Origin of the sequence: Vreelandella stevensii S18214, assembly GCF_000275725.1 — a bacterium.
Classification (GTDB): domain Bacteria; phylum Pseudomonadota; class Gammaproteobacteria; order Pseudomonadales; family Halomonadaceae; genus Vreelandella; species Vreelandella stevensii.
In genome coordinates this window covers 1-54,202 of record NZ_AJTS01000033.1, presented here as the reverse complement: position 1 = coordinate 54,202, position 54,202 = coordinate 1, and the positions used below count along the sequence as shown (strand labels likewise).

Annotated in this window: 47 protein-coding genes; 23 read left to right on the top strand and 24 right to left on the bottom strand. The window is 62.1% G+C overall.

The features are described 5' to 3' along the window. Positions 1-264 precede the first annotated feature (264 nt). From HSS18214_RS0106720 to HSS18214_RS0106695, 6 genes are all read left to right on the top strand, one after another. The gene (locus tag HSS18214_RS0106720) at positions 265-981 is read left to right on the top strand and encodes a response regulator (RefSeq protein ID WP_016914522.1); all 717 of its coding nucleotides are present in this window, start codon (positions 265-267) and stop codon (positions 979-981) included. Positions 982-1,034: 53 nt separating this feature from the next. Then, the gene (locus HSS18214_RS0106715; RefSeq protein ID WP_156808485.1) at positions 1,035-2,438 is read left to right on the top strand and encodes a sensor histidine kinase; all 1,404 of its coding nucleotides are present in this window, start codon (positions 1,035-1,037) and stop codon (positions 2,436-2,438) included. Positions 2,439-2,606: 168 nt separating this feature from the next. Further along, positions 2,607-3,881, top strand: coding sequence for an ABC transporter substrate-binding protein (locus tag HSS18214_RS0106710; protein ID WP_016914520.1), 1,275 nt, complete (start codon positions 2,607-2,609; stop codon positions 3,879-3,881). 96 nt (positions 3,882-3,977) lie between these two features. Continuing rightward, entirely contained in the window at positions 3,978-4,892 is a 915-nt protein-coding gene (locus tag HSS18214_RS0106705; protein WP_016914519.1) for a carbohydrate ABC transporter permease, read from the top strand. Then, entirely contained in the window at positions 4,885-5,763 is an 879-nt protein-coding gene (locus HSS18214_RS0106700; protein WP_016914518.1) for a carbohydrate ABC transporter permease, read from the top strand. Before HSS18214_RS0106705 ends, HSS18214_RS0106700 begins: the two co-directional genes overlap by 8 nt. A gap of 19 nt (positions 5,764-5,782) precedes the next feature. Next, the gene (locus HSS18214_RS0106695) at positions 5,783-6,904 is read left to right on the top strand and encodes an ABC transporter ATP-binding protein (protein WP_016914517.1); all 1,122 of its coding nucleotides are present in this window, start codon (positions 5,783-5,785) and stop codon (positions 6,902-6,904) included. Between the two features lie 33 nt (positions 6,905-6,937). Here the strand turns inward: HSS18214_RS0106695 and HSS18214_RS0106690 are convergent, their stop codons facing one another. From HSS18214_RS0106690 to HSS18214_RS0106675, 4 genes are read right to left on the bottom strand one after another with little or no spacing between them, the layout of a single operon-like run. Beyond that, entirely contained in the window at positions 6,938-7,978 is a 1,041-nt protein-coding gene (locus tag HSS18214_RS0106690) for a YcjF family protein (protein ID WP_016914516.1), read from the bottom strand. Further along, positions 7,975-9,363: a YcjX family GTP-binding protein gene (locus tag HSS18214_RS0106685; RefSeq protein ID WP_016914515.1), complete on the bottom strand. Its 1,389-nt coding sequence runs from the start codon at positions 9,361-9,363 to the stop codon at positions 7,975-7,977. The genes HSS18214_RS0106690 and HSS18214_RS0106685 overlap by 4 nt, the downstream gene beginning before the upstream one ends. A gap of 46 nt (positions 9,364-9,409) precedes the next feature. Next, a complete protein-coding gene (locus HSS18214_RS0106680; RefSeq protein ID WP_016914514.1) occupies positions 9,410-9,601 on the bottom strand; it encodes a hypothetical protein in 192 nt (63 codons plus the stop codon). Between the two features lie 60 nt (positions 9,602-9,661). Continuing rightward, complete coding sequence (locus HSS18214_RS0106675) at positions 9,662-10,531, bottom strand: D-hexose-6-phosphate mutarotase (protein WP_016914513.1); 870 nt, start codon at positions 10,529-10,531, stop codon at positions 9,662-9,664. Positions 10,532-10,660: 129 nt separating this feature from the next. On the opposite strand from HSS18214_RS0106675, the gene HSS18214_RS0106670 reads away from it, so the two are divergent. The 4 genes from HSS18214_RS0106670 to HSS18214_RS0106655 all read left to right on the top strand — a co-directional run bounded on the left by HSS18214_RS0106670 (position 10,661) and on the right by HSS18214_RS0106655 (position 15,553). Beyond that, a complete protein-coding gene (locus HSS18214_RS0106670) occupies positions 10,661-10,903 on the top strand; it encodes a GlsB/YeaQ/YmgE family stress response membrane protein (RefSeq protein ID WP_009098790.1) in 243 nt (80 codons plus the stop codon). A gap of 172 nt (positions 10,904-11,075) precedes the next feature. Beyond that, positions 11,076-13,541, top strand: a complete 2,466-nt coding sequence (locus tag HSS18214_RS0106665) for a DUF1266 domain-containing protein (RefSeq protein WP_016914512.1) — start codon at positions 11,076-11,078, stop codon at positions 13,539-13,541. Positions 13,542-13,752: 211 nt separating this feature from the next. After that, positions 13,753-14,295: a C40 family peptidase gene (locus tag HSS18214_RS0106660; RefSeq protein WP_016914511.1), complete on the top strand. Its 543-nt coding sequence runs from the start codon at positions 13,753-13,755 to the stop codon at positions 14,293-14,295. A gap of 67 nt (positions 14,296-14,362) precedes the next feature. After that, positions 14,363-15,553 carry an MFS transporter gene (locus HSS18214_RS0106655; RefSeq protein WP_016914510.1) on the top strand — a complete coding sequence of 397 codons (1,191 nt, stop codon included), beginning with the start codon at positions 14,363-14,365 and terminating at the stop codon, positions 15,551-15,553. Here HSS18214_RS0106655 and HSS18214_RS0106650 read toward each other — a convergent pair. Genes HSS18214_RS0106650 through HSS18214_RS0106630 form a run of 5 tightly spaced genes read right to left on the bottom strand, consistent with a single transcriptional unit; the run spans position 15,550 to position 20,357 of the window. Next, positions 15,550-16,164, bottom strand: a complete 615-nt coding sequence (locus HSS18214_RS0106650) for an ATP-binding cassette domain-containing protein (protein ID WP_016914509.1) — start codon at positions 16,162-16,164, stop codon at positions 15,550-15,552. The genes HSS18214_RS0106655 and HSS18214_RS0106650 overlap by 4 nt on opposite strands. Continuing rightward, a complete protein-coding gene (locus HSS18214_RS17910; protein WP_016914508.1) occupies positions 16,157-16,978 on the bottom strand; it encodes an ATP-binding cassette domain-containing protein in 822 nt (273 codons plus the stop codon). Before HSS18214_RS17910 ends, HSS18214_RS0106650 begins: the two co-directional genes overlap by 8 nt. A 33-nt stretch (positions 16,979-17,011) precedes the next feature. Then, positions 17,012-17,809 carry an ABC transporter permease gene (locus tag HSS18214_RS0106640; RefSeq protein ID WP_016914507.1) on the bottom strand — a complete coding sequence of 266 codons (798 nt, stop codon included), beginning with the start codon at positions 17,807-17,809 and terminating at the stop codon, positions 17,012-17,014. Continuing rightward, positions 17,806-18,801, bottom strand: a complete 996-nt coding sequence (locus HSS18214_RS0106635; protein WP_016914506.1) for an ABC transporter permease — start codon at positions 18,799-18,801, stop codon at positions 17,806-17,808. Before HSS18214_RS0106635 ends, HSS18214_RS0106640 begins: the two co-directional genes overlap by 4 nt. Continuing rightward, positions 18,780-20,357: an ABC transporter substrate-binding protein gene (locus HSS18214_RS0106630; protein ID WP_016914505.1), complete on the bottom strand. Its 1,578-nt coding sequence runs from the start codon at positions 20,355-20,357 to the stop codon at positions 18,780-18,782. Before HSS18214_RS0106630 ends, HSS18214_RS0106635 begins: the two co-directional genes overlap by 22 nt. A 106-nt stretch (positions 20,358-20,463) precedes the next feature. Here HSS18214_RS0106630 and nikR point away from each other — a divergent pair, with 106 nt between their 5' ends. Beyond that, positions 20,464-20,865, top strand: coding sequence for a nickel-responsive transcriptional regulator NikR (nikR, locus tag HSS18214_RS0106625; RefSeq protein ID WP_016914504.1), 402 nt, complete (start codon positions 20,464-20,466; stop codon positions 20,863-20,865). A 64-nt stretch (positions 20,866-20,929) separates the two neighbouring features. Here the strand turns inward: nikR and HSS18214_RS0106620 are convergent, their stop codons facing one another. Beyond that, on the bottom strand, positions 20,930-21,412 hold the full coding sequence (locus HSS18214_RS0106620) for an FKBP-type peptidyl-prolyl cis-trans isomerase (protein WP_016914503.1): 483 nt from the start codon (positions 21,410-21,412) through the stop codon (positions 20,930-20,932). 178 nt (positions 21,413-21,590) lie between these two features. On the opposite strand from HSS18214_RS0106620, the gene HSS18214_RS0106615 reads away from it, so the two are divergent. Continuing rightward, complete coding sequence (locus HSS18214_RS0106615; protein WP_016914502.1) at positions 21,591-21,872, top strand: hypothetical protein; 282 nt, start codon at positions 21,591-21,593, stop codon at positions 21,870-21,872. Positions 21,873-22,048: 176 nt separating this feature from the next. On the opposite strand, the gene HSS18214_RS0106610 is transcribed toward HSS18214_RS0106615, so the two are convergent. The 9 genes from HSS18214_RS0106610 to HSS18214_RS0106570 all read right to left on the bottom strand — a co-directional run bounded on the left by HSS18214_RS0106610 (position 22,049) and on the right by HSS18214_RS0106570 (position 30,803). Next, entirely contained in the window at positions 22,049-22,516 is a 468-nt protein-coding gene (locus HSS18214_RS0106610; RefSeq protein WP_016914501.1) for an outer membrane lipoprotein, read from the bottom strand. A gap of 259 nt (positions 22,517-22,775) precedes the next feature. Next, entirely contained in the window at positions 22,776-24,374 is a 1,599-nt protein-coding gene (locus HSS18214_RS0106605; RefSeq protein WP_016914500.1) for an isocitrate lyase, read from the bottom strand. A 381-nt stretch (positions 24,375-24,755) separates the two neighbouring features. Further along, positions 24,756-25,181, bottom strand: coding sequence for a GNAT family N-acetyltransferase (locus tag HSS18214_RS0106600; protein ID WP_016914499.1), 426 nt, complete (start codon positions 25,179-25,181; stop codon positions 24,756-24,758). A 3-nt stretch (positions 25,182-25,184) separates the two neighbouring features. Continuing rightward, a complete protein-coding gene (locus HSS18214_RS0106595) occupies positions 25,185-26,363 on the bottom strand; it encodes a cupin domain-containing protein (protein ID WP_016914498.1) in 1,179 nt (392 codons plus the stop codon). 48 nt (positions 26,364-26,411) lie between these two features. After that, entirely contained in the window at positions 26,412-27,797 is a 1,386-nt protein-coding gene (gene purB / locus HSS18214_RS0106590; protein WP_016914497.1) for an adenylosuccinate lyase, read from the bottom strand. Positions 27,798-27,891: 94 nt separating this feature from the next. Continuing rightward, the gene (hflD, locus tag HSS18214_RS0106585) at positions 27,892-28,530 is read right to left on the bottom strand and encodes a high frequency lysogenization protein HflD (protein ID WP_016914496.1); all 639 of its coding nucleotides are present in this window, start codon (positions 28,528-28,530) and stop codon (positions 27,892-27,894) included. Beyond that, entirely contained in the window at positions 28,527-29,684 is a 1,158-nt protein-coding gene (gene mnmA, locus HSS18214_RS0106580; RefSeq protein WP_016914495.1) for a tRNA 2-thiouridine(34) synthase MnmA, read from the bottom strand. The genes hflD and mnmA overlap by 4 nt, the downstream gene beginning before the upstream one ends. 73 nt (positions 29,685-29,757) lie before the next feature. After that, complete coding sequence (locus HSS18214_RS0106575; RefSeq protein WP_016914494.1) at positions 29,758-30,204, bottom strand: NUDIX domain-containing protein; 447 nt, start codon at positions 30,202-30,204, stop codon at positions 29,758-29,760. Further along, entirely contained in the window at positions 30,201-30,803 is a 603-nt protein-coding gene (locus HSS18214_RS0106570; RefSeq protein ID WP_026001784.1) for a pseudouridine synthase, read from the bottom strand. Before HSS18214_RS0106570 ends, HSS18214_RS0106575 begins: the two co-directional genes overlap by 4 nt. A 240-nt stretch (positions 30,804-31,043) precedes the next feature. On the opposite strand from HSS18214_RS0106570, the gene HSS18214_RS0106565 reads away from it, so the two are divergent. From HSS18214_RS0106565 to clpA, 3 genes are all read left to right on the top strand, one after another. Further along, positions 31,044-33,278, top strand: a complete 2,235-nt coding sequence (locus tag HSS18214_RS0106565; protein ID WP_016914492.1) for an NADP-dependent isocitrate dehydrogenase — start codon at positions 31,044-31,046, stop codon at positions 33,276-33,278. A 281-nt stretch (positions 33,279-33,559) separates the two neighbouring features. Next, entirely contained in the window at positions 33,560-33,883 is a 324-nt protein-coding gene (clpS, locus tag HSS18214_RS0106560) for an ATP-dependent Clp protease adapter ClpS (RefSeq protein WP_371317426.1), read from the top strand. 155 nt (positions 33,884-34,038) lie between these two features. Next, positions 34,039-36,315 (top strand): ATP-dependent Clp protease ATP-binding subunit ClpA, encoded by a 2,277-nt coding sequence (gene clpA / locus HSS18214_RS0106555; RefSeq protein WP_016914490.1) that lies wholly within the window; start codon positions 34,039-34,041, stop codon positions 36,313-36,315. Between the two features lie 197 nt (positions 36,316-36,512). Here the strand turns inward: clpA and infA are convergent, their stop codons facing one another. The 3 genes from infA to aat form a co-directional block, all read right to left on the bottom strand. After that, positions 36,513-36,731 (bottom strand): translation initiation factor IF-1, encoded by a 219-nt coding sequence (gene infA / locus HSS18214_RS0106550; RefSeq protein ID WP_007111068.1) that lies wholly within the window; start codon positions 36,729-36,731, stop codon positions 36,513-36,515. Between the two features lie 138 nt (positions 36,732-36,869). Beyond that, positions 36,870-37,604, bottom strand: a complete 735-nt coding sequence (locus HSS18214_RS0106545; protein ID WP_026001782.1) for an arginyltransferase — start codon at positions 37,602-37,604, stop codon at positions 36,870-36,872. A gap of 31 nt (positions 37,605-37,635) precedes the next feature. Next, on the bottom strand, positions 37,636-38,385 hold the full coding sequence (aat, locus tag HSS18214_RS0106540; protein ID WP_016914488.1) for a leucyl/phenylalanyl-tRNA--protein transferase: 750 nt from the start codon (positions 38,383-38,385) through the stop codon (positions 37,636-37,638). A gap of 118 nt (positions 38,386-38,503) precedes the next feature. Between aat and HSS18214_RS0106535 the strand changes: the two genes are divergently transcribed. Further along, positions 38,504-41,713, top strand: a complete 3,210-nt coding sequence (locus HSS18214_RS0106535) for a DNA translocase FtsK (protein ID WP_016914487.1) — start codon at positions 38,504-38,506, stop codon at positions 41,711-41,713. A 149-nt stretch (positions 41,714-41,862) separates the two neighbouring features. After that, a complete protein-coding gene (gene lolA, locus HSS18214_RS0106530) occupies positions 41,863-42,516 on the top strand; it encodes an outer membrane lipoprotein periplasmic chaperone LolA (RefSeq protein WP_016914486.1) in 654 nt (217 codons plus the stop codon). A 62-nt stretch (positions 42,517-42,578) separates the two neighbouring features. Here lolA and HSS18214_RS0106525 read toward each other — a convergent pair whose 3' ends face one another. Next, a complete protein-coding gene (locus tag HSS18214_RS0106525) occupies positions 42,579-43,913 on the bottom strand; it encodes a replication-associated recombination protein A (protein WP_016914485.1) in 1,335 nt (444 codons plus the stop codon). A 237-nt stretch (positions 43,914-44,150) separates the two neighbouring features. On the opposite strand from HSS18214_RS0106525, the gene HSS18214_RS0106520 reads away from it, so the two are divergent. The 5 genes from HSS18214_RS0106520 to HSS18214_RS0106500 all read left to right on the top strand — a co-directional run bounded on the left by HSS18214_RS0106520 (position 44,151) and on the right by HSS18214_RS0106500 (position 52,970). Beyond that, positions 44,151-44,696 (top strand): hemerythrin domain-containing protein, encoded by a 546-nt coding sequence (locus HSS18214_RS0106520; protein ID WP_016914484.1) that lies wholly within the window; start codon positions 44,151-44,153, stop codon positions 44,694-44,696. Between the two features lie 146 nt (positions 44,697-44,842). Continuing rightward, positions 44,843-45,640, top strand: coding sequence for a glutamate racemase (murI, locus tag HSS18214_RS0106515; RefSeq protein ID WP_016914483.1), 798 nt, complete (start codon positions 44,843-44,845; stop codon positions 45,638-45,640). Positions 45,641-45,689: 49 nt separating this feature from the next. Continuing rightward, a complete protein-coding gene (gene trmA, locus HSS18214_RS0106510) occupies positions 45,690-46,799 on the top strand; it encodes a tRNA (uridine(54)-C5)-methyltransferase TrmA (protein WP_016914482.1) in 1,110 nt (369 codons plus the stop codon). A gap of 187 nt (positions 46,800-46,986) precedes the next feature. Beyond that, positions 46,987-51,810, top strand: a complete 4,824-nt coding sequence (locus HSS18214_RS0106505) for an NAD-glutamate dehydrogenase (protein WP_016914481.1) — start codon at positions 46,987-46,989, stop codon at positions 51,808-51,810. Positions 51,811-51,944: 134 nt separating this feature from the next. Next, the gene (locus tag HSS18214_RS0106500) at positions 51,945-52,970 is read left to right on the top strand and encodes a quinone-dependent dihydroorotate dehydrogenase (RefSeq protein ID WP_016914480.1); all 1,026 of its coding nucleotides are present in this window, start codon (positions 51,945-51,947) and stop codon (positions 52,968-52,970) included. A gap of 121 nt (positions 52,971-53,091) precedes the next feature. Here the strand turns inward: HSS18214_RS0106500 and rmf are convergent, their stop codons facing one another. Beyond that, on the bottom strand, positions 53,092-53,301 hold the full coding sequence (gene rmf / locus HSS18214_RS0106495; protein WP_016914479.1) for a ribosome modulation factor: 210 nt from the start codon (positions 53,299-53,301) through the stop codon (positions 53,092-53,094). A 410-nt stretch (positions 53,302-53,711) separates the two neighbouring features. Between rmf and HSS18214_RS17905 the strand changes: the two genes are divergently transcribed. After that, positions 53,712-54,202, top strand: a 491-nt coding sequence (locus tag HSS18214_RS17905) for a THUMP domain-containing protein (RefSeq protein WP_040460877.1), incomplete at its 3' end; no start/stop codon positions are given.

Sequence of the window (54,202 nt, the reverse complement as noted above, 5' to 3'; positions counted from 1 at the left end):
GGACAACCTCAACGACACCGAGATGCTGACTCTGGCCGGGGAGGCGCAGGTCATGGCCAACGCCCACCCGGCGCTGTTCGACCGTGTGCCCGATGCCCGGCGCATTGGCCATCACGGGGAAGCGGCGGTGGCCCAGTGGTTGGCTGAGCGCTTCGGGCTGTCGGGTTAGTTCTGCCACCTTAGTCGAGAGCCGCTTGCGGTAGCGACAGCGCTCCACCATCATCTAGCCCCTAAAACGATAACAACCCAGGGGCGCTTTCCACGATGACAACCACGCCTGCGACCTTGATGGTGGTCGATGATGACCCGGAAATCCGCGAGCTGCTGGCGGATTATCTGGGGCGCCACGGTTATCGGGTGTTCACGGCCGAAGGGGCGCAGGCGCTCTATCAGCAGCTTGCCGAGCAGACGCCGGATTTACTGATCGTCGATGTGATGATGCCGGGGGATGATGGCTTTACCATCTGTCGCGAGTTGCGCAAGCACAGCGACCTGCCGATCATCATGCTCACCGCCAGTGCGGACGACACCGACCGTATTCTGGGGCTGGAGCTGGGCGCCGACGACTATCTTGGCAAGCCCTTCAACCCCCGTGAGCTGCTGGCGCGTATCAAGGCCGTGCTGCGTCGAAGCCGCACGGCAGTGGGCCCTCAGGAGGCTCGCTGGGTGCGCTTTGGCGAGTGGCAGCTGGACCGCATGACCCGTGAGCTGGTGGACCAGGCGGGCGAGCGTACGGCTCTGTCAGGTGCCGACTTCCAGCTGCTTCAGGTGTTTCTGGAACGCCCCGCCCAAGTCATTACCCGTGACGACCTGTACGCCTTGACCCGGGGCCGAGACGCCCCGCCTCTGGACCGCTCCATCGACGTGCACGTGTGTCGGCTACGCCAGCGGCTGGGTGAAGATGCCCAGCACTCGCAGCTGATTCGTACGGTGCGCGGGGCGGGCTACGTGTTGACCGCTCAGGTAGACACCGCCCTGTGAAGCGCTGGCGACGCTGGCTACCCGCCAGCCTGCGCGGCCGTTTCGTGATCATCATGATTGCAGGGGTACTGGCCGCCCAGGTGGCCAGCTACGCGATCTGGACCGCGCAAATGCGCGCTAGCCAGCTGGAGCAGCTCGATGAGCTCTCCAGCAACATGGCCTTCAGCATTGCGTCCACCATGCGCTTTTTTCGTTCGCTGCCGGTGGACTATCGCCATATCGTGCTCGACCAGCTGCGCAACATGGGAGGCACGCGCTTTTTTGTCAGCGTCAACCAGCGGCGCATCCCCGTGGAGGACATTGGCAGCGGCCCCGAAAAAGCGGTGGTGGTGAACAATGTCCACACGATCCTCACCCAGCAACTGTCGATCGACGATGTCGTGGTGGAGTTCTCCCGCCCCGAGACCCTGCGGGTATTCAATAATGAAGTGCTGCTCTATGACCTGCCGCCGCGTTGGGGCCAGCACAGCCTGCTGATGGAGCCGCTGTCGCCGCCCATTCTGGTGGTGCAACTGGAGCTGGCCCCGGATACCTGGCTCTACGTGGCGACCCTGCTGGGCGTACCGGACATTTTCAGCGGATACCGCTGGCTCTCTGAAGAGCGTCTGCTGGCGGGGCTGGTGGTACTGCTGACCGTGCTGGCGCTGTCGCTGTTGGGCATCACCAGCGTGACCCGACCATTGGCACGGCTGTCGCGTGCAGCCCGTCGGCTGGGCGATGATCTGGACAGCCCGCCGCTGAGAGAGAGCGGCCCCAGAGAGGTGGCGGCCACCGCTGTTGCCTTCAACCGCATGCAGCGGCGTATTCGTGAGCAGGTAGAAGAGCGTGAACGGCTCTTTTCGGCGATTTCCCACGACCTTAAAACGCCCATCACCCGGCTGCGCTTGCGGGCCGAGATGCTCGATGATCCGCAGCAGCGAGAGCGTTTCTGCGCCTCACTGGATGAACTGGCGGAGCTGGTCAAGGGCGCGCTGGCCTCGGTGAAAGGGCTGGACCTCCACGAAGAGCCCGAACCCACTGACATGACGGCGCTTCTCGAGGCGTTGGCAGACGAGCTGCGTGTGCAGGGGAGCGACGTGCGGATCAGTGGTCAGGTGCCGCCGCTGACCGTCAAGCCGCTGGCCATGAAGCGGTGCCTGGCGAACCTGCTGGAGAATGCCGTGTTCTACGGCCAGCACGCCAACGTGGTATTGGAGGAGCAGGCGGGTGAGGTCAAGGTTCAGATTCATGATCGTGGCCCCGGTATCCCGGCGGAACAGAGGGAGCGGGTGTTTTCCCCCTTCGTACGTCTGGAAGCTTCGCGCAGCCGCCATACCGGGGGCAGTGGGCTGGGCCTAGGCATTGCGCGGCACATTGCTCGTGCCCATGGCGGCGACATTCGCTTGGCCAACCACCCCGCAGGGGGCCTCGTGGCCACCTTGACCCTGCCGCGCCAACCCACCGTGACAACCCTGTAAGCCCGACTATTACAAGGTTGTAATACTATGCAGGATTCGGTAACTCCCGTTGTGACTTAGGGTGACGTACTCTGCCATGAGCCGCTGCCTGCCAGTTGGGTTGTGCAGGTAGCGCGGCACTCTGTGTTCTTCATGACACCTCATAACAACAACAGCAGGAGCTATCTCATGCGTATTCCCTCACCCGTCTTCAAAAAATCTGCCCTCGCACTGGCCCTGGCGGCTGGAACGGCCATGGCAAGTACTGCCCAGGCCAGCGAGGTGGAAGTGCTGCACTGGTGGACCTCCGGCGGTGAAGCTCGCGCCGCCAACGTGCTCAAGGAGCTGCTCGAAGCCGAAGGCTATGGCTGGCAGGATTTCGCCGTGGCCGGGGGCGGCGGTGAAACCGCCATGACGGTGCTGAAGTCTCGGGCCATGTCGGGCAATCCGCCCTCGGCTGCACAAATCAAAGGGCCGGAAATTCAAGAGTGGGGCGAGCTTGGCCTGCTGGGTGACTTGAACGACGTCGCCGAGGCCGAAGGCTGGAACGACCTGCTGCCGGGCATCGTGGCCGATATCATGCGTTACGACGGCCAGTACGTCGCCGTCCCCGCCAACGTGCATCGGGTCAACTGGCTGTGGGCCAACCCGGACGTGCTGGAGGCCGCAGGTGTCGAGATGCCCACCACGCTGGAAGAACTGTTTGCTGCCGGAGAAGCAATCCGTGAAGCGGGCTTCGTGCCGCTGGCCCATGGCGGCCAGGCGTGGCAGGACGCCACCGTCTTCGAAAGCGTAGTGCTGGGCAGCCAGGGCACCGAGTTTTATCAGCAGGCGCTGGTGGAGCTGGACCCGGAAGCCCTGGGGGGCGAGCAGATGGTTGCCGCGCTGGAAGATTTCAAACGCCTGCGTAGCCTGATGGATGAAGGCATGCCGGGGCGCGACTGGAACATTGCCACGGCCATGGTGATCGAGGGAGCCGCCGGTTTTCAGCTGATGGGCGACTGGGCGAAAGGCGAGTTCACCGCAGCGGGCCTGACGGCGGGAGAAGATTATCTGTGTGCTGCCGCCCCGGGTAGCGAAGACGCCTTTACCTTCAATATCGACAGCCTGGCCATGTTCCGCGTCACCGATGACGAGGAGCGGGATGCCCAGCACACGCTGGCACGGCTGGTACTGGAACCCACCTTCCAGGAAGCCTTCAACCTGGCCAAGGGGTCCATCCCCGCGCGGCCTGACCTGGACATGAGCGATTTCGACAGCTGCGCACAGCAGTCGCTGGCAGATTTCCAGCGTACCGCCGAGCAGGGCGGACTGGTGCCCAGCATGGCCCATGGCATGGCCGTACGTGCGGATGTGCAGGGCGCCATCTTCGATGTAGTGACCAACTACTTCAATGACGCCAACATGCCCGCCGAGCAAGCCGCCCAGCGGATGGTCAGCGCCGCCCAGGCGGCGGCCTTTTGATCACGTCACCCTGACGCGAAGCGCCAAACGCGCTTGACCTTGGTGATCGGCGCCGCCGCAATGGCGGCGCCGACGGATGACGGGTGAGGAATTCCCATGACGAAACCTACTACGCGTGCCGCGTTGCCGCCCACGGCGTCCGGTCGGCTACAGGCGTGGCTGCCGAAGCTGGTGCTGGCGCCCTCTGTCGCGGTGTCGCTGTTCTTTGTCTATGGCTTCATGCTATGGACGTTCGTGCTGTCGCTGACCAACTCACGCATGCTGCCCAGCTACCAGTTCGTCGGTTTTGGCCAGTATGCCCGGCTGATGGCCAACGAGCGCTGGTGGGTCGCTTCCACCAACCTGATGGTATTTGGCGCGCTGTTCATACTTATCTGCCTGGTGCTGGGAGCGCTGCTGGCCATTCTGCTGGACCAGAAGATTCGCCAGGAAGGCGCGCTGCGTACGGTCTATCTCTACCCCATGGCGCTGTCGTTCATCGTCACGGGGGTGGTGTGGAAGTGGCTGCTCAACCCGCAGCTGGGCATTCAAGCCATGGTGCGCAGTTGGGGCTTCGAGTCGTTTCGCTTTGACTGGATCGTGGACCCCAATATGGCCATTTACACCTTGGTGATTGCCGCCGTCTGGCAGGCCTCCGGGTTCGTGATGGCGCTGTTTCTGGCGGGGCTGCGTGGTATCGACGACAGCATCGTCAAGGCCGCCCAGCTCGATGGGGCCAGCCTGCCGCGCATTTACTGGCGGGTGGTGATGCCCTGTCTGCGTCCGGTGGTGTTCAGCGCGGTGATGATTCTGGCGCATATCGCCATCAAGAGTTTTGACCTGGTGGTGGCGCTCACCGGCGGTGGGCCGGGCTATGCAACGGACCTGCCAGCCACGTTCATGTATACCCATGCGTTCAACCGGGCGCAGATCGGGCTGGGGTCGGCCAGCGCCATGCTGATGCTGGGGGGCGTGCTGGCCATCCTGATTCCGTACCTCTACTCCGAATTGAGGAGCCGCAAACATGGCTAACGTGATCCGTCGCCAAACGCTGGGCGCGCGGCTGCTGCGCGGGGTGCTTTATGGCGTGCTGGTGCTGGCGGCCCTGTTTTATATTCTGCCGCTGGTGGTCATGCTGATGACCTCCATCAAGCCACTCAGCGAAATCAGCGCAGGCACTTTGCTGTCGCTGCCGCAAAACCCGACGCTCGAACCCTGGGCCAAAGCCTGGGGCGAGGCGTGTACCGGCATGCGCTGCGAGGGCGTGGGTGGCTACTTCTGGAACTCCTTTGCCATCGTCATCCCCGCCGTGCTGATCTCCACCGCCGTGGGCGCGCTGAACGGCTATGCGTTGACCAAATGGCGCTTCAAGGGCTCTGAGCTGGTCTTCGCGCTGATGCTGTTTGGCTGCTTCATTCCGTTTCAGGTGGTGTTGCTGCCCATGGCGCAAACCCTGGGCTGGCTGGGGCTTTCCAGCTCGCGGGCGGGCTTGATTCTGGTGCATGTGGTATTTGGTATCGCCTTTACCACGCTGTTTTTCCGCAACTTCTACGTGGGCATTCCCAACGAGCTGGTGTCTGCGGCCAAGCTGGACGGGGCCGGGTTCTTTCGTATTTTCTGGCGCATTCTGCTGCCGGTCTCGGCGCCGATCATCGTGGTGTCGGTGATCTGGCAGTTCACTCAGATCTGGAACGACTTCCTGTTCGGTGTGGCGTTCTCGTCCCATAACACCCAGCCGGTCACCGTGGCCTTGAACAATCTGGTCAATACCTCCACAGGCGTACGTGAATACAACGTCGACATGGCAGCCGCCATGATTGCCGCGCTACCGACGCTGGTGGTCTACGTGCTGGCGGGCAAATACTTCGTGCGTGGGCTCACGGCAGGCTCCGTAAAGGGCTAATAACAATAGGATTTTGATCATGGCAGCGTTAGAAATTCACAACGTACGCAAAGAGTTTGGCAGCGAACGGGTGCTGAAGGATGTCAGCATCTCCATCGACTCCGGCGAGTTTTTGATTCTGGTGGGGCCGTCCGGGTGTGGTAAATCCACCCTGATGAACGCCATTGCCGGGCTCGAACCCGTCACCAGCGGCAATATCTATATCGACGGCGAGGACGTCACCTGGCGGACCCCCGCCGAGCGCGATATTGCCATGGTGTTCCAATCCTACGCCCTCTACCCCAGCATGACCGTGCGCCAGAACATCAGCTTTGGCCTGGAGATGCGCAAGGTGCCCAAGGCCGAACGGGAAGCCGCCGTGGAGCGGGTGGCCGACCTGCTGCAGATTTCCCACCTGCTGGATCGCAAGCCCGCTCAGCTGTCCGGTGGCCAACGCCAGCGGGTGGCCATGGGGCGCGCGCTGGCGCGAGAGCCCAAGGTCTACCTGTTCGACGAGCCGCTCTCGAACCTGGACGCCAAGCTGCGGGTAGACATGCGGACCGAGATCAAGAAGCTGCACCAGCGCTTGGGCACCACCATCGTGTACGTCACCCACGACCAGGTAGAGGCCATGACCCTGGCCGACTGCATCGCGGTGATGCGCGATGGGCATATCTTGCAGTTGGGTAGCCCCGACGAGGTCTATAACAACCCCGTGGACATGTTCGTGGCGGGCTTCATGGGCTCGCCGTCGATGAACTTCATCCGTGCCACGCTGGTGGCGGCTGGGGAGGGTTACGCCCTGCGCATTGCCACGCCGGGGGAGGCTGATCTGCTGCTGCCGTGGCCTGCCTCTCGCCATTCGCCAGAGCTGGTCGAGCGGCTGGAGAAATCGGTCATTCTGGGCCTGCGCCCGGAGCATTTCAGCGAAGAGGACTTGCGGCTTGCCGAGCAGGCGGAAGGCACCCTGCTGGAGGCCACGGTGAGCGTGGTAGAACCTACCGGGGCAGACATTCTGCTGCGCCTGCCGTTGGGCGAGCAGGAGATCACCGTGCGGGTCGGCCCCAAATGCCCGGTCGCACCCGGCGAGCGTTTGGCACTGCGGGTGGATATGTCCCGGGCGGTACTGTTCGATGCCGACACCGAGCAGCGGCTGGCCTGAACCGCTGCCTGACGCGCTGTGACAGGCTTACTCCTACTCCTTGTGCCGCGTGGCGGCAGGGGCGGGCTCCTTGTCCAGCCGTTTGAGCTGTCGCCAGAGATCCTGGCGCAGGTCGGCCAGCCGCGGCTGCTCTTCCGGGCTGAAAGCCACCGGCCGACACAGGCGCTGGGCGCGTAGCCCCAGACGGGCGCTCAGCAGCCCCGTGGCCAGCCCCTGGCCTGCACGTGCCGACAAGCGCCCTGCCAAATCCAGCGAGAGCATGTTGACGCTGGCATCGGTGGCCAGTTCGCTGGCCCCGGCAAAGGCCATGTTGTGCAACACATGGCGAAACAGCCGTAGGCGGCTGGCGTAGCCGAGCTCCAGCCCGTACAGGCGGCTGAGCCTGTCTACCATGGCCAGGCTGCGCCAGGCCACCAGGGCCATATCCACCAGTGTCAGCGGGCTGACTGCCACCATGATGGCGGTTTCACCCGACATGCGGGTAATCAAACGCTGGGCTTCCCGGTCTCGAGGGGCCAACAGGTGGTAGCGCAGCAGCGTATGGATCTCTTCCCCGCTATGGTGGGGCTGGCAGGCGCGCTGAAAGGCTAGCCAATGGGGGTCGTCGTTGCCGAGCTTCAGCTGCTGGCGAAGCTGTTCGGCCATGGCCAACGCCTGTTTGCCGGAGCGCTGGGGCAGTTCGGCCAGGTTGGCCCGCAGCCGGTCATGGCGCTTGAGCCGCCCCAGACGGCCAATCTCCTTCAGCAGCGAGACACTGCCCAGGCCAATCAGGCTGATACCGAAGAGCTGCCAGGCCATGGTAAGCCACTGGGACTGCGCGAGCGCATCGGGGATGCCGGTGACCAGTTCCACGGTGCCCAGCGTGGCACCGCCTGCCAGCGCAAACATCAGCCCCCAGCGGCGCTTGCGGGGAGCGCCCAGGGTTTCTTCCGGCAGGGCTTTCAGCTCGGCCTGGGTGGCCAGCGGCTGGTGGGTGTCCGTGGCGGCAAAGCGCTCGTGCTGGCGCAGGGTCTCTGCGGCGGGCTCGGGGGGCGCTTCGCTATGAAAGTCGCGGCGGGGCTGAGGGTTGCTCATGACAGTTTATCTCCAATCAGCCAGTCGATCGCGGCGTCCATACGGATGTGGGGCAGCGCCTCGCCGTTGGCGGGCATCGGGCGGAAACTCGGGAAATCGAACCCCTGCTGCTGCCAGAAATCGGCCCTGGGCAAGCGGCTGGGCACGTCGCCTGGGTAGACCAGCACCTCTTCGCCTTCCAGGGTGGTGCCTTTGAGGGCCGGGCTGCGCTGGCCGTCGTGGAGCACTTCCCGGGCCTCGGTGGCGCGGATGGCGGCCAGCGACAGCGCTTTGACGGGAATGTCCGCGTAGCGCAGGTCCTTGAGCGGCTCCGCCAGCAGCGCTTCCAGCAGGGTCACCACATGGGGGTGCTGGTCGGGGGTGACATGGTCGGCTTTGGTGGCGGCAATCGCCAGCCGGTCGATTTTGGGCGCAAACAGCCGGGTCAACAGGCTGCGCTTGCCGTAATCGAAGCTCTGCATCAGCTGATGCAGCGCTTTGGAAAGGTCCTCGAAACGCTCCGGCCCCGCGTTGAGCGCGCCGAGCACATCCACCAGCACGATCTGTCGGTCAAAGCGCCGGAAGTGGTCGCGATAGAAGGGCCGTACCACTTGCTGCTGATAGTAACGAAAGCGCGATGCCAGCGTGGCGTAGAGGCTCGTGGCCGGAAGCGCGTCGAGGCGCTCCTGGGGAGCCTCCAGTCCAGGCAAGGGAAAGAACTGCAGCACCGGCGCGCCGTCTAGCTCGCCCGGCAGCAGGAAGCGGCCCGGCTGCAGGTCGGAAAAGCCCGCCTGCTTCGCGCGACGCAGCCCCAGCGCATAGGCCTCCGCTAGGCGTGCCAGGTGCGCTTCATCCGCCTCGGCGCTGGGGTCCAGCTGTTCGGCCTCAGCTAGCCACTCACTGAACAGCGCCCGGCGGTGCGGCCCCAGATGCTGGGTCTGCTGCTGGCTCCAGCTGTAAAAGTCATGCTGCAGCAGGGGAAGATCGAGCAGCCACTCGCCGGGATAATCGAACAGGTCCAGGGTCAGGTGGGCGATCTCGGGGGTGAGCCAGCCCGGCCTTGCAGGGCGATAACGCAGCTGCAGGCGCAGCTCACTGATGCCTCGGGTCGGCTCAGGCCAGCGCGGCGGGGTGTCGTTCAGCGCGCTCATGCCCGGGTCGTAGGGGAAGCGCGGCACGCCCAGGTCAGGCTGGCTCAGCCGCTGGGCGCCCAGCAGCCTGCCTTCCCGGGCGACGGGCAGCAAGTCAAGCTGTGCTTCCACGCCTGCGTGGCGTAACTGATTGACCAGCGAGGTCAGAAAGGCCGTCTTGCCCGCCTGGGAAAGGCCGGTGACGGCCAGCCGCAGCTGGCGATCCCGGCTGCGTTCCAACAGGTTGCCTAGTTCACGACTCAACGGCTGGCGCATAACGACTCTCTCGCAGGCAGGGCATGGGAAGCAGGGCAGGGCGGCATCAGTAGCGTAGCATCAGCGTCAGCTGATAGAACATCGGCATCGTGGCAATCTGAAAGCCGATGACGGCAATCACATAGCCTGGCCACTTGCGCGACATTTTTTGTGCCAGCGTCAGCCCCACGATACACACCACCATACCCACAAGATTGAACGCGATGGTCGCGGCCTCAAGCATATCTTGAGGGTTCATAGTAGCTCCTTACTCGTTGGCAGACAGGCCTACCTTACCAAGGGCTGGATGAATCCAGCATTAACCGCGACTTAATGTCGTACCCAGCAGGTGCTGGGCGCCGGGCACCAGCCATACGGGGTCCAGGCGCGTATTGGCCGCCTCTACGCAGACGAAATGGCGGCCCGCCTCGGCGGGGGTGTCGCTGGGCAGGTCGCTGTCGGGATGCCATACCACCGTCGAGTCGCTAGACTGCTTGGCGATGCGCAGAGCGCGTACACCGTCGTTGAGCAGGACGGCTTCGTTGGTGTGGTAGATGCGGTCGACAGCGCCCCGGATGGCCAGCGTGCCTTGCTGCTGTGCTTCGCTGAAGTCGCGCAGCTTGTCCAGGTAACGGGCGCCGGAAAGCCCTTCCAGGCGGCACTGATGCACGTCATCGACAGCCAGGTAGGTATGCAGTGCGCCACTGGTCTTGACCGGCGCCTCGCCGATGTTTTCGGTGATCAGCTCGACATTGAGGCGCTGGGCGTTGGCTTGAACCACCAGCCGAGCGGTCAGTTGGCTGTGCAGGGGCTGGGTGGGTGACAGGTGCACCTCGATGCCTTCCGCATGATCGTCCACAGCGTCCAGGCGCCACTGGGCGTGGCGAGCCAGACCGTGAAAGGGGCCGTTACGCTCGGGGCTTTCGTCGGCATAACGCTCGTCGGCAAACCAGGGCCAGCACAGTGGGATGCCGCCACGAATCGCTCCCGGCATCGCCTGAGGCGTGGGCGTCACCCATAGCCAGGGCTGCTCGTTGCGCGGTTGAAAGTGCAGCACCTGGGCACCCTGCAGGCTGATCACCATGCTGCCCCAGTCCATGTTGAACAGCGCGACGTCGCGCCCTTGCCAGGTAGCCGGTTGGTGGCCATCGACATCGGCAAGCAGCTGTGTGAGGGAGTCGGGAATCATGGGAAGTCCTTGTAAGAAGGCCTTGTGAGTAAAGGCAACAAATGGGCAGCACCCTGGCGCTGTGTGCTATGGTAGAACAACCATAAGCGAAAGTTAAAACCCCAGGCTAGGTAAAACCAAGGAGGATGTATGGGCTTTATTGCGTGGTTGATCATTGGTGGTTTGGCTGGCTGGATTGCTGGCAACATCATGCGCGGCGGCGGTTTTGGCGTGCTGGGCAATATCGGGGTAGGTATCATTGGCGCCTTGGTCGGGGGCTTCTTGTTCAGTCTTCTGGGCCTTCAGGCGGGCGGTTTCATTGGTTCGCTGGTGACGGCGACCGTGGGGGCCGTGGTGTTGTTGTGGGTCATCAGTAAAGTCAAAAGCGCTTAGCGCTTCTCTCGGCTGTTCCCTACGCTGCCCGGCCCTTGTGCCGGGCAGCGTTGTTTTGTGCGCGGGCTATCGGTCTTGGCGTTAGTTTCCGTTACACTATGGCGCTTTTGGCAGCCCTGCCTCCGCGCGGTATTGCTTTCATGGATCGCTTTCTGTTTCTTCGAGGTGTCTTTTGGCCGATGCACTAAATGCCTGGTGGGCTCAACAGCTGGTGCTGTGTGATTGGGCTTTCACACCGCACCCCTTGGCGGTAGATGCAGTGGCGGCCGAGCAACGCCTGCTGCAGCTGGGCATCACGGACCGCGGGACGTTGGCGGATCAGCTGTTTTTTGCACTGGGCGCGCCTGCCGGTCACGCAGACCGACTGCTGAGCGCCCTCGAGTGGGCCGCACTGGGTGGCGCCGCTGGCTGGCTGGCACCGGATCAGGCTCAGCGCTGGGCGCATCACGTTGCGCGGCGTATCACCACGGATTACGGCGACCTGCGCGGCTGGCTGGCCGACCTGCGCCGGGCCATGGGGGCCAAGGGCTGGGAAACCGGCGCCGATGACCGATTCATCGACGCCTGCCAGGCGCTGGCCGACCTTGAAAGCGACGGTGAGGGCATCACCTGGCCTGCGCTGGAGGCGGCTTTGGCTAAGCTGGCGCTGCCCGCCTCGCTGTGGCCCGATGCGCCTGAGGCGCGGCCCTGGCGGCTGGGCGCCCTGTTCCGGCCGGTGATCTGCCATCCCGCCAGCGCCGCCGACTGGCCCGAGGCCCGCGCCTGGATGGAGCGCGTCTGGCAGGTCTACGACCGCGAGCAACTGCTTGAAGTGATGCTATGGCTGAGCGCTCAGGGCGAGCGTCAGCGCTGGGACATCGAAGCCCAAGAGCTGTTGAGCATGGATTATGCCCAGCGTCAGGAGTGGCAGCGCGGTGTCGAGCAGGAGTCTGCCCATGCGCCCGTACTGACTACCTTCGTACATCAGGGGGAGCCCCTGGAGTGGGCGGCCTGGGACTGGCTGCGGCTGGTCGAACTGGCCTGGGCGGGCGTTTGCAGCGGCTGGCTGAGCCAGGCCGAAGCAGACGACCTGGCGGCCCATGCGGCTGACCTGATTGGCCGTCGTTACCATGACTGGCATGCCATGCTGAAGGCTTACCTGCGTGGTCAGAGCCTGTTCGAGGGCGTCGATCGCCGGGGCATGACGCCTTCGCCACGCCACAAGCTGTTGATGCACGCCCCGTTCAGCCCATGGAAACAGGCGCCCAGCGCCCTGCTGGACGATGCCACCCGCGACGCTTCACGTCAGCGCATCCGCCGCTGGCGCAATACCCCTCATCATTGGCTGCTGGCGCTGGCAGGGGTGCGTGAACCCGATGTGATGCTGCGCCAACTGAACCCTGCGGCACCGATCAGCGAGCAGCGCCGCACCGACGCAGCGGTGTATGTGCAAGAGTCGTTGGGGCTGCATGCCGACGAAGGGCATCAAGTGCTGGCGCGCTACTGGTTGCCCGCTCAGGCACACCACCTGAATCAGCTGGCGGCGGATGCCGTCCATGGGGTGATGCCGCCTTCGCAGACGCATTTCGGCCAGCCTACCCCCGACGAGCTGAAGCAGCGCAATGCGGTGAAAGGCGTCAGCCGACACGCCGCTACCATTCACATGGCCGAGAAGTTCGCGTTCTATCTCCACATGGCGCTGGACAGTGGGCTGTTCGAGCGCGAACCGCTCATGGAGCATGCCAGCGCGTTGCGCAGCTGCCTGTGCCGTTTCTATGCCTCGCCCAAACGCTTGCTGGAAGCATGGTTTGCCTGGGAAAGCTGCCTGCCGGAGCCCGAGCACGACTCCTTGATCAGTGAAATTGCCTGGCACCTGGAGGATCCCGGCAGCCTGTTTCACTGGCTGAACTGGCAGCCAGACGCTTGGTGTGAGCCGGGTGAGCGGCCTACGCTGAGCCACTTTACGGCGATGTCTCTGGTGGGGCCATTGAATAGCGCCGTATGGAGCGAGCCACAGCTGGAGAGCCCGCGCGAATGTGCGGATATTCGCGAGTGGGTCGAAAGCCACTACCACCTGACAAGCGCCGACGACATGCAAGAGTTCCTCAGCTTCATGCTGGAAGCCGGGGACCGTCAGGAGTACCAGATCAATTACGCGCCCTACACGTTGAACCCGGAGCGGCTGGCGGCAGAAATCGCCATTCTCGAATCGGGCGACTGCGGCGAAGAGGAGCGCCACCATCTGCTACGGTTGCGCCGAGTGAGTGCCAACGAGGACGGCTGTAACGACGTCGACATGGCCGCGTGGGATATTGCTCAGCTCGTGGACCTGGCCATTGCTGCCCGGCAGTTAGGCTGGCTGGACAAGCAGGCCTTTGCCGACGTGCTGGACCGCGCCTATCAGTTGGCCGCAGACCATTACGCCGGTTGGCAAGAGTATGCGGCGGGGATGTACGCCGGATTCTCGTTCTTCATGGGGGAAACCCCCGAGCGAGAAAGCTTTCTGGCGGGCTTTCGCCAAGCGCTGGTGGCCTGGCTGTGTGGCGCGCCCATTCTGGCGGGGCCCTGGGCCAGTCTGGATTTTCCGGGCAACAAACCGCGCCATTTTGCGCCGCTACATATCGATACGCTACCGGGAGATCAGCGTATTTTGCATTGAGGCTCGCCAAACATGGGACAAGTGGCTTATAGTCCAGTGTTTGTGTCCATGAGCTTTCTCATGCTCGGTTTACTTTTTCCTATACATTTTTTACGAGGTTGATCGCATGGTTGCGTTGCCACACCCCGCTGTGACCGCTGTCCGTGTTGTAAGTGTTTGTGTCTTCGTAGCATTGTTGGCTGGTTGTGCAGGCTCCGGTGGAAGTCAGGATATGGAGCCCCCCGAGGATTATTTCTCGATGGTGCTGCCCGGCATGAACGGCGCCACGCCGCAAATGTCGCCAGCCGATCCGATCATGGCGCAATTGCGCAGCATGCAGACCCCACCACCTACGGTAATTCGCCAGGCCCTTCTCGAACAGCACCAGCGCTGGGCCGGCACTCCTTACCGAGTAGGGGGAACCACCGAAAGGGGAATCGACTGCTCTGCACTGGTTAGACATGTTTTCCGCGATACGTTCAATATGGAGCTTCCGCGCTCCACCCAGGATCAGGTGCATGAGGGACGCTCGATCGACCGCCAGGAGCTGCAGGCGGGCGATCTGGTCTTCTTCCGCCCCCCAGGACGCTACAACCATGTCGGGATCTACGTTGGTGACGGCTACTTCCTGCATGCTTCCACCTCGCAAGGGGTGATCATCTCGAGCCTGGATAACAGCTACTGGCAGCGTTACTACTGGCAGTCTCGCCGGGCGCTGGAGCCGACCAATCTTGCTCAGCTGAATGGTCGTTTCGAACAGTCCTATCTTCAGTAGCCTTCTTCAGTAGCCTTGGGCCCCCGTTGCACTGGGGGGCATCGCGCCAATTAACCATGGACATGGCATGATTGAAGCGAAAACGCGCGCCTGGTGGCGCGCGACGGCAGCACTCTGCCTCGGCTCTTTTCTGGTATTCATCAACCTGTATGCCCCGCAGCCGCTGCTGCCCGAGTTAAAAGAGGCATACGGCGTTTCTACCCTGGGCATCAGCCTGCTGATGTCGGCTTCTACCTTGTCGTTGGCACTGGCGCTGCTGGTCTTTGGGCCGCTTTCCGATGCCATTGGCCGTGAAGCGATCATGCGCTTTACGCTGCTGTTGGCGGGTGGCCTCTCGCTGGCGCTGGCCTTCGCGCCCACCTTTGAAAGTCTGCTGCTGCTGCGCTTGCTGCAGGGCTTCGTGCTGGGCGGGCTGCCCGCCGTGGCCATTGCCTGGATGGGCGATGAGTTCGACAAGCCCGCCCTGCTGAGCGCCGTGGGGCTCTATATCGGGGCCAATTCGCTGGGGGGCATCAGCGGCCGCATCGTTGGCGGGGGAGCGTCGGCAGTGGGTGGCCCAAGCGCTGCGTTTCTGGCCGTGGGCGCCATGACGATCATCGGCTGCGTGCTGTTCTGGCGGCTGCTGCCCAATAGCCGGGCCTTCCAGCCCAAGCGGTTCGAACTACGCCAGGCGCTGAGTGATCTGGCAGGCCACCTGCGCACGCCTTCGCTGCTGGCAGCTTACTGTCTGGGCGGTATCAATTTTCTCATTTTCATCAATCAGTACAGCTACATCACTTTCCGCCTGGCAGAGGCGCCGTATCACTTGGCGGCCAGCGGGTTGGGGCTGATCTTCCTCACTTACCTGGGCGGTACTCTGGGCTCGACGGTCTCCGGCAAATTGGCCGGGCGTTTGTCTCCCGCCAGCTGCATTGGCATGGGCATCGTCATTCTGATGCTGGGTACGGCCATTACCCTGGCGGAGTCGCTGGTGGGGATTCTGGTAGGGTTGACCATCAATGCGTTTGGCTTCTTTCTGGCCCACTCGCTGGCTTCCAGCTGGGTGGGGCGCTACGCCCAGGGCGCCAGGGGCAGTGCGTCGGCACTGTATCTGGTGTTTTACTACCTTGGGGCAAGCATCGGGGGCTTCTGGCTGGAGCCGTTCTGGCGTTGGGCGCAGTGGCAGGGGGTGGCCGTAGGGTCCTGGCTACTGCTGGCCGTGACCCTGATGATTGCGCTGGGTATGCGGCGCGTCGAGCGTCGCCTGGCCAGCGCTTAGTCGCTCCTTAGCTGTCCGTCGGCCAGGTGCAGGTGCCGGGTACAAAGCCGATTCAAGAGCGCCGTGTCGTGGCTGATGACCAGCACGCCCAGCGCCTGGCGTTCGGCGTGGGCCTTCACGGCTTGCCACAGGCTGAGTTGGGTCAGTGGATCCAGCATCGTCGAAATCTCATCGGCGATCAGATAGCGCACACCCGGGGCCAGGGCGCGTAGCACGCACACCCGCTGCAGCTCGCCCCCGGACAGCTCCCCCGGAAAACGCTTCAGCCACGCGGACTGAATACCGAACGCTTCCCTCAGCGCCTGTGGCGGTGTCCAGGCCTCTTCCAATAATCGTGCCACCCGCCAGCGCGGATTGATCGCCCGTTCCGGCGATTGAGGCAGCCACTGCACAGGGCGTAGGCCCCGTGATGCCAAGGGCTTTCCATCGATGTGCAAAAAGCCGTGACGTGGTGCCCAGTGGCCTGCCAGTACCCTGCCCAGCGTCGACTTGCCTGCCCCGGAAGCACCGCTCAAACCGACCCACTCGCCCCGTGCCAGCGCCATCGACAGCGCCTGGAACAGCGGTGGCTCGCGGCCAAACCCGAAGGTGAGCTGGTGGGCTTCAAGCAAGGCTGGGCTCCTGAACATGAGGCTGGATGGGTAAGGTGCCGAAGGCGTTGTCGGGCAGCGCTTGCCACAGTGCTTTGGCATAGGCGCTGTGCAGCTGCTCCCCTTGGCCATGGAAGGCCCGGGCCGAGGTCGTTTCCACGGCGCGCCCCTGGCGCATGATGGTTACCCGGTGGGCAATGGGCAAGGCATGGCGCAGGTCATGGGTGATCAGCAGGACAGCTTTGCCCTCTTTGGCCAGTGCCTGCAGGGTAGCCAGCACGCGATCCCGCTGGGCCGGATCCAGCCCGACGCTGGGCTCGTCGGCAATCACCACGCGGGCATGGCCGGCTTGGGCCATGGCCACCAGCACCCGCCTGGCCATGCCACCGGAAAGCTCATGGGGGTAGCGCCGCGCTGCATGGGCGAGCTGGTAGTGCTGCAGCAGGTCGTGGCTGCGTGCTTGAGCGCTGACGCGGGAAAGGCCTGCGCGGCGAGCAGCCCAGCGTATCTGGTGCTGGCTGCGTGCCAAGGGGTCCAGGGCGTTCAGGGTCTGTGGAATCAGTGCCAGTTCACGGCCACGCAGCTGGCGCTGGCGCTCGGGCGTCAAGAGGTCGCCCTGGAAGGTCAGAGTGCCGTGCTGCCGTGCTGCGGGCGGCAGCAGGCCCAGCAGGGCGTGGGCCAGCAGGCTTTTGCCGGATCCGGACGCGCCGACCAGGGCGTGTACTTCCCCCGCCTGAATGTCCAGCGAAAGCGATTCGATCACGGGTGACCACTCGCGCTTCCACCAGCGGGGGTAGTGGGGCAGGCTCAGGCTCCATTCGGTGATCTCCAGCATGTTTGGCTCCCTTGATGGTTGAAAACGCTGGCCTTACAGGGCCTGGCGCAGCTGTGTGGCCAGCCGTTGAATGGCCAGCACCATCAGCAGCAGTCCTAGCCCCGGAAACACGCCCAGCCACCAATAGCCGCCGCTGAGATAGCGCATGGCGTCGGCCAGCAGCACGCCGATGGCGGGCTGGTTGGGGTCCAGGCCGACGCCGAGAAAGGTCAGAGCCGCTTCGTGCAGAATGGCGTGGGGAAACAGCAGTAACGCACCCACTACGCAGTGGGGCCAAAGGTGGGGCACGAAGTGCTGGGCGACGATGTACCCCGGCCCTTTGCCAAAGCCTTTCGAGAGCGCCACGTACTCGGCCTCGCGCAGGCTGAACAGCTCGGCGCGAAACACCCGCGCCAGGCCAGGCCAGTGGGTAATGGCCACGGCGATGATCACGGCCTGGGTACCCCCGCCCAGCGCAAAGGCGATGAGCAGCAGTAAAATGAGGTGGGGCACGCTGAGCAGCGTATCAATCAGCAGCGACACCAGCGCATCCAGGGTGTTCGATAGCGCGGCCAGGCTGGCCAGCAGCAGGGCGATGGCCGTGCCCAGCAGGGCCGCGCTCAAACCGACCCAAAAACTCAGCGCCAGCCCCGCCAGGGTTCGCGCCCATAGCTCTCGGCCCAAGGCATCGGTGCCGAACCAGTGGAGCAGGCTGGGTGGCTGTAAACGTGCCTCGAACTGCATCTGCTGGGGGCTGTCACCCAGCCACAAACGGCTGCTCAACAGCAGCATCAGCAGGGCACTGAAGAGCACCAGATAAACGGCGGCGGCCAGGCGTGGCTGTGCGCTCATGGGCTGTGTGCCAGACGGATGCGCGGGTCGGTCACCCGTGCCAGGGCATCGGCGGTCAGGTTGCCGATGCTCACGAACAGCGCGGTGAACAGGGCGATGGCCAGCAGCAGGGGAACATCGCTGCGCAGCCCCGCCGCTACGGTGGCCTGGCCCAGCCCCGGGTAGGCGAAGACCTGCTCCACCAGAATGGAGCCGCCAAACAGCTCGCCCAGCGAGGCAAAGGCCAAGGTGATGGCCGGGAGGCTGGCGTGGCGCAGCCCGTGCCGCCAGGCGATGTCGGTACGACTAGCGCCCTGGGCAAAGGCGTGTAGCGCCGTGTCGGAGCGCATGAAGGCCACCATTCTGGCGCGGGTGTGCAAAGTGATGATGGCCATGCTCAATAGCGCCAGGGTGGTCACCGGCAGCACCAGGTGGTGCAGACGGGTGGCGAACGTGACATCGCGGCTGACCACCCCCGTGGGGCCTGCGCAGCAGGTGGGGGTCCAGCCCAGGGTCACCGAAAACAGCAGCAGTGCCAGAATGGCCAGCCAGAAAGTGGGCGTCGAGGCGGTCACCAAGGCGTAACCGCTGATCAAGCGGTCGAGCAGCGAGCCTTCCCGGCTGCCTGCCACGATACCCAATGCCACGCCCAGCACCAGTGACAGCAGCCAGGCACTGAACAGCAGCCAGAACGAGCGCTGAAAGCGCAGGCTGATGACGTCACCTACCGGCTGTTGGTACACATGGCTCCAGCCCAGCTCGCCGCTGGCCAGTTGACGCAGCCACTGGCCGAACTGCACGGCTGCCGGTTCATCGAAGCCCCACTGTGCGGCGATCAGGGCGCGCTGCTCGGGGCTTACCTGGGCCATCTGCGGGCCCAGGTAGGCGTCGATGGGGTCGATGGGCGAGAGCATCATCAGGCCGAAGGCGAGACCGGCCACGCACAGCATGACCAGCCCCAGACGCAGGCTTCTCAATAGCAGCCAGCGGGCTAGTGGCACGTCCAGCGCCACTCGAGCAGGTTGGCGGTAATCGGCCAGCCGTGCCCATGGGGGGCCACGCCCAGCTCGCCAACGTTCAGGCACGGGTCAGCGGCATAGACATGGGTCAGGTTGACCATCCAGGCCCAGCTGGCATCGCCCTGCAGGCCATAGCCGGTGCTGCCATCCCACTGGGCTGCTTGCCAGTGTGGGTTGGCTTCTTGGGCGCTGGCGGCGGCCTGGGCGGCCTCCAGGTGCTGGTCGACGCGCTCATTGGTGTAAAAGCCGCTGTTGTAGAAGCCAAACCCGGCGTGTTCGCTGTGGAAGAGATAGTAGATCTCTTGCGGGCTATGGCTGCCAAAGCCAAACACGATGGCATCCTGGTGCAGAGCTTCCCGCTGTATTTCATCCCAATGGCGGCCGGTGGGCTGCATCTCGATTCCCAGCGGGCGCACCATCTCTGCGCTGATTTGCGCGAGCTGCTGGCGAGTCGTATCACTGGCCGGGTAGGTGAGCCGGAAGAGAGCAGGCTGCCCGTCCTTGTAGCGCAGGCCATCGTCTGCGCGCAGCCAGCCTGCTTCCTCCAGCAGGGCATTGGCCTGCTCCAGGTCGAAATCGATGGTTTCATCGGGGTGCCCCCAGGGCAGGCCATCGGCAGGGCCATACGATGGGCGGCCAAAGCCGTTCAGGGCCACGTCCACCAGCGTGTCGCGGGATAGCGCCAGGTTGATGGCCTGGCGAATGGCCAGGTCGGACGTGACATCGTTGCCAATCGGGGCACCGTTGGCGGCGCGCTCCCCGCTATCGGGCTGCATGGGAAACAGAATCCCGCGATTATCGACGCTCTCCATCAGGACCTGCTGCATTTGGCCCGGCATGGTGCTGGCCAGCGCCTGGGGAATGACGGCCAGATCGAGCTGACCTGCCTGGGCGGCGCTTAGCGTGCCTGCCTCATCGGTAAACAGAAATACCAGACGCTCGAAGGCCGGAGCAGGGCCGTAAAAATAGGGGTTACGCTCGACGATCAGCTGTTCACCTTCCTGCCACTCCACCATGCGGTAGGGGCCAGAACCCAGCGGCTGGCGGCCATAGCCCGCATGATGGCCATTTTCCCGCTCGGCATCAGGTACAATGCCCAGGGTCATCAGCTGGTCGATGAAAGTGATACGGGGGGCTTTCAGGGTAAGCGTGACGGTGTGGTCATTCACGGCGTCGGCATGTGCCAGCGCGCTGAGGTCGGCTCGGCCCCCTGCCGTGGCGGCGGCATTGAAGGTGTATGCCACATCCCGGGCGGTGAGCGGCGTGTCATCGGCAAACCGCACGTCCTCGCGCAGATGCAGTGTCCAGGTCAACTGGTCGTCCGACAGGGACCATTCGGTGGCCAACCCCGCCTGAGGGGTAAAATCCTGGCCACGGGTGAGCAGCGTGGACTGAAACAGCGGGCTACCGTATTGCCCCCAGCCCAGCAGTGGGTCGAATCCCTGGTCTGGCTCGCCGCCGATGGCAAGCACCAACTGCTCTTTGGCCAGCGCGGGAGCGCTGAACGCCAGGCATGTGCTGGCAATGGTCAGTAGTATCGAACGACGCATGGGGCACCCTGTGACGAATGAGTATGATGTTTTGACAATAACATCATACTCGTGCGACGGGTAGTCAACAGGCCCATTCAACGCTCGGGTGAGCAAAGGAGAAGGTATGCAACGTATTACCGTGACGCTGGATGAAGAACTACTGCGCGAGGTGGATGCCTTGATGCAGCAGCGTGGCTATCAGAACCGTTCCGAGGCCATTCGAGACCTGACCCGCAGCGGGCTGACTCAGGCCAAGGAAGAGGTCGCGCCGGATGCCCCGTGCATGGGGGCTTTGGTGTATGTCTACGACCATGCGGCGCGAGAGCTTTCCAAACGGCTGACCAGGCACTCCCACGACCACCACGACCTCACGCTGTCGACGCTGCATGTGCATATCAACCATGACAGCTGCCTGGAAGTGGCGCTGCTCAAAGGGCAGGGGAGTGCGCTCAAGCAGTTTGCTGACGAAGTGACCTCGTCACGCAGCGTACGCCATGGGCAGCTGGTGTTGATTCCCGGCGAATAGCGGCACGAACGGCCACGCACAAAAAAGGCGGCCCGCGGGCCGCCTTGATGACGATGACTTACGCTCAGTGCTGAACGCCGCCTTCGCCGTGCACGTGTCCGTGCTGAACTTCTTCTTCGCTTGCTTCACGAACGGTAGCAATCTCAACGTCGAAGTTCAGGTGCTGACCTGCCAGCGGATGGTTGCCATCCACGACCACAGTGTCACCTTCCACTTTCGTGACGGTGACCATCAGCGGGCCGCCCTGGGTCTGGGCCTGGAACTGCATGCCCGGCTCGATGCTCTCGACGCCCTGGAAGGCATCGCGAGGAACTTCCTGCATCAGCTGTTCCTGAACTTCGCCGTAACCCTCGGCAGGGGCAACCTTGACGTTCAGTTTGTCACCAGCGGCGCGGCCTTCCAGCTCTTTTTCCAAGCCTGGAATGATGTTACCGGCGCCGTGGAGGTAGGTAAGCGGCTCACGGCCTTCGGAACTGTCCAGCACTTCACCTGCATCGTTGGTCAGGGTGTAGTGAAACGCGACAACCGAGTTTTGCGCAATTTGCATTGAATAACCTTTCGGTGAGTGCATGTCCCAACATGGTAACGCGTGTGGGCTGGCTTGTCAGGGGGTAAGCCAGGTTTTTAACCCCCACGCCTTTGGCACTATTGCGCCCGACAGTGACCAGCGATACCCTACTCTCACCTTTTTTCCATAAGTTAACGAAGTGTGATCGGAGCTTGATATGACTGTTTTCCTGATTTGGGTGGTGGCCTTCGTGCTGATCGCCTACTTTGCCAACAAGCGTTGGGACAATGGCTTTAGCCAAGGGCTGGACAAGCTGTTGCCCGGTGTTTTGAAGACCCATGGCGAGAACCGCCACTTGTGGGTAGCGGCCATCGCTATCCTGGGGGCCACCACACTGGTGCGTCCGGTCGATATTCTGCTGGTGGCTCTGTTGCTGGCGCTGATCGGGTTTGTCGTTTACAAGCTGGCTAACTGGGCCAGCAACAAGGTGACCCACTAACTCTGTCGAAACCAGGTTTGCCGAATGGGTGGTTTGTGTGTACCCCGCCACCCGTTAATCAGGCATGGCTTGAAGCAGACATGAAAAAGCCCGTCCACTCTGGTGGACGGGCTTTTTTCGAGACCGTGCTTTTGCAGGCGCTGGTCAGCTGTGACCAGCGCCGATACAACGATCGATCAGTAGGGGGCAACGCTCAGGTTGGCGCCGCTGCCAATCAGGCGCACACGCTGGCCAGCCTGGAACTGACGGTCGGCACGCTGAACGACGACCACATCGGTACCGTCGTCACGACGCACTTCCATTTCCAGTGCATTGACGCGGTTGACGCTGTCTTCTGCCGCCGTGCCGGCGACGGCACCGCCCAGTGCACCTGCCACGGTGGCCAGCTGACGGCCTGAACCGCCGCCTACCTGGCTGCCCAGCAGGCCGCCAATCACGGCGCCGCCGCCACCGCCCAGCAGGTTGCCGGTGCGGCTATCGGCCTGAATCTGTACCGGACGAACGGCCACGATGGTGCCATAGCTGACGCTTTGGCCCGTCTGCGCCTGGTTGCCGCGGTACACATCGCCCGAGTAGGTGGATGTGTTGGCGCAGCCAGCCAGTGCCAGGATGCTCAGCGCTGCAACGGGTAGTAAACGTTTCATTCAAACCTCCAGTAAGAATCAGCCCATCTGGCTGTGAACGTCCGCAAATCAATGCGTGCGTCTCATTATAGAACGGCGTTCGCTAAAAGATAACCAAAGCGTACGTTTTTGACCAGCCGTTTGGAAAAAAGGTCACAAAGTAGAGTGTAGACAGGCATTAAGAAAGCAGTGTGCAAAAAATCGACAGGTCATGAAGCACGCTGCAAAAAACACCAAGGGGAGCCGTGGCTCCCCTTGGTGCGTTGCAGTGGCTATGTGCTTAGCCAAACTGGTTCATGGTGTTGTCCTTGCCGCCAGCTTTTAGTGCGGCCTCACCATGGAAGAACTCCTTGTGATCGTCGCCGATGTTGGAGCCCGCCATGTCCTGGTGCTTGACCGTGGCAATACCCTGGCGAATTTCCTGACGCTGGACGCCTGCCACGTAGGCCAGCATGCCTTCGTCACCGAAGTAGCCCTTGGCCAGGTTGTCAGTAGACAGCGCCGCCGTGTGGTAGGTGGGCAGGGTGATCAGGTGGTGGAAGATACCCGCTTCGCGCGCCCCGTCACGCTGGAAGTTGCGCGTCCACTCATCGGCCAGTTGCCCCAGCTCGGTGTTGTCGTATTCGACGCTCATCAGCTTGTCGCGCTGGTAGGCCGATACGTCCTTGCCCTCTTTCTCCCAAGCATCGAAGACCTGCTGGCGGAAGTTCAGCGTCCAGTTGAAGGAGGGTGAGTTGTTGTACACCAGCTTGGCGTCCGGCACGACCTCGCGGATGCGGTTCACCATGCTGGCGATCTGGCCGACATGGGGCTTCTCGGTTTCGATCCACAGCAGGTCGGCACCGTTTTGCAGGCTGGTGATACAGTCCAGGATCACGCGGTCTTCGCCGGTGCCTGGCTTGAACTGGTAGAGGCCAGAAGCCAAACGCTTGGGCTTGACCAGCTTGCCGTTCTGCTTGATGACTACGTCGCCGTTGTTGATGTCCGAGGCGTTCTCGATGACATCGCCATCCAGGAAGCTGTTGTACTGGTCGCCCAGGTCGCCTGGCTCATTGGTGACGGCGATCTTCTGGGTCAAACCAGCGCCCAGCGAGTCGGTACGGGCGACGATGACGCCATCTTCGACGCCCAGCTCCAGAAAGGCGTAGCGCACGGCGTTGATCTTGGCCAGGAAGTCTTCATGGGGCACGGTGACCTTGCCATCCTGGTGACCACACTGCTTCTCGTCGGATACCTGGTTTTCGAGCTGGATACAGCAGGCACCCGCCTGGATGAATTTTTTGGCCAGCAGGTACGTGGCTTCGGCGTTACCAAACCCGGCATCGATGTCGGCAATGATCGGCACGATATGGGTTTCGTAGTTGTCGATCTTGCTGATCAGCTCTTTTTCTTTGGCGCTGTCGCCTGCTTCCTTGGCGTCGTCCAGCGCACGGAACAGGTGGTTGAGTTCCCAAGCATCGGCCTGCTTGAGGAAGGTGTAGAGTTCCTCGATCAGGTTGGCCACCGAGGTTTTCTCATGCATGGACTGGTCAGGCAGCGGGCCAAACTCGGAGCGCAGGGCTGCCACCATCCAGCCTGAAAGGTACAGGTAGCGACGCTTGGTGGTGCCAAAATGCTTCTTGATGGAAATCAGCTTCTGCTGGCCGATAAAGCCGTGCCAGCAACCCAGCGATTGGGTGTACTGGGAGGTGTCGGCATCGTAGGCGGCCATGTCGTCACGCATGATCTTGGCGGTGTAACGAGCAATGTCCAGGCCAGTATGGAAGCGGTTCTGGGCACGCATCCGAGCGGCGTATTCAGGTTTGATCGCTGACCACTTGCCGCCTTGGGCTTCGCGCAGTTGGGCCATGGCTTTGATATCGTCGAGCAGTCCTGACATGAGCTGATTCCTCCAGGGTTATCGTCGTTCGCAGGCTAGCTTGTTGTTATGCTGCACCTGCGAGATAGCGTTCAGCATTGTGCAATTTTGCGGCGCTGTCTCTAGGCCAATCGTCTCTCAGTAAAACGTCGTGCCTCGGCGCTTGGCGTCATACAGCGACATGGCGTAAGAGCTGAGAAGCAATGTCGCTGCAGTGCAATAACTATCGGTCAGGAAGCTGCATTCAACAATTGTCACTTCGGGGCAGGGGGCGTTGTAGTCCGACGACATCGACTACGTCGAACGCCCTGTTTGTGTAGTCGTTTTTCGCCTGTTGGACGTAAAAAAAAGCGCCGCTGTCTCAGCGGCGCTATAACGCGTGTTCGATGGCCTGATGGCGGGTTACAGCACCAGGGTCATCTCGCGGTGGGGGATGCCGGCATCCATGAAGACCTCGCCATGGGCTACGAAACCTAAACGCTCATAGAAGGCGAGGGCGTGTAGCTGGGCGCTGAGGGCCGCGTGGCGATGGCCTGCTTCGCGGGCAGCGGCGATGGCAGCCTCCATGAGTCGATAGCCAATGCCAGTGCCTCGTGCACTGCTCAACACCGCTACGCGACCAATATGGCCGTCGGGCAGCAGGCGCGCGGTACCCACCGGCTCGTCATTCAGCGTGGCGAGGAAGTGCAGGCATTCGCCATCCCGGCCATCCCACTCCTCTTCCTGAGGAACCTGCTGCTCATCGATGAAGACCACGCGGCGAATCAACGACGCCGCGTCGCCCAGTTCACGCCAGTCGCCTTGTTGCACGGTGGTGGCTGTGTTCACGCCTTACTCCTCGTCGTCTTCACCCATGAAGCCCAGGCTGCCGCTATTGATCAGCTGCGTAAGCAGCGCTGCCGCACCGTCCAGTTCCAGCACCTCGTCGTACATGGGCTCCGGGTCGGCGACCCGCTTGGCCAGCGCTTCCGAGCAGGCGTGCCCGTCGCCATCCACGAACAGCGTGGTGCCGGCGGCATCGCTGCGCCAGGCAAAGCGCGAACCGGGCATATGGAACAGCGGCTCGCCCTGTTGTAGCTGAGCAACAAGCGCGGCCTCGTCCAGCGGCTCGTCCAGTGGCATCAGCTGGTCGACGTACTTGGGCTGAGTCATGACGCGGCCAAACCACTGGGCCATCTGCTCCGGTTTGTCCAGCGTCGAGAGGATGAACTGACGCATACGCTCGATGGCGGCGTCGTCCAGTTCGCCCTGATGCTGGGCCGGTGCCATGCCCGCGTCGCTGTAACGCTGGGATTCCGACATCTGCTCGCCCACGTAGTCGGCGTAGGAGGTGATGGCTTCGTCGGCCGAGGGAGCACGAAAACCCACTGAAATGGTCATGCAGTCGTCGGTCTGGCTGACCCCGTGATGCGCCCAGCCCGGCGGCAGGTAGAGCATGTCGCCCGGTGCCAGGGTCCAATCGGAGTCGGGTTCGATCTCGAAGGTTTCCAGAATACGCAGGTCGATGCCCTGCACGATCGGCACGTTGTCCGGCTGCTTGCCGCCCAGCTGCCAGCGGCGATGGCCGCGGGCCTGCAGCAGGAACACATCGTACTGGTCGATGTGCGGGCCGACGCTGCCGCCGGGGGGCGCGTAGCTCACCATGATATCGTCCAGACGCCAGCGGGGCAGGAAGTCGAACTCGTCCATCAGCGCAGCAATGGAGGGCACGTAGTGGTCGACGGCTTGCACCAGCAGGCTCCAGTGGCCTTCGGGGAGGCGCTCGAAGGTAGCGTCATCGAAGGGACCGTGGGATACCTGCCAGGGGCCGTCAGGGCCGTTCTCTTCCACCAGCCGCGCTTCCACGCCCGGCTCGCAGGCCAGGCCTGCCAGCTCATCCGGGTCGATGGGGCTGACGAAGTCCGGGATAGCGCCACGAATCAGCAGGGGCTTCTGCTGCCAGTAGTGGGCCAAAAAGTCGGCGGGTGTTAAATCACCCAGCAGGGTGAGTGGCTTATCGTGATGACTCATGGCGTTATCCTGAAGTGAGTGAGCGGCACGGATCGAAACGGCGCGCGTTTATAGGGCCGCTAGCCGTTGCGGAAGGGCTTCGGCCTGCGCCTTCGCATTACCAATATAGCTGGCGGGCGAAAGAGACTTCAGCTCCTGTTTCACGTCGTCGGGCAGTGCCAGGGTGTCGATGAAGGCTGCAAAGCCTGCCTGGTCGATCTGCTTGCCGCGGGTCAGCTCCTTGAGCTTCTCGTAGGGCTTCTCGATGCCGTAACGACGCATGACGGTCTGAATGGGTTCGGCCAGCACTTCCCAGCTGTTGTCCAGGTCTTCGGCGAGTCTGGCCGGGTTGGCTTCCAGCTTGCTGATGCCTTTCAGGCTGGCGTGGTAGCCAATCAAGCCGTAAGCCAGGCCGACGCCGAGGTTGCGCAGCACCGTGGAGTCGGTCAGGTCGCGCTGCCAGCGGGAGATCGGCAGTTTCTGGGCCAGATGGCTGAGGATGGCATTGGCCAGGCCCAGGTTGCCTTCGGAGTTTTCGAAGTCGATGGGGTTGACCTTGTGCGGCATGGTGGAGGAGCCGATTTCGCCCTCGACGGTGCGCTGCTTGAAGTAGCCCAACGAAATGTAGCCCCATACGTCACGATCGAAATCGATCAGGATGGTGTTGTAGCGGCACAGGGAGTCGAACAGCTCGGCAATGTAGTCGTGGGGTTCGATCTGTGTGGTGTAGGGGTTGAAGCTCAGTCCCAGCCCTTCCACGAACGTGCGCGCATTGGCTTCCCAGTCGATATCCGGGTAGGTGGTCAGGTGAGCGTTGTAGTTGCCCACGGCGCCGTTGATCTTGCCTAGAATTTCGACGCTTTCGATCTGTTTGAGCTGGCGCTTGAGGCGGTAGGCCACGTTGGCCATTTCCTTGCCCAGGGTGGTGGGGCTCGCCGTCTGACCGTGGGTGCGCGACAGCATGGGCTGGCCAGCGTGGGCGATGGCCAGCTTGCCGATTTCATCGGCCACTTCATGCAGGGTAGGCAGCATGGCTTTCAAGCCATCGGCCAGCATGACCCCGTAGGAGAGGTTGTTGATGTCCTCGGAGGTGCAGGCAAAGTGGATGAATTCGGTGACCGCATGCAGCTCGGCCTGGTCGGCAATCTTCTCCTTGAGGAAGTATTCGACCGCCTTAACGTCGTGATTGGTGGTGCGCTCGATCTCCTTGATGCGTTCGGCATCGGCCACTGAAAACTCACGAATCAACTGCTCCAGGAAGGCCGTGGCGGCTGCCGAAAGCGGCGGTACTTCGACGATCTGGCTGTGCTCTGCAAGGCGCTGCAGCCAGCGCACTTCCACGATCACGCGGGCACGGATCAAACCGAATTCGCTGAAGTGTTCACGCAGCGCTGCGGCTTTGGCGCCGTAGCGGCCGTCAACAGGGGAAAGAGCGGTCAAGGCTGAGAGTTGCATGGCTTGGTTTCCAGGTTGGTCGAGAGTCAGTGATCGAGAGTCGGTGGTCGAACATCAGTGGTCGGGGGCGTCAGGCTGGCGAGGCAGCGTTTGTCTAGCCCAGCTCATCTAGAGCGCGGCGCAAGGCCTTGCGCTGAAACACCAGTTTCCAGCGTCGGCCGCCCTGCTGGTGCCACAGCAGCGCAAAGCGGATACCGGCCATGAGGCAGGCGCGTACGCGTTCGGGCATCATGCGGGTCTGCAAAAGCGAGGGGTCACCCTGTACCACGATGCGGGTCTTTAGCGTGGAGAGGGTTTCCTGATAGGTTTCCCCCAGGCTTGCAATCACGTTTTCGTGGGTCGTGCCGAAGTGCTCTGCCTGCCCCTGCACGTGGGAGAGTTTCTGGCCCAGCAGGTCCATCATGGCCGTGTCGTTCCGCAGCTTGTTCATCAACAGCAGCAGCGAAAAGCCGTAGCGCAGCACCACCGGGTTGGCCTGCTTGCGGCCTACCAGGGCTTCCAGCGTGTCGAGCCCCCGGCGCAGGTTGTTGGGGTGGCCGCCGTAAATGGCCTCGAAGCTTTCGGGGTTGGTATCCACCGTGGCATGGATCAGCGTGTCCCAGGCGCGGGTGTCTACCTGCCCGGTGCGGGCCAGTTCGTCCACCAGGCTGGCGGCCTGAAAGACCCCGGCCAGAGCCAAGGCCTGGCGCGCTGCCGGAGAGTCGGGAGCACGATGAATGGGGGTGGCGCTCATGCCGCGGCCTCCGTAGTGTTCCAGGTGGCGCGAATTACGCCGCCGCCCAGACAGATGTCGTTGTCGTAGAGCACCAGCGATTGGCCGGGCGTCACGGCCCACTGCGGGTCATCGAAGATGACTTCGACGCTGCCGTCGGCCTGGGCGCGGATCTCGCAGGGGCAGTCGCTCTGGCGGTAGCGCGTCTTGGCGGTAAACCGGCCCTGCTGGGCAGGTGGCTCGCCTGCTACCCAGTCCATCGCTTCGGTGGCCAGAGCATTGGTATACAGCAGGGCGTGCTGCTTACCTTGCACGGCGATCAGCACGTTGCGCGTCAGGTCCTTGCCTGCCACGTACCAGGGGTCTTCGGGGTAGTTGGCTAGTCCACCAATTCCCAGGCCCTGGCGCTGGCCGAGGGTGTAGTACATCAACCCCATATGTTGGCCAATCACATCGCCTTCCGGTGTTTCGATGGTGCCTGGCTGAGCGGGCAGGTACTGCTGCAGGAAATCACGAAAGCGACGCTCACCGATGAAGCAGATACCGGTGGAGTCCTTTTTCCTGGCCGTCACCAGGTCGTGTTGTTCGGCCAGGGCGCGCACGGCGGGTTTCTCCAGCTCGCCGACGGGAAACAGCGTACGCGCAATGGCCGCTTCAGGTACGGCATACAGGAAATAGCTCTGATCCTTGTTGGCATCCAACCCCTTGAGCAGCCGTGGTCGACCTGCGCGCTCGCCCTGGCGCACGTAGTGGCCGGTCGCGATCTTGTCGGCGCCGAGCATTTCGGCGTACTCCAGGAACACCTTGAACTTGATTTCCCGGTTACACAGGATGTCCGGATTGGGAGTGCGCCCCGCCTTGTATTCGGCCAGGAAATGCTCGAACACGTTGTCCCAATATTCGGCGGCGAAGTTGGCCGTATGCAGTTTGATGCCCAGCTTGGCACAGACCGCTTCTGCGTCGGCCAGGTCTTCCTTGGCAGTGCAGTATTCGGTGCCGTCGTCTTCATCCCAGTTCTTCATGAACAGGCCTTCGACTTCGTACCCCTGCTGAAGCAGCAGCAGAGCCGAGACGGATGAATCGACGCCTCCTGACATGCCCACGATGACCTTGCCAGTGGCGTGAGCGGCGGTGTCGGGGGTGGCCTGGGTAGCGGTGCCATGGGTGGATGTCATGGGCATCCTCTGTTGAAGTGGTATGCAAGTGGGCGGCGATTATACACGATGGGAGCCGGATGCTTCGAGTGCTTCACTCGCGGATCACGTCCAGCGGGTAGTGGCGACCTGCCAGGGCATCGTCGATACGCTGCAGCACCAGCGGGCTGCGCAGCCGACGCTCGCTGGCCAGCGCGGCGATCTCGGCGCGGGTCAACCAGTGGGTGGCCAGGATGTCGTTATCCAGCGGTGTGCCGAGCGAGTGGCGCGGCGTGGCCACGAAGCCGTGGCTGTGAAAGGTATCGCCCTGTTCGGTATGCAGCACGTAGAGGCCCAGGTAGCCGGTGAGTGAAACGTGCCAGGCGGTCTCTTCCCGAACTTCGCGCAGCATGGCGGCCATCGGGCCTTCACCCAGTTCGATATGGCCCGCGGGCTGGTTGAACAGCGTCAGCGGGCCACCCTTGTTCTCTTCGACCATCAGGAAGCGCTCCCCCTCACGAACCACGCAGGCCACCGTGCTGCGAATGATCGGGCGGTTCATCGCGGCTTTCTCCGAGTTGGGCGGGTGCGCGCCGTTTTCGCCGGTGCCTGACGCGGCGCGTGGAGGGTCTCCTTGCGCCACTCGCCGGGCGCCAGCCCCTCCAATCGCCAAGGGCCAATGGCCGCGCGAATCAGGCGCAGGGTAGGGAAGCCTACCTCTGCCGTCATGCGGCGTACCTGGCGGTTGCGGCCTTCGCTGATGGTTAGCTCCAGCCAGCTGGTCACCGGGTGGCGCTTGGGGTCGACGGCGGGGGTTCGCTCTGGCAGGTCGGGGGGCGCTATGCGCCGCGCCTTGGCGGGTAGCGTTGGGCCATCCTTGAGCATCAGCCCGGAGCGCAACCCGTGAAGGGCGTCATCGGTGAGCTGGCCTTCCAGCTGTACCCAGTAGGTCTTGGGCTGCTTGTGGCGAGGATGGGCAATACGGTGAATCAAGGCACCATCATCGCTGAGCAGCAGCAGGCCTTCGGAGTCGTAATCCAGCCGACCTGCGGCGTAGACCCCGGGCACGCTGATCACATCGGCCAGGGTGGCGCGGCCCTCCCGGTCGGTAAATTGGGAAAGCATTCGGTAAGGCTTGTGCAGTAAATATAGCGTGCTCATGGTCTCGAATAGCGGGTCAGTTGATTTGTCGACAATCGCTCATGCGATTACCGTGCAGCGCTGGTATACTCCGGCGCAGCCGTTTGAGATGTACCGGCGTCGTTTTACCACCGAGTGACCATAAGGGGCAGCGCATACAGGATGCTCCACCCGCTTCGCGGCAAGGCTATTCGTTGTATGAGCCGCGTAGCTCAGGGTTTTTTATAATCACAGCGACTGAAAAGAAGAGGTTAACGCAAAATGTCTAAAACGCCGAAGATCATTTATACGCTCACCGATGAAGCTCCTGCGCTCGCTACCTACTCCTTGTTACCGATTATTGATGCCTTCACCGACTCGGCCGGTGTCGAAGTAGAAACCCGCGATATCTCTCTGGCGGCACGTGTGCTGGCGCAGTTCCCGGACGTGTTGAGCGACGAACAGCGGGTCAGCGATGACCTGGCAGAGCTGGGCCAACTGGCCACCACGCCGGAAGCCAACATCATCAAGCTGCCCAACATCAGTGCGTCTGGCCCGCAGCTGAAAGCGACCATCAAAGAGCTGCAGAGCCAGGGCTACCCGCTGCCCGAGTATCCTGAAGAGCCCAAAAACGACGAAGAAGCCTCCATCAAGGCGCGTTACGACAAGGCCAAGGGCAGCGCCGTCAACCCGGTGCTGCGTGAAGGCAACTCTGACCGTCGTGCGCCGAAGTCGGTCAAGAATTATGCCCGCAAGTACCCGCATCGCATGGGTGCCTGGAGCGCCGACTCCAAATCCCACGTTGCTCACATGAGCGAAGGCGATTTCTACGGCAGCGAACAGTCGGCGGTCATGGAAAAAGCGGGCACGCTGAAGATCGAGCTGCAGCAGAAAGATGGCGGCAGCGTCGTGCTGAAAGAGGGGCTGGCGGTAAAAGCAGGCGAAGTCATCGACGCTGCCAGTATGAGCAGCCGCCGTCTGCGCAGTTTCATCGCCAGCCAGATCAGCGATGCTCAGCAGAGCGGTGTGCTGTTCTCGCTGCACCTGAAGGCCACCATGATGAAGGTCTCCGACCCGATCATGTTCGGCATCGTGGTCGAAGAGTTCTACAAGGACGTGCTGGAGAAGCATGCCGAAGCGCTGAAGAGCGCAGGCTTCAACCCGAACAGCGGTATCGGTGACCTGTACAGCGCCATCGAGAAGCTGCCCAGCGACCAGCAGGAGGCCATCAAGGCCGACGTGGATGCGCTCTACCAGCAGCGTCCGGCCATGGCCATGGTCAACTCCCATAAAGGCATCACTAACCTGCACGTGCCCAGCGACGTCATCATCGATGCTTCCATGCCAGCGATGATCCGCGATTCCGGCAAGATGTGGAATGCCAACGACGAGCTGCAGGATGCCAAGGCAGTCATCCCGGACCGCTGCTACGCCACCATCTACCAGGCGGTGATCGAGGACTGCAAGCAGCACGGCGCATTCGACCCCACCACCATGGGCAGCGTGCCCAACGTGGGGCTGATGGCCCAGAAAGCCGAAGAGTACGGTTCCCACGACAAGACCTTCCAGATGCCGGCCGACGGTACCGTGGTAGTGACCGACGACGCAGGCCAGACGCTGTTCAGCCACAGCGTGGAAGCCGGTGATATCTGGCGCATGTGCCAGACCAAGGACGCGCCGATTCAGGACTGGGTCAAGCTGGCCGTTACCCGTGCCCGCGCCAGCGGTGCTCCGGCACTGTTCTGGCTGGACGCCAACCGCGCTCACGATGCGCAGCTGATCAAGAAGGTCGAGGCCTACCTGAAAGAGCACGACACGGCGGGTCTGGATATCCGTATCCTGGCGCCGGTCGATGCCATGAAGGTTTCCCTGGAGCGTATCCGCAAGGGCGAAGACACCATTTCCGTCACCGGTAACGTGCTGCGCGACTACCTCACCGACCTGTTCCCGATCATGGAGCTGGGCACCAGTGCCAAGATGCTCTCTATCGTACCGCTGATGAACGGCGGCGGTCTGTTCGAGACCGGCGCGGGCGGCTCTGCACCGAAGCACGTACAGCAGTTCCTGGAAGAGAACCATCTGCGTTGGGACTCGCTGGGTGAGTTCCTGGCGCTGGCTGCCTCGCTGGAGCACCTGGGCAGCACCTTCGGCAACGACCGTGCGTCTCTGCTGGCCAAGGCGCTGGACGAGGCCAACGGCAAGTTCCTCGACAGCAACAAGTCGCCATCGCGTAAAGTGGGCGAGCTGGATAACCGTGGCAGCCACTTCTACCTGGCGATGTACTGGGCAGAAGCGCTGGCCGCTCAGGACCAGGACGCCGAACTGAAATCCCTGTTTGGCCGTCTGGCCGAGACGCTGCAAGCCAACGAGAGCGCCATCGTCGACGAGCTGAACAGCGTGCAGGGGCAGCCGGTGGATATCCAGGGATACTTCCACCCCAACGGTGAGCTGGCCAGCCAGGCCATGCGTCCGAGCAAGACCCTCAACGACGCGCTGGCTATGGTGGCCAAGGGCTGACCATGCGCTGAGCCGTCGCGCTTAAACGGCTGATCGACCCCTCGCCCGCCTTGCGGGCGAGGGTTTTTTATTCTCTGCTGTGTGATAATTTTTTACCTTTCATGAACCCTTGTTGATGGCAGGCGTCTTATACATGGGTGTACAGTCTGTAGAAGCCTGGACTGTAAAAGCCTCGTCCTTGAAGTGACCCAAGGCCCTGACTGTCAGCAGCAAGAAGATGATGCATGTGACTTATGCCTAATACACAACGTCTGGACGTGACAGCGACTCTGCATGCAGGCATGACGCGTCCTGGTATGCCCGAGTACGAAGATGATCTGGCCGTACAGCCCGCCGAGCCTGCGCTGGCCCAGCCGCCTCTGTACAAGGTGGTACTGCATAACGACGACTACACGCCGATGGAATTCGTCGTCGAAATACTGCAGGGCTTTTTCAATATGGATAACGAGAAAGCCGTACAGGTAATGTTGGCGGTGCATACCCAAGGGAAGGCGACCTGCGGCATTTTTACCCGCGACATTGCAGAAACGAAGAGTTATCAGGTGAATGAGTATGCCCGTGAGTGCGAGCACCCGCTGATGAGCGACATCGAGGCTGCGGATTGATCATGCTGCACCGCATGCAGCGTTGAAAAAAAGTAGCCTTGGGGCTTGCAACCACGCCATTTGTACCCGATGTTGAAAGTGCCGGTCGATTAAACTGATCCGACGCAAGCCCTAGGTGGCGACATGCCCTAGGTAGTAGCGAAAAGGGGACTGCCATGCTGAGCAAAGAACTTGAACTGACCCTGAACACGGCCTTCACCGTGGCTCGCTCGAAGCGCCACGAATTCATGACCGTCGAACATCTGCTCCTGGCACTGCTGGACAATGCCTCCGCGGTCGATGTGCTGAAGGCGTGCGGGGCAAACCTCGACAAGCTGCGGTCCGATCTGCAGGATTTTATCAACTCGACCACGCCGCTGATCCCGGAAGGGCAGGGCGACCGCGAAACGCAGCCTACGCTAGGCTTCCAGCGTGTGCTGCAGCGTGCCGTATTCCACGTCCAATCCTCGGGCAAGAGCGAAGTGAGCGGCGCCAACGTGCTGGTGGCGATCTTCTCCGAGCAGGAGAGCCAGGCGGTCTACTTCCTCAAGCAGCAGAGCGTTGCTCGAGTGGATGCCGTCAACTACATCGCCCACGGCATTTCCAAAGTGTCGGGCCACGGTCCTGCGCCTTCGCCCTCTTCTCAGGAGAACGAAGACGCCGAGGAGGGCGGCACCGAAGGGGCTGCGCATCCGCTGACCGGGTATGCCACGAACCTCAACGAGCACGCGCGTCAGGGCAAAATCGACCCGCTGATCGGTCGTGACCACGAGCTCGAGCGCGTCGTGCAGATTCTGGCCCGGCGCCGCAAGAACAACCCGCTGCTGGTGGGTGAGGCGGGCGTGGGCAAGACGGCCATTGCTGAAGGGCTGGCCAAGCGTATCGTCGAAGAAGACGTACCGGACGTGATCGCCGATGCCGTCGTCTATTCCCTCGACATGGGCGCGCTGCTGGCGGGTACCAAATACCGCGGCGACTTCGAAAAACGTTTGAAGAGCCTGCTGGGCGAGCTTCGCAAGCAGCCCAATGCCATTCTGTTCATCGATGAGATTCACACGGTCATTGGTGCAGGGGCAGCGTCCGGTGGCGTCATGGATGCCTCCAACCTGTTGAAGCCGCTGCTCTCGTCGGGCGAACTGCGCTGCATCGGTTCGACCACCTTCCAGGAGTTCCGCGGCATCTTCGAAAAAGACCGTGCCTTGGCGCGTCGCTTCCAGAAGGTCGATGTGCTGGCGCCCTCGGTGGAAGATACCATCAAGATTCTCAAGGGGCTGCGTTCGCGCTTCGAAGAGCATCATGAGCTGAAGTACACCGACGGTGCGCTGGAGAGTGCCGCTCGTCTGGCGGATCGCTACATCAATGATCGTCATCTGCCCGACAAGGCCATTGATGTCATCGACGAGGCCGGTGCGCACCAGCGCATGCTGCCGCCGGAAGTGCGCGCCAAAACCATCGATGTGGAGCAGGTCGAAGCCGTGGTGGCGTCGATTGCCCGCATACCGCCCAAGAGCGTGTCGAGTTCGGATCGCAAGCTGCTCGAGAAGCTGGATCGCGACCTGAAAATGCTGGTATTCGGCCAGGACGAAGCCATCGATACGCTGTCGGCCGCCATCAAGCTGTCGCGGGCCGGGCTGAAATCCCCCGACAAACCGGTGGGCAGCTTCCTGTTCGCTGGCCCGACCGGGGTGGGCAAGACAGAAGTGGCCAAGCAGCTGGCGCACATCATGGGGATCGAGCTGGTGCGCTTCGACATGTCCGAGTACATGGAGCGTCATACGGTGTCGCGTCTGATTGGCGCACCTCCCGGCTACGTGGGGTATGACCAGGGTGGCTTGTTGACAGAGGCCGTCACCAAACAGCCGCACTGCGTGCTGCTGCTCGATGAGATCGAAAAGGCGCACCCTGAAGTCTTCAACCTGCTGCTGCAGGTCATGGATCACGGCCGCCTCACCGATAATAACGGGCGCGAAGCTGATTTCCGCCATGTCATCCTGATCATGACGTCCAACGCAGGGGCCGAACAGGCGTCACGGCGCTCCATTGGTTTCCAGAGTCAGGATCACTCCACCGATGCCATGGAAGTCATCCGCCGTACTTTCTCACCCGAGTTCCGCAACCGCCTGGACGGCATCATTCAGTTCCATGCCTTGCCGACCTCGGTGGTACGCAACGTCGTCGACAAGTTCCTGATCGAGCTACAGGCGCAGTTGGACGAGAAGCGTGTGCAGCTGGACGTGGACGATATCGCCCGCGACTGGCTGGCAGAGAAGGGCTATGATCCGGACATGGGTGCCCGTCCGATGGCTCGCTTGATTCAGGAGAAGCTCAAGAAGCCGTTGGCCGAGATGATCCTGTTTGGCGAGTTGGCCGAGCAGGGAGGCATCGTACATGTCAGTCTGGAGGAGGGGGAACTGCATCTCTCCACCGAGACGGAGATGGCGGACGCGCCCTGACGGGCGCGGTTCCTACGACACGCAGCGCCCTGTCTTCGACGGGGCGTTGTCGTTTTTAGCGAGCGGCGCATTACGTTAAAGCGCGATGCAGTACGGCACTATACGGCGCTACCGTGGCAGTACGGCAAGTGCGGTACAGCCTGCAGCGAAAGGCAGGGGAGAAGGTGCAGGCAAAAAACTGCGTTGCCTGCAGGAAATTAGCGCGAGCGATAAACGATGCGGCCTTTGGAGAGGTCGTAGGGCGTCAGTTCGACCTTGACCTTGTCGCCGGTCAGGATGCGGATGTAGTTTTTACGCATCTTGCCAGAGATGTGGGCAGTGACCACATGGCCGTTTTCCAGCTCAACACGGAACATGGTGTTGGGAAGGGTATCGACAATAACGCCTTCCATTTCAATATGATCTTCGCGTGCCATATTAGGCAGATCCTCACTTTTTTTACGTCGTGGTTGGTCAAATATTCACTTGTCGCGCATCGGCAAAGGTCCGATGCGCTCAGCAACAGCGCTATATTGTGCCGTAAGCCTGGCGTCAAGGCAAAAAAGCTGGCCTGTTTAACGAATTAAAGGCCGCCAATGGCGCCCGTCCAGCACCTCGATGGGTGAAAACGCCTGCTTATAGCGCATCTTGCGGCACTCCTCTATCCAGTAGCCCAGGTAAAGGTGCGGCAACTGTCTGCTTTCGCAAAGCGCGATGAGCTGCAGGATGGCGTAGGTACCCAGCGAACGTTTTTCCAGCGCGTCGTCCACTTTGAAAAACGTGTAAATGGCCGACAGCCCGTGCTCCAGTTGGTCGAAGGCGGCCACGGCCACCAGCTCATCTTCCAGCCGCAGCTCCATCAGATGGGCGTAGGGCTCCTGCAGCGTCAGGAAAGTACGGTACTGGTCACGGCTGGGCGGGTACATATCACCGTCGGCATGGCGCAACCGAATATAATCGGCATACAGCGCGTAGTGGCCGGGGTCGAAGTGGGCGGGCATGACGCGCACCGTGATATCCATATTACGTTGCCAAACCTTGCGCTGGGTGCGGTTGGGCTTGAAGCCGTTGACGGGAATGCGCACCGAACGACATGCGTTGCAGCCTTCGCAGTGTGGGCGGTACAAGTGTCGCCCGCTGCGACGAAACCCGAGCAGGGATAGCGAGTCGTATACCCCGGGGACAGGCGACTCCTGTGGGTCGAGAAACAGCGTGGTCGCTTCCTTGTCGGGAAGGTAGCTGCAGGCATGAGGGACGGTCAGGAAGAAGCGCAGATCCCGCACGGGGCGGCGAGGAGCGTTACTACTCACGGCTTGCCTCCTTGGTTGGACAGTGACGCCGTCATCTCGCCCCGATGGCATTCGGCAGCGCATCGAGCCAGGGTGAAGCGGGTACGACAGGCGTCTGATCAGGGGTAGTGGGTAAGCAGAATGTTTTTTCCGGTAACCACTGTTCAAGATAGTTGATGAACGTGCGGCGAGCGACTGTTGTTGCGCCCAGGCTGGCTAAGTGGGGGGTGTGCATCTGGCAGTCGATCAGCTGGCCGCCGTGGGACTGCATGGCATATGCCAGATGGGCGAGAGCGATCTTGGAACCATCGGGCACGCGCGAGAACATGGATTCGCCGAAGAACACCGGCCCCATGGCCAGGCCATACAGGCCACCCACCAAATTCCCCGCCTGATGCACTTCGATGCTATGGGCGATGCCCTGGGTGTGCAGGGCGTGATACGCGTGGCGCATCTCGGCGGTGATCCAGGTGCCGGGCTCGCCCTTGCGCGGCGCGGCGCAGGCATCCAGCACGGCTAAAAAGTGTTGATCCAGGGTCACACTGAAGCCACCATGGCGCAGGCGTTTAGCTAAGCTGCGACGTAGCTTAAACTGTGCAGGCAATAACACCATGCGTGGGTCCGGGCTCCACCACAAAATGGGGTCGTCATCGCTGTACCAGGGGAAAATACCCTTTCGGTAAGCCTCGACCAGCCACGCTGGGGTAAGCTCTCCACCGGCAGCCAGCAGGCCGTTGGGCGACGCCAATGCCTGCTCGGTCGACGGGAAAAAGGGGGTTGGCGAAGAGAGCCAGGGTAGCATCGCTTGCTCCTGTGACATGTAGCTTGATTAGAAGCGCTGTGACGGCGGAAGGATGCTCGGTATGATGCAAACTCGCAAGTGGATTAAAGACACCAGTGTGGTGTAAAGGGAGAATCGCTTGAAAGTAAATAAGACGGTAGACAAGCGAACGCAGCGTAACGCGCGCCAGTCACCATCTCGTTCATCGACACGTGTCACGGCGGCAAAGGACAAGGCGCGCCGGTTCGGCCTGCGCCTGCAGGGCTCGGCCCGTGAAGGCGTCGTGGTGGTGATGTTGGCCATCTGCGTCTTCTTGCTGTTATCACTGTTTAGCTATCACCCGGCAGATCCGGGCTGGTCTTACCAGGGGCCTGAGACGCAGGTACGTAACTGGATGGGCCCGGTCGGCGCCTGGCTGGCCGACGTGCTCTATTCACTGTTGGGGGCCAGCGCTCTATGGTGGCCTGCCATGTTTGGCTATTCGGCCTGGTGGTTGATGCGCTCACGCCAGGTGCGTTTCGAGCTGGACCCGGTGGCCATTGCCGTGCGGGCGGGTGGCCTCGTGCTGCTGATGTTTGGCACCACCACGCTGGGCGCACTGCATTTTTATCATCCCAACAGTATTTTGCCTTACGCTTCTGGAGGAATTCTGGGAGAAGGATTGGTGGGGACGCTGAAGCCGCTGGTGGGCAGCGGTGGGGTGGGCTTGATTGCTGCGGCGTTGATTCTGATTGGTTTTCCGCTGTTCAGCGGTACTTCCTGGCTGCAAGTGGCCGATGAGGTAGGGCGCAGGCTCTGCCGAGTGGGCGGCTGGTTCAGTGCGCGTCGTGCCAAACGCCGCGAAAAGCGTGCCGAACGTGCAGCCGTTCGCGCGGCGGGAAAAGCGGCGGCCAGCAAGGTGAAAAAGCGCTCCTGGGTCGAGCCCAGCGATACCAGCACCGACCCAGAGCCCGACCCGGACGATGCCTTCTATGCCACGCCCGAACCTCAGGGAAGCAGTACACCCATTTCAGCCCGCCGTGGCGATGACGAGGTAAGCGAGCGCTCACCTGCGCCGCGTCGTGAGCGTCGTGAACCCGGCCTGACGGCAACGGCTTCTGATAGCGATACCTCTATCCCCTGGGAGGCAGCGGCCGTACTGAGCGAGCGCCATGCCGCACCGGCGAGTGCCTCATCGGCTCCGAGCCCCGAGCCAGCTGCACAGGCGCCTGCTGCGCCCGTGCAGGAAGAGAGCGCTCCCGAGGTTGCAGTACCTGCCCGGGCGTTCGTCGAGGAGTCGGTCGAGCCGTCGCGTGAACCAATGATGTCGTTTTCCGCCACGGAGACGCCGTCTGCCGCGTCGCAGCCGACAGCGCCCGACTCAAAGATTGACGAGCCGACAGTCGATGAACCGGTGGTCGATGAGCCAGCTCTCGCTGAATCAGTGGCCGATGAACCCGTGTCTGAGGAGGCGCCGCTGAGGGCCTCCCGAGAAGACGATGCCGCGCTGGCCGCGCCCACGTCGCTGAGCGCCCGCGACCCGGCCGATGAGACACGCCAGGAGGCGCCGCTGGCCGTCGTTCCCGAACATCTGGCTGCATCGACACCGGCTGAACCGACCCCGGTGCGCTTGGCGGCAGAGCCACGCCGCGAGCGGGTGCCCGAGGTCGTGCCCGAGCCGGTATGGGACGAGGATGACGAAGAGCTGCCTGTCAGCCCAGCACCGGTGGCGGCAGGGCCACGCCATGAGCCAACCCTGGCGGCAGATACGCCGCCGGAGGCAGAGCCCGATAACGGCCCTACGCTGTGGACCGTCGAGCATTTGCAGAGTCAGCGACCCAGTTTCGAGACCCAGGATGAGCCCGAGGGGGAGGTACCCAGTCTGCAACTGCTGACCCCACCCGAGCCCCATCAGCCCAACTATACCGACGAGCAGCTGGCGGACATGGCCGAACTGCTGGAAGTCCGGCTGCGTGAATACGGGGTCAAGGCAGAGGTCGTGGACACCTGGCCCGGGCCGGTCATCACGCGCTTCGAAATCAAGCCAGCCGCCGGGGTGAAGGTCTCCAAGATCAGTAACCTGGCCAAGGATCTGGCACGCTCGCTGATGGTGAAAAGCGTGCGCGTGGTCGAGGTCATTCCGGGCCGTCCTACGGTCGGTATCGAAATACCCAACCCTCATCGGGCCATGATTCGGCTGCGTGAAGTGATCGACTCCGATCGCTACCAGCAGGAGAGCTCACCGCTGACCATGGCCCTTGGCCAGGACATCGGTGGCGGACCCGTGGTCGCCAATCTGGGTAAGATGCCGCATCTGCTGGTGGCCGGTACCACCGGATCGGGTAAGTCGGTCGGGGTCAATGCGATGCTGATCTCGATGCTGCTGAAGGCCAAGCCTGACGAGCTGAAGCTGATCATGGTCGACCCCAAGATGCTGGAGCTTTCGGTATACGATGGCATTCCGCATCTGCTGGCCCCCGTGGTGACGGACATGAAAGAGGCCGCCAACAGCCTGCGCTGGTGCGTGGCGGAAATGGAGCGTCGTTACAAGCTGATGGCTGCCATGGGGGTGCGCAACATTGCGGGCTTCAATGGTCGGTTGGAGGAGGCCGCCCGCGCCGGTGCCCAGGTGGCTGACCCTCTGTGGGAGCCGGAGCCCTGGGAGATGCACCAGACACCGCCGATACTGGAAAAACTGCCCTATATCGTGGTGGTCATCGACGAATTCGCCGACATGTTCATGATCGTGGGCAAGAAGGTGGAGGAGCTGATTGCCCGACTGGCCCAGAAAGCACGGGCGGCCGGTATCCACCTGATTCTGGCCACCCAGCGCCCTTCGGTGGATGTGGTGACGGGCTTGATCAAGGCCAATATTCCCTCGCGGATGGCGTTCCAGGTATCGTCACGGATCGACTCTCGTACCATTCTCGACCAGGGCGGTGCAGAGAGCCTGCTGGGGCATGGCGACATGCTCTACCTGCCGGCCGGGTCGGGCCCGCCCAACCGGGTCCATGGCGCGTTCGTGGATGACGATGAAGTGCACCGGGTCGTCGATGACTGGAAGCGTCGCGGTGAGCCGGAGTACATCGACGAGATTCTGTCGGGCGGTGTTTCAGCCGATGCGCTGACGGGCCTCGAAGCCGAAGGCGTAGAGGGTGACGATGCCGAGCAGGATGCGCTGTACGATGAGGCGGTCCAGTTCGTCACGGAAACGCGCAAGGCGTCCATCTCGGCGGTTCAGCGCCGTTTCAAGATTGGCTACAACCGCGCGGCACGCCTGGTGGAAGCCATGGAAGGGGCAGGCGTGGTCTCCTCCATGGGGGGCAACGGTTCCCGCGAGGTGCTGGCGCCGCCGCCGGTGGGCCATTGAGCCATCGGTATTCGTCAATCATGCAACAAGCGTGAAAGTCGCGCCGCAGGTGCAACCCTGCGGCGTTTTTCGCGTCTGAATGGCATCAGGAGCAGCGCTTGCTCCGTGCCTCATCCGCTTTTGGCAATGACTGCCTAGGGAGAATCACTATGCGCGAACCTACTCAACGTCGCTCGCCTGCATTGGCATTGGCTGCTAGCGCACTGGGGCTTACCTTTGCCGCACCCATGGCCTGGGCCAACGAAGCGGCCGAACGCCTCACCGAGCGTCTCGACCCTCTCGAGAACTACCATGCCAGCTTCGAGCAGCGGATTCTCGATGGCAGCGGCCAGCGCCTGCAAAGTGCTCATGGCGAAATGTGGCTGTCACGTCCTGGCTTGCTGCGCTGGGAAGTCGACGCTCCTTATTCGCAAACCGTCGTGTCCGATGGGGAAGACGTTTACCTGTACGACCCGGACCTGGAGCAGGTCACCGTTCAGGCCATGGATGACCGTGTCACGCACACGCCGGCGCTACTGCTTTCCGGAAGTGCCACCGAGCTGACGGCCAGCTACGACGTGTTCTACGAGCAGCAGGATGGCGATGACGTCTTTACGCTGATTCCCACCTCTGCCGATACGCTGTTCGAAGAGCTCAGCATGGTGTTCGACCAGCAAACCCTGACCGAGCTGTGGATGATGGACAGCACCGGGCAGCGTACTTCGATTACCTTCAGCGATATCACCCGCAATGGCAGCATCGACCGCAGCCTGTTCGACTTCGACATCCCGGACGGCACCGACGTCATCCGTGAAGAGTGGTAGGCAGCGTGCTTGCTGTTTAAAACGCTCTTTCCGCTTGGCATCTCTGTATTAGCACCTCTTGATCAGGCACTTTCGGGTGCCTGATCTGCTTGTTGGTCCTGCTGTGCTCGCCAGGCCATGATCTCGGCAAAGCGTTTCTCCTGACCCAGCTCACTGGGTTCGTAAAAGCGGGCTGCTGGTACTTCGTCTGGCCAGCAATCGTGTGCGCTGCCTGCCGGGTAGCCGTGGGGCTCATTATGGGCGTAGCGGTAACCTTGCCCATGCCCCAATTGCTCCATGAGTTTGGTTGGGGCGTTACGCAGGTAGCTGGGGACTTCCAGCTGAGGCTGCTGTGCCACGAACTGTCGAGCACTTTTCCAGGCCTGGTCGACCCGGTTGCTCTTGGGTGCCACTGCCAGGTGAATGGCGGCATGGGCAATGGCGCGTTGGCCTTCGTAATCACCCAGCCGCAGGTAGGCATCCCAGGCGGCGATCACCAGTGGCAGTGCTCGTGGATCGGCATTGCCCACATCTTCCGAGGCAATGGCCGTCAAACGGCGCACGATATCCAGCGGATCGCCACCTCCCTGAAGAAAGCGCGCCATGTACAGCAGGGCGGCGTCCGGGCGCGATGAGCGAACCGACTTGTGAATGGCCGACAGCAGGTCGTAGTAGGCATCCCCCTGTTTGTCGAAGGCGCTAGCCTGGTGGCCCACCACGTCGGCCAGTACCGCCTTACGCAGCACTTCCCGGCCTGCGACGGCGTCGGTGAAGTCGCAGGCCGTCTCCAGCAGCCCCAAGGCCCGCCGGGCATCGCCAGCGCTGGCGTGGGCCAGCGCTTCCAGCACCCCCGGTTCCACCTGAATGCGCCGTTTGCCGAGCCCTCGGCTGTCGCTGTCGAGGGCCTGCTGCATCACCTGTATCAGCTCTTGCTGAGAGAGCGACTTGAGCACGTAGACCCGAGCGCGGGAAAGCAGCGCCGAATTCACCTCGAAGGAGGGGTTTTCCGTGGTCGCGCCGATCAGGGTCAGCAGCCCTGACTCCACGTGGGGCAACAGCGCGTCCTGCTGGCTCTTGTTGAGCCGATGAATCTCATCCAGAAACAGCAACGTGGGTGTCTGACGCTGGCGGGCGCCCTCGACCACCAGCCGAATTTCCTTGACCCCGGCCATCACGGCACTCAAATGCTCCAGGTGCGTTTCGGAGGCGCGGGCCAGCAGTTCGGCCAGGGTGGTCTTGCCCACGCCGGGGGGGCCCCAGAGAATCATCGAGCGAACGACACCCGATTCGGCCATGCGGCGCAGCGGCTTGTCTGGCCCCACCAGCGCCTGCTGGCCAACGTATTCGTTGAGGGTTAGAGGGCGCATGCGATAGGCAAGCGGCGCCTCCTCGGCGGGTTGGGCGTCAAAAAGGTCCATGGCAACTTCCGTTGTAAATCGTTACGTTGAACATTCAATGCTTAACAAGTGTCTGTGGTAAGTAGCGCTACGTCAGGCTACCTTTGGGCGTAACTGGGAAGTTCTGCATTGGTTGGCTAAATCCCCAGGCGCAAGACAAGGATTAACGCTAGTGTAGTAGAACCCTGATCATGGTCGCGTACCCTGGTTTCGGTAGGGGAAGCACGGGGTACGATACTTATCAAAGGAGACGGCAAGATGTTAAACCAACTGCGTCTGGATCATGCCAATATGGCGCGCATGCTGCATGTGCTTCAGCTCAAGCATAAAACGCTGGCCGAAGGAGAGCGGCCTGACTTCCAACTAATGCGTGAAGTGGTCGACTACATCTTGTCTTACATGGATGGTTTTGCCGCGCCTCTCGAACGAATCTGCGTCGAGCGGCTGCAAGCGCAAGCTACGGAGCATCAGCCGCTGATGACCCAAATGGCCGATGACTACCGTGAGCTAAAGCCTCGCTTGATGCGCCTGTCCCATGATATCGATATGATTCTCATGGACAACATTCTACCCATGGACCGCTTCGCGGACGACCTGAAGTCTTATCTGGAAGCGCACCGCGCCTATCTGCGCCACGAGCGGGAAGGGCTGTTCCCCCTGATCGACCAGCACTTCACGTCCGATGAGCTGGAAGAGCTGCGCCAGGCGCTGCCGGAAGGTGCGGAGAAAGAACTCGAGCGTTTACAGCTGGCCTATCCTGAGCTTTACGCCGAGTTGCGCGGTGCCGAGGTGCCCTCGCTGTAATTCCCGCGGTGTCCCCCTTCAGCGCTGCACGGGGCGTGTTAAACTAGCGCCCCGTTTTGATTATCTATGCAAACGTTCATGCAAAGAGGGCAGCGCAGGGTGGGCAACGTATCCCCAATATCGATTGATCGGCTGGGTAACCACTGATGCCCGGCCCCGTACTGGTGTTCGACTCGGGGGTGGGTGGGCTGTCCGTGGCTCAGTCGCTGCGTCAGCACTACCCCCACGCCTCGCTGTGTTACGCCTGCGATAATGCCTGGCTTCCTTACGGTCTGCGCGATGACGTGGTGCTGGCCAAGCGTATCGTGGACGTTTGCCAGGCCGCCGTGGCCGCCTGCCAGGCCAGCGTGCTGGTGGTGGCGTGTAACACGGCCAGCACGCTGGCGCTGGAAGCGCTGCGTCAGGCGCTGGCGGTGCCGGTGATTGGTACGGTGCCTGCCATCAAACCCGCCGCGCAGGTCAGCACGACGCGCCATATTGGCCTGCTGGCCACCTCGGCCACGGTCAACCGCCCTTACACCCAAGGATTGATCGAAAGCTTCGCCAGCGACTGCCGCGTCACGCGGCTGGCAGCAGACCCGCTGGTAGTGGAAGCCGAAGCCTGGTTGGCGGGAAAGCCGCTGAACGCTGCTCATATTCAGCAGGCGTTGGCCCCGCTTTGGGAGGCGACCCAGGCGACCCCTGCCCTGGATACCGTGGTATTGGGGTGCACGCACTTTCCGTTGCTGCAGCCGCTGCTGGTGTCACTCTCCCCCGTACCGCTGGCCTGGGTGGACTCCGGGGACGCCATCGCGCGGCGCGTTGGACAGGTGGCCGCCACGCTGATCAGCAGCGTGCCGGATGGCCGCTGCTTTACCACGGCGCCTGCCGCTGCCCTGGCCGATGGCATGGCGCGGTACGGTTTCAGTGCCCCCCAACTGCTCGCGCTGCCCAACGCCGATTAGCGGCGCACTGCCGCCGCTAAGTTCAATTTTCCAGTCAATAGGAGCCACCTTGGCCATCCCCACCGTCGATCCGGCACGCTACGCCGAACAGCTGGCTGACAAACAAGCCTACGTGGAACAGATGTTCGCGGACTTTGCGCCGCTTGGGCTCGAAGTGTATCCCTCGCCCGCCAGTCATTATCGGCAGCGCTGCGAGTTTCGTATCTGGCATGAAGACGATGATCTGTTCTATGCCATGTTCGAGGTCGATCCTGACAATCCCAAACAGAAGCGGGTCATTCGTCTGGACCAGTTTGCCGTGGCCAGCGAACGCATCAACGAGCTGATGCCGCAGTTGCGGGATGCCTTTCTGGCCAGCGATGTGCTGCGCCGTCGGCTGTTTCAGGTGGAATTTCTGACCACGCTGTCGGGAGAAGCGCTGGTCACGCTGATTTACCATCGTCCGCTGGACGACGCCTGGGAAGAGCAGGCGCGCGCTCTGGAAGCCGAGCTAGGCATCATGATCATTGGCCGTTCGCGCAAACAGCGCCTGGTGCTCAGCCGTGACCACGTCTGGGAGCGCCTGGAGGTGGACGGCCGTACGCTGCACTATCAGCAGGTCGAAAACAGTTTTACCCAGCCCAATGCGCATATCTGCCAAACGATGTTGAGCTGGGCCCGTGAAGTGACGGCCGGACGTCAGCAGGAAGACCTGGTCGAGCTTTATTGCGGAAACGGCAACTTCACCATTGCGCTGGCAGAGAATTTCCGGCGCGTGCTGGCCACGGAAATCTCGCGCACCTCGGTGGCCAGCGCCAATGTCAACCTTGAAGCCAACGGGATCAACAACGCGCACGTGGCGCGCATGTCGGCGGAGGAGTTTGCGCTGGCGCTGAAAGGCGAAAAAGCCGGACGGCGAGTGGCGGAGATGGGGCTGGACGATTACCGTTTCTCCACCGTGCTGGTCGACCCGCCCAGAGCCGGGCTGGACGAGCAGAGCTGCGAACAGCTCAGCGAGTACGCGCAAATCGTCTATATTTCATGCAACCCGGTCACGCTTGCCGACAATTTGGCGCAGCTCACCAAAACCCATCAGATCGAGCGTTTTGCCTTGTTCGACCAGTTTCCGTTTACCCATCACTGTGAGTGCGGGGTGCTGTTGACACGGCGTAGCGCTTGAACGCAAGTGTCATGGGCCGCTTGTCAATAGTGCTTATGATGCACAAGCGGCATACACCATGAATAACATGCCAGATGGTTAGGGTGCTGGACGAGGGTAGCGTAAGCTATCCGGTAGCGTGGCCTAAAGGCCTATTGTCCTTCGTTTTTTTGGCCCAGGTTGTGGCCCCAGGCAGTCGAGGTGATGGATGCATTACGTTGCGATTGAAGAGAGTCGGCGGGATCTTTTGAAGCAGCTACAAGAGCGCCTGGATGCGCGACTGGAGCCAGCGCGAGCGGCGGATGTCGAAGCCTTCGCGCGCCATTTCTACGCGACGGTGCCGGTCGAGGACCTGATCGACCGTCGTCTTGACGACCTCTATGGGGCCACGCTCTCGATCTGGCAGTTTCTCCAGCATCATGACCGTCAGCACCCTAAAGTGCGTATCTTCAACCCCGATTTCGAAGAGCACGGCTGGCAGTCCAACCACACCTTCGTGGCCGTGCTGCATGAAGACATGCCGTTTCTGGTCGATTCGGTACGTATCGAGCTCAACCGGCGTGGATTGACCGTACATGCCATTCAGAACGCAGTGTTTGCCGTTGCCCGCGATGGCCAGCACCAGCTCAAGGCGCTGACCTCGCCCAAGGATGAGCATGCCCCCGAGGCCCGCGAATCCTTGATCGTCATCGAGGTGGATCGCCATACCGATCCTGAATCCCTGGCCAATATCGAGCGCAACCTGCACGAAGTGCTGCGCGACGTGCGCACGGCAGTGGGTGATTATGACGCCATGTGCGGGCAGATCACCTCCGCCATCCAGGAGCTGGAAAAGAACTGCCCGCCACAGATCGACCCCGACGATCATGAAGAAGCGATTGCGTTTCTCGAGTGGTTGTTGAAGGACAACTTCACATTCCTGGGGTATGACGAGTACCTGCTGGAAGGCAGCGAGCTGCAGCGTGACCCCAACAGCGTGTTGGGCGTGTTCCGCCTGGACCAGCCCCGCTACCGGGAGCGCATCCGCACCGAAGAGGGGGTGGATGAGCACAATGACTACGTGCTGGTGCCGCAGCTGCTCTCGTTTGCCAAGAGCGCCCATCACTCCCGGGTGCATCGCCCTACGTACCCCGACTATATCACCGTGGACCGCTACGATGATGATGGCAACGTGATCGGCGAGCGTCGCTTCTTTGGCCTGTTCACCGCGACCGTCTATAACGAGTCGCCGCGCAACATTCCACTGCTGCGTCGCAAGCTGAAAGCCGTGACCGACATCGCCGGGTTCAACCCTCAGGGCCACAATGGCAAGCAGCTGCTACAGGTGCTGGAAGTGTACCCGCGGGACGATCTGTTCCAGATCGGCACCGACGAGCTGGCCACGACTTCTCTGGGCATCTTGAACATCCGTGAGCGTCGTCAGGTACGCCTGTTCATCCGCGCCGATGTCAGCGGCAAGTTCTACTCCTGCCTGGTCTTCGTTCCCCGCGACGTGTTCTCGACCGACCTGCGCCAGCGTATTCAGAACATGCTGTGCGACGAGCTGGATGCGCACTTTGGCGATTTCAACACCTACCTCTCCGAGTCGGTGCTGGCGCGTATTCAGCTGATCCTGCGCTTCAATGGCGACACCCCCAGCCAGTACGACCTGAAGCGTCTGGAGGGTAAAGTGGCACGGCTGTCGCGCAGCTGGCGTGACGACCTGCACGCGGCCATGATCGAAGGGTTTGGAGAAGAGCGCGCCAACCACCTGCTGGACAATTTCCACGATGCCTTCTCGGCCAGCTACCGCGAAGACTTCAACGCCCGCACGGCGGTGTTCGACATTCAGCACCTGCTGAATCTGGACAATGGCGACACGCTGTCGCTCTCCCTGTATCGTCCGCTGGAAGAGCAGGCAGGCGGCATGAACCTGAAGCTGTTCCATCGCGAATCGCAGATCCCGCTCTCGGACGTACTGCCGATGATGGAGAATCTCGGCCTGCGCGTGATCGGCGAGCGCCCCTACGATATCAATGCGCCTCAGCAGCGCTACTGGATACACGACTTCGAGCTGGAGCACAGCCAGGGCGCCAATCTGGGCGATATGCGCGACACGTTCAGCGAAGCGTTCAAGCGTATCTGGGCCGGCGAAGCCGATAACGATGCCTTCAATCGCCTGATCGTCGGGGCCGGTCTGGACTGGCGGGAAGTGGCCATGCTGCGCGGTTACGCGCGTTATCTGAAGCAGATTCGCTTTGGCATGTCCCAGGATTACATTGCCGCCACGCTGGCCAACTACCCGGTGATCACCCAGACGCTGGTGGAGCTGTTCCGCCTGCGCTTCGATCCGGCCCAGCAGCAGCCTGGCCAGACCGACGACTGCCTGGCGCGCCTGAACGAGCACCTGGAAGGCGTTGCCAGCCTCAATGACGACCAGCTGCTGCGCCGTTTCATGGAGCTGATCCAGGCCACGCTGCGCACCAACTATTACCAGAAGACCGACGATGGCCGCTTCAAGGATTACATTGCCTACAAGCTGGAACCGTCGAAAGTGACCGGCATGCCCAAGCCGCGTCCGGCCTACGAGATTTTCGTCTGCTCGCCCCGTGTCGAAGGCGTGCACCTGCGGGGTGGCAAGGTGGCGCGCGGTGGCCTGCGCTGGTCGGATCGTCTGGAAGATTTCCGTACCGAAGTGCTGGGGCTGGTCAAGGCGCAGCAGGTGAAGAACGCGGTCATCGTGCCGGTAGGCGCCAAGGGCGGCTTCGTGTGCAAGCGCATGCCTGAAAATGCCGACCGTGAAACCCAGCAGAAAGAGGGCATTGCCTGCTACCAGATCTTCATTCGGGCGCTGCTGGACGTCACCGATAATCTGGTCGGGGGAGACGTCGTGCCGCCGAAGAGCGTGGTGCGCCACGATGACGACGACACCTATCTGGTGGTGGCTGCCGACAAGGGCACCGCAACGTTCTCGGATATCGCCAACGCCATTTCCGTCGAGTATGGCCACTGGCTGGGGGATGCGTTCGCCTCGGGCGGCGCCAACGGCTACGACCACAAGAAAATGGCGATCACTGCGCGGGGCGCCTGGGAGTCGGTCAAGCGCCACTTCCGCAACCTGGGCGTGAACACCCAGCAAGACCTGTTTACTGTAGTGGGCATCGGTGACATGGCCGGGGACGTGTTCGGCAACGGCATGTTGCTGTCGGACAAGATCCAGCTGGTGGGGGCGTTCAACCACCTGCATATCTTCGTCGACCCCAACCCTGATGCGGCAGCGGCGTTTGCCGAGCGTCAACGGCTGTTCGACCTGCCGCGCTCCAGCTGGGAAGATTACAGCGCCGAGCTGATCTCTCAAGGGGGCGGGGTGTTCAGCCGCAGCGCCAAATCCATCGCCATCAGCCCGGAAATGCAGCAGGTGTTCGGAATCACCGAGGCGCGCCTGTCGCCCAATGATCTGATTCGCGCCATGCTCAAGGCCCAGGTCGACCTGATCTGGAACGGCGGTATCGGCACCTACGTGAAAAGCGCCGATGAAACCGATGCCGACGTGGGCGACAAGGCCAACGATGCGCTGCGTATCAACGGCAAGGAGCTGAACTGCCGAGTCGTGGGAGAAGGCGGTAACCTGGGTCTCACCCAGCGTGGCCGAATGGAGGCAGCCGCCAACGGCGTGCGGGTTTACACCGACTTCATCGACAATGCCGGGGGCGTCAACTGCTCCGACCACGAGGTCAATATCAAGATATTGATCGACGAAGTGGTCAAGCGTGGCGACATGACCGACAAGCAGCGCAACCAGCTGCTGGCCGACATGACCGACGAAGTGGCCAACCTGGTCATTCTGGACAACTATCGCCAGACCCAGGCGCTGGACCTGTCGGAAATTCTTTCCCATCAGGGCATGGGGCCGTATCGCCGCTTCATCAGCGAACTGGAAGCCGCTGGTCAGATCGACCGCGAGCTGGAGTTCCTGCCCACCGACGAGGTGCTCAAGGAGCGTGCCAGCAGCGACCAGGGCATGCGCTTGCCGGAACTCTCGGTGCTGATCTCCTACGCCAAGAGTACCCTGAAGGGTGATTTGATCAACTCCGAGGTGCCCGACGACCCCTACATCCACCGCCATCTCGAGCGGCTGTTCCCGGCGGTGCTCACCGAGCGCTACCAGGGCGAGATGTACGAGCACCGCCTGAAGCGTGAGATCGTGGCCACTCAGGTCGCCAACGACCTGGTCGACCACATGGGCATCGTCTTCGTGCGCCGCTTGATGGACTCCACCGGCGCCGGCCGGGCCGATATTGCCCGGGCCTACGTGGTCGCCCGTGATGCCTTCAACCTGGCGGACCTGTGGGCGCAAATCGAAGCGCTGGACAACCAGGTCTCCAGCCGGGTGCAGTACTCCATGATGCTGGAGCTGATGCGTCTGGTGCGTCGTGCCACCCGCTGGTTCCTGCGTCAGCACCTGGGGCTGTCGACCCAGGACACCATCGAGTACTTCGGACCGCGTCTGGCGCAGCTGCAGGAGAGCATCGGTGAGCTGCTCAGCGGTGAAGAGCAGCAGGAGTGGCAAGCGCGCTGTGACGAGCTGGAGCAAGCCGGGGTACCGGCGTCGCTGGCCGCTACGGTGGCTGCGGCACCGCGCCTGTACGCCAGCCTGGGGATCATTCAGGCGGCCCGCTTGACCAACGAGAAGCCCCAGCGGGTGGCGGAAGTCTTCCACGAGATTGGCAGCCGCTTGGAGCTACCGTGGATGATCCAGCAGGTGACTCGTCTGGAAGTGCGCGATGCCTGGCAGGCACAGGCCCGCGAAACCTTCCGTGACGATATCGATCGCCAACAGCTGGCGCTGACCACCAGCGTATTGAAGCTGGAAGCGGGCAGCCGCGACACCCAGGAGCGCGTGGCTCAGTGGCTGGAGCAGCACGCCGAGCTGCACCGTCGCTGGTGCCGCTTGATCGAAGAGGTGCGTAGCGGCAGTGAAGGCGGTTTTGCCCTGTTTGCGGTCGCCGTCCGTGAGCTGGTGGACCTGGCCGAGAGCGATAGCGAAGCCTGACGCCTGACGACAGGCCCACTCAAGGCCGCGCCCTGGTTCACCAGGGCGCGGCCTTTTCATTCTGCCTCGCTGGGCCAAGTGCGTTATACTGCGGCCGCCTCGCCCACAGCCCATCGCCCAGGAGTGTCTCGCTGATGTATACCCTTGCCCGCTCGCTCATGTTCCGCCTGGATGCGGAAACGTCCCACGGTCTGGCGCTTGGCGCGCTGGATACGCTGCACCGTGTCGGTGGCGTGAAGCGGCTGTATGGCGAGCCGGTCAGCGACCCGGTCGAGCTGATGGGACTGCGCTTTGCCAACCGCGTCGGCCTGGCAGCTGGGCTGGACAAGAATGCCGATCACCTGGATGCCTTGGGTGAGCTGGGCTTTGGTTTCGTGGAAGTGGGCACCGTCACGCCGAAAGCGCAGCCGGGAAACCCCAGGCCGCGTCTGTTTCGCCTGGCCGAACACGGGGCCATCATCAACCGCTTCGGTTTCAACAACAAGGGCGTCGAGCACCTGGTGGCACAGGTCAAGAAGCGCCACTATGGCGGTATCGTAGGCATCAACATCGGCAAGAATTTGACCACCTCGGTGGAGCAGGCGCTGGATGACTACCTGCTGTGTCTCGACGCCGTGCATGGGGTGGCCGATTATATCGCGGTGAATATTTCGTCGCCCAACACGCCGGGGTTGCGCACGCTGCAGTTCGGCGAGCAGTTGGATGCCCTGCTGGGGCCGATTCGTGCCCGCAGCCAGGCGCTGGACGACGCGCTGGGCCGCAAGGTGCCGCTGCTGGTGAAGATTGCCCCCGACATGAACGCAGAGGAAGTGGCGCTGGTAGCAGGCAGTATTTCTCGCAATGGGTTGGATGGGGTGATCGCCACCAATACCACGGTGTCTCGTGAGGCCGTTCAGCAGGACCCCCAGGCGCAGGAAGCCGGTGGGTTATCGGGCCGACCGGTGTTCGAGGCTTCCAATGCGGTCATCCGGCTGCTGCGTGCCGAACTGCCTGACCTGCCGATCATTGGCGTGGGCGGCATCGACAGCGCGGCGGCAGCGCAAGCGAAAATCGAGGCAGGTGCCGACCTGGTGCAGCTCTATTCAGGCTTGATTTATCAGGGGCCGACGCTGGTGAAACAGTGTGCCGAGGCGCTCAAGAAGCAGGCTTCTGACCACTGAGAGGGTAAGCGCTGGGGGAGAGGTGGGCAATAAAGGGGTGGGCAATAAAAGGGGTAGGCAATAAAAAGCCCGCTGGCTAGCGGGCTCCGTACTCCAAATGTCCGTGTAAAAGGTAAATAAATCAGGTCATGACCATGGGGTTTTTATGGATGCCGGAAACGCCGACCATGCCATCCCACTGGTCTCCGCGACCTTCACGCCAACCGCTCATCCAGTATTCGCGTAAATTGACATCTTGACTGGGGCAATCATCACGGGAGCGACCCGTAACACCCGCTTTATAGCCGTGAACATAAGCCCGCTGGAAGCGATCACGTTTTTGTCGTTTCATTGGCTAACCTCTTTTCACGAAAACCTTTGATAAGAAGCAAACAGCCAGCAATTGGGCAGCTCATTACTCACCGAGCTCCTTTCAAGCGCCATCATGACGCCGACCATTGCTGCCAACTCTGCTTCGAGAGGTGACTTCAAGTCCAAGAGTGAGTCCTCGCCAGTACCTTGGTGTCTAGCACTCACGTGCTGAACAGGTAAAGCCGCCGACTCGACAAGCCGTGGGTCGTTACAGGAGTCTCCTTGCGGAAGTGCACAGTAATAACCCAGACAAGCAACGCATGCGTTTTTAGTAGCTACCCTTTTATTGATAGACCATCATGGGGTCACTTGTCGACCATCAAATTGTCATAAGACGTAAACTCATTTGACATATACAGGAATATCGCGCAGTGACGCGCGGCGAAGAACATGACCGAGCTGAGCCAAACACCCTCTTTGAATCTACTGGCCACCTGCCCTAAAGGCATCGAAGGCCTGCTGGCAGACGAGCTGCAAGCGCTGGGCGCCGAGCCTGGTAAAACCACCGTGGCCGGTGTCTATTTCACTGCCGACCAGGCTACCGCCTATCGGGTCTGCCTGTGGTCGCGACTAGCCAACCGCGTCATTCTGCTGCTGGCCCGGGAAAGCATGATCGAGACCGCCGAGCAGGTGCGCGATGTGGTGGCACGCATTGCCTGGCGTCAGCATCTGGCACCAGGACGCACCCTGGCGGTGGATTTTCATGGCCGTAGCGAGCACATTCGCCACACCCGGTTTGGCGCGCAAACCGTCAAGGACGGGGTGGTGGACTCGCTGCAGCTCTCGGGGCAGGAGCGCCCCAATGTGGATACCAAAACGCCAGACCTGCGCCTTTATGCGCACCTGCATCGCGCCAACCTGAGCCTGGGTATCGACCTCTC

Excerpts from the sequence above, each read along its gene's own strand:
- HSS18214_RS17910 (WP_016914508.1), bottom strand. The coding sequence starts at position 16,978 with ATGCTGGAGATCACCGAATGGAGCCTGAGCCTGCCCCACTACCCCCGC.
- purB (WP_016914497.1), bottom strand. The coding sequence starts at position 27,797 with ATGCAACTCTCAGCCTTGACCGCTCTTTCCCCTGTTGACGGCCGCTAC.
- HSS18214_RS0106660 (WP_016914511.1), top strand. The coding sequence starts at position 13,753 with ATGGAGCCCCCCGAGGATTATTTCTCGATGGTGCTGCCCGGCATGAAC.
- HSS18214_RS0106605 (WP_016914500.1), bottom strand. The coding sequence starts at position 24,374 with ATGTCAGGACTGCTCGACGATATCAAAGCCATGGCCCAACTGCGCGAA.
- nikR (WP_016914504.1), top strand. The coding sequence starts at position 20,464 with ATGCAACGTATTACCGTGACGCTGGATGAAGAACTACTGCGCGAGGTG.
- hflD (WP_016914496.1), bottom strand. The coding sequence starts at position 28,530 with ATGAGCGCCACCCCCATTCATCGTGCTCCCGACTCTCCGGCAGCGCGC.
- infA (WP_007111068.1), bottom strand. The coding sequence starts at position 36,731 with ATGGCACGCGAAGATCATATTGAAATGGAAGGCGTTATTGTCGATACC.
- HSS18214_RS0106565 (WP_016914492.1), top strand. The coding sequence starts at position 31,044 with ATGTCTAAAACGCCGAAGATCATTTATACGCTCACCGATGAAGCTCCT.
- HSS18214_RS0106615 (WP_016914502.1), top strand. The coding sequence starts at position 21,591 with ATGACTGTTTTCCTGATTTGGGTGGTGGCCTTCGTGCTGATCGCCTAC.
- clpS (WP_371317426.1), top strand. The coding sequence starts at position 33,560 with ATGACGCGTCCTGGTATGCCCGAGTACGAAGATGATCTGGCCGTACAG.
- HSS18214_RS0106690 (WP_016914516.1), bottom strand. The coding sequence starts at position 7,978 with ATGAGCAACCCTCAGCCCCGCCGCGACTTTCATAGCGAAGCGCCCCCC.
- HSS18214_RS0106670 (WP_009098790.1), top strand. The coding sequence starts at position 10,661 with ATGGGCTTTATTGCGTGGTTGATCATTGGTGGTTTGGCTGGCTGGATT.
- HSS18214_RS0106655 (WP_016914510.1), top strand. The coding sequence starts at position 14,363 with ATGATTGAAGCGAAAACGCGCGCCTGGTGGCGCGCGACGGCAGCACTC.
- HSS18214_RS0106680 (WP_016914514.1), bottom strand. The coding sequence starts at position 9,601 with ATGAACCCTCAAGATATGCTTGAGGCCGCGACCATCGCGTTCAATCTT.
- mnmA (WP_016914495.1), bottom strand. The coding sequence starts at position 29,684 with ATGACATCCACCCATGGCACCGCTACCCAGGCCACCCCCGACACCGCC.
- aat (WP_016914488.1), bottom strand. The coding sequence starts at position 38,385 with ATGCTACCCTGGCTCTCTTCGCCAACCCCCTTTTTCCCGTCGACCGAG.
- HSS18214_RS0106640 (WP_016914507.1), bottom strand. The coding sequence starts at position 17,809 with ATGAGCGCACAGCCACGCCTGGCCGCCGCCGTTTATCTGGTGCTCTTC.
- HSS18214_RS0106710 (WP_016914520.1), top strand. The coding sequence starts at position 2,607 with ATGCGTATTCCCTCACCCGTCTTCAAAAAATCTGCCCTCGCACTGGCC.
- HSS18214_RS0106570 (WP_026001784.1), bottom strand. The coding sequence starts at position 30,803 with ATGAGCACGCTATATTTACTGCACAAGCCTTACCGAATGCTTTCCCAA.
- HSS18214_RS0106705 (WP_016914519.1), top strand. The coding sequence starts at position 3,978 with ATGACGAAACCTACTACGCGTGCCGCGTTGCCGCCCACGGCGTCCGGT.
- HSS18214_RS0106715 (WP_156808485.1), top strand. The coding sequence starts at position 1,035 with ATGATTGCAGGGGTACTGGCCGCCCAGGTGGCCAGCTACGCGATCTGG.
- lolA (WP_016914486.1), top strand. The coding sequence starts at position 41,863 with ATGCGCGAACCTACTCAACGTCGCTCGCCTGCATTGGCATTGGCTGCT.
- HSS18214_RS0106620 (WP_016914503.1), bottom strand. The coding sequence starts at position 21,412 with ATGCAAATTGCGCAAAACTCGGTTGTCGCGTTTCACTACACCCTGACC.
- HSS18214_RS0106720 (WP_016914522.1), top strand. The coding sequence starts at position 265 with ATGACAACCACGCCTGCGACCTTGATGGTGGTCGATGATGACCCGGAA.
- HSS18214_RS0106700 (WP_016914518.1), top strand. The coding sequence starts at position 4,885 with ATGGCTAACGTGATCCGTCGCCAAACGCTGGGCGCGCGGCTGCTGCGC.
- HSS18214_RS0106500 (WP_016914480.1), top strand. The coding sequence starts at position 51,945 with ATGTATACCCTTGCCCGCTCGCTCATGTTCCGCCTGGATGCGGAAACG.
- HSS18214_RS0106525 (WP_016914485.1), bottom strand. The coding sequence starts at position 43,913 with ATGGACCTTTTTGACGCCCAACCCGCCGAGGAGGCGCCGCTTGCCTAT.
- HSS18214_RS0106610 (WP_016914501.1), bottom strand. The coding sequence starts at position 22,516 with ATGAAACGTTTACTACCCGTTGCAGCGCTGAGCATCCTGGCACTGGCT.
- HSS18214_RS0106685 (WP_016914515.1), bottom strand. The coding sequence starts at position 9,363 with ATGCGCCAGCCGTTGAGTCGTGAACTAGGCAACCTGTTGGAACGCAGC.
- clpA (WP_016914490.1), top strand. The coding sequence starts at position 34,039 with ATGCTGAGCAAAGAACTTGAACTGACCCTGAACACGGCCTTCACCGTG.
- HSS18214_RS0106675 (WP_016914513.1), bottom strand. The coding sequence starts at position 10,531 with ATGATTCCCGACTCCCTCACACAGCTGCTTGCCGATGTCGATGGCCAC.
- HSS18214_RS0106575 (WP_016914494.1), bottom strand. The coding sequence starts at position 30,204 with ATGAACCGCCCGATCATTCGCAGCACGGTGGCCTGCGTGGTTCGTGAG.
- HSS18214_RS0106595 (WP_016914498.1), bottom strand. The coding sequence starts at position 26,363 with ATGAGTCATCACGATAAGCCACTCACCCTGCTGGGTGATTTAACACCC.
- HSS18214_RS0106505 (WP_016914481.1), top strand. The coding sequence starts at position 46,987 with ATGCATTACGTTGCGATTGAAGAGAGTCGGCGGGATCTTTTGAAGCAG.
- HSS18214_RS0106695 (WP_016914517.1), top strand. The coding sequence starts at position 5,783 with ATGGCAGCGTTAGAAATTCACAACGTACGCAAAGAGTTTGGCAGCGAA.
- HSS18214_RS0106630 (WP_016914505.1), bottom strand. The coding sequence starts at position 20,357 with ATGCGTCGTTCGATACTACTGACCATTGCCAGCACATGCCTGGCGTTC.
- HSS18214_RS0106520 (WP_016914484.1), top strand. The coding sequence starts at position 44,151 with ATGTTAAACCAACTGCGTCTGGATCATGCCAATATGGCGCGCATGCTG.
- murI (WP_016914483.1), top strand. The coding sequence starts at position 44,843 with ATGCCCGGCCCCGTACTGGTGTTCGACTCGGGGGTGGGTGGGCTGTCC.
- rmf (WP_016914479.1), bottom strand. The coding sequence starts at position 53,301 with ATGAAACGACAAAAACGTGATCGCTTCCAGCGGGCTTATGTTCACGGC.